Below are 57,671 nucleotides of genomic sequence, written 5' to 3' on the forward strand. Positions count from 1 at the left end.
TCATCATCGGCGTCAGTGCCGTGATCGCGGTGGTGTCGATCATGGAAGGGTTGGGCGCCAGCGTAGGCAAACAGTTGCAGGATTTAGGGGCCGACATGGTGACGCTGCAAGCGCACACCAGCACCGAAAAAGAGATGCTCGGCCTAACCAGCAAGATCACCATCGACGATTACCACTACCTTAAAGCCCGCAGCCATGGGGTTGAGCACATCGCCGCCAAGATGCGTTCGTTCAGCATGGGATCGGAAATTCGCTACGGCCAAAAAGCGGTGACTTCGCAGGTTTTAGGCACCGAAAGCGCCTATCAGCAGGTGGTTAACGTGTTTCCGCAGCAGGGGCGATTTCTCTCCCCTTCCGACGACAGCAAGCGCCGCCGGGTGGTGTTTCTGGGCAGCTCATTGATTGATAAATTGGATCTGCCTACCAACCCCGTGGGCGAATTTGTGCAGATAAACAATGAATGGTTTCGAGTGATCGGCGTAGCCGAAGCCAAAGGCACGCTGCTGGGGTTTGATCAAGACAACTACATTATTGCCCCGCTCAGCACCGTGGCCTCGTTGGCTGGCGGCCAGCACAGCATTGGCGTAGACATTGTCTTTACCCCCAAGGCGGATGCCGAGCTAGCGCAGATCACCCAATCGATGACCACGCTGTTACGGCACAAATATCAGCTGTCCGGTGACGATCCCAACTTCTTTGAATTTGAAACCGCCGAAAAAACCAGAAAGCAGTTCAGTGATATTACCGGCTCCATCACCTTGGTGGCCGCTGGCGTGGTCGGCATCAGTTTGATTGTTGGCGGCATCGGCATCATGAACATCATGTTGGTGTCGGTGACCGAACGCACCAAAGAGATTGGCATCGCCAAGGCGTTAGGGGCAACGTCGCAAATCATCTTAACTCAGTTTTTAGTCGAGGCTTGCGTACTGGCATTATTTGGTGGCATTGCTGGGATCTTGCTCGGCTATCTTTTGGCCAGTATAGTATTTTTGTTCATGCCGATTGCATCAGCAACATTGGTGCCGCTATGGGCAATATGGTTGGCTCTCGGGTTCAGTTTTACCGTCGGAGTTGTATTTGGGATCATGCCCGCGATTAAAGCATCGCGTTTGGATCCTATCGATGCATTAAGATAAGACTTACAAATATTGTGCCCTTTCTAAAAAGTTATTTGTTCTACCTTGGAGACACCAGTAAATCCTACCGAATAACGATGATGCTGATCTTTTTTTGCCACTTCATCTTAACTTGGTCAGTTCTGCACTCGCTGGTTGATGTGCCCGAGCAATACTCCGAACCCCTGATCGTGCGCTCGCTGCTGGAAGCCACGCTGCTGTTGTCTATCTGTCACATGTTGGTGCGCCCTTACTTACGTGCCAACATGCTGACCCTCTCCATCACTAGCCAGTTGATTGCTAAGTCAATTATCTACCTAATGGTGATCTCGCTGATCTACTTTTTGCTCTCTTATTCGTTGGGCAAACTCGATTCTCTTGCGGTGACCGACATCACCCAAATTCAGGTAGAAAGCCAATCCGGTTCCGTAAAGGGGCAAATGACCTTATGGACGTTAATTATTCTTGGCACCGGCGAAAGCTTCATTACCTTAATGACCTGGAGCGTTATCTATCTGGCATTTAAATATCAGAAAAATAAAAAAACGCTGCAAGCAGAGGTGACCAGCAGCCAAATTCAGCAGCTCACCAATCAACTGAGCCCGCACTTTTTATTCAACACGTTAAATAGCATTCGCGCGTTGATTTATGCGGATCAAGATAAAGCGGCGGAAGTGATCACCTTGCTGTCGGATCTATTGCGTAAGCAGATGCACTCACAATTAGAGATGAAATCCATCCTCAAAGACGATTGGTCGATTACCGAGAACTACCTCAGTATTGAATCGGTCCGGTTTGAAGATCGGCTCACCCTTAACTGCGATTTTGAGCCGGGTACCTTAACCCAAACCATGCCAACGTTAACCTTGCTCACCTTGGCCGAAAACGCCATCAAACATGGGATCTCCCCCAGCAGCAAAGCGGGCTACCTCAGCATTAGCAGCAACCAACTCACCGCCGATCGCTGGTGTTTGGAAGTCAAGAATTCCGTCTTTAACGCGGTGGATACCCCTGGCACTCGGATCGGCATACACAATATTAAGAAACGGCTGGAACTGATGTTTGGCAGTGACTTCTGCTTTAGCTCGCAGCTTATGGATGAGTATTTTTTAGTAAGGATAGAACTGCCCTATGTTAAAAGTCTTAATCGTTGATGATGAAAAGCTGGCTCGAATGGAGCTGCGACGGCTGCTGACCCCCCTTACTGATGTCGAGATCTGCGCCGAAGCCAGCAATGGCCTGCAGGCACTGGAATGCATCCAACAACACAGCGTTGATCTGGTGCTGATTGATATCAAAATGCCCGACATGGATGGGCTCGAATTTGCCAAAAAAGTGGGCAAGTCGGTCAACGTTGTGTTCTGCACCGCCTACAGCGATCACGCCGTTGAAGCCTTTGAACTGGACGCGGTGGATTACATCATGAAACCCGTACAGGCCGCGCGGCTGGAGTCGGTGATCAATAAAGTGCGCTTGCTGCGCAGCGACGACTCCGCCCCCGTCAGCTACATGCCCGAACAACACGGGTTGATGCTTAAGTTTGGCCAAGAGTACCAAATCGTGCGGGTCGAACAGATCAACCACATTGAATCGGTGGGCAACCACGTTGCCTTACACACCGATGCGGGCAAAGCCTATCTGCACGCGTCGCTGTCCAAAGTAGAGAAAAAACTCAATCCAGAGCATTTCTTTAAGATCAGCCGCAGCGACATTGTTCGCATCAGCCACATCGCCAGCATCGAAGATGGCGTCGGCGCTGGCACCTTGCTGGCGCACTTACACAGCGCCAAACAGCTGGAGGTCAGCCGTCGCCAAGCGCAATCGTTGCGAAAGCTGTTCAGCCTCGATCTGTACTAGCCCACCACGCCACGCTGACTCAGCCTAAGGTACTTTGGCTGCGCTGTGGGCAAAGCCACAGCACCCCAACCGACAGCCCCCCAACCGACAGCAGCCCCGCCTCACTGCCCTTCGCAGCTAAAAAAGCCCAATCATCGGATTGGGCTTTTTGCGGTGGTGCACGGCTGAATTAAGCCAAAGCGGCGTTAACTTCGCTGCACCTTATAGAAGCAGCAATAGAGCGAAGGCACCACGCACAGGGTCAAAATGGTGCCGATCCCAAGGCCGAAAGCCATCACATTGGCCATGCCGTAGAACAACGGATCCTGAGTCAAAATCAGCGGCAGCAGCCCAGCAATGGTGGTGATGGTGGCCATGGTGATTGGCCGCAAGCGGGTGATGCAGCTGTTGATCACCGCTTGATAATGATCACTGCCGTTATCCCGCTCGATCTTGATCCTATCAAGCAAGACGATGGCGTTATTGACGATGATCCCCGCCAAACTGTAGATCCCCAAAATCACCATAAAGCCAAAGCTGGCGCTCATCACATGCAAGCCGATGGCGGCGCCAATGAACGACAGCGGAATGGTTAACGCGACAATGGCGGTTTTGCGGTACGAGTTAAACTGCAGCACCAGCAGGATCAGGATGATCCCCAACACCATCGGCATGTTGGCGTTCATCGCTTGTTGCGCGTCGATGGAGTCGGTGATCACCCCGTCGTATTCGATGCTGTGGTTTGGCGGCAGATCCGCTCGCAACTGGTCGATCTTCTCGTCCACCAACAGCTTTAGATCCTCCGCGGCCATCTCGGTGTTGCGCGCTTCAACGCTCACGGTTTTAAACAGCTGCTCGTGGTGGATCGACGAAAACTGATTCACCGGCACAAAGTTGGCCACTTGGAACAGCGGCACCGCGTTACCGGTTTTGGCGGAATAAACATTGATGGTACGCATTCGATCCAAGCTGTGACGCTCGGCGTTGTTGGCGCGCATGATCAGCGGAATGATCTCATCGCCATCGCGATATTCGGTTACCTGCACCCCAACAAAGTAACTCTGCAGCGCCTTGGCGATGTCGTTAGAAGTGATCCCCGCCAACTTGGCGCGGTGCTGATCGATCTGCACCTCCACCTTGATGGTGAGGTTTTCCCAGTTGTTGTGGATATCAACGGTATTGGGCACCTGATGGAACACGTCCATGATCTGCTGAGCTTTACGGTAGATCACATCGGCATCGGGGCCTTTTACCTGCACCGTAATGATGCTCGAATCCGATGGCCCTAAAAACATCTTCTTAGCGCGGATAGCCACATTGGGAAAGGCGCTTTCTAAGTCACGATCCAGTTGCTGGGCGATGGCATAGAGATCTTGCCCCTCGGCCACGTTCACCACGATAAAGCCTTTGTTCTCGACCGGATCTTCGGGGCTTAACGACAACACAAAGCGCGGTCCGCTAAAGCCCACATAGCCGGAATAGCTGTCAACGTAATCCAGATCGCCGTTGTGATTGATCCAATTAAAGATCGCTTCCATCTGGCGGTTGGTTTCCCGCGCCGAGGTGCCTGCCGGTAGGTCGACGTTAATCAGGATCTGGCTGCGATCGGAATCGGGGAAAAACTGCTTGGCCACAAACTGCATGCTAAAGCCAGAGGCCAGCAGCAGTGCCAGCATCGACGCCAAAAACAGCGCCTTATGGCTGAGAACCCAATGCAGCAGGTGTTCGTAATGGCCACTGATCTTGGCTAATAGATTCGGTTTTTCAGTGCCTTGCTGCGTTCCTGCCGGCGGCGCCAACTGAACAAAGAAATAGCACAACATCGGGGTAAGGCAGAGCGCCAACACCCAACTGACCAGCAAGGTGATCAACACCACCAACGACACCGAGCGGGTGTATTCCCCCGCCGCATGCTCGGCCAGCATCAACGGCAAGAACACCAAGATGGTGGTGGCGGACGAGCTTAACAGCGGGATCGCCAGCTCGGTCGAGCCTTGGATCATCGCTTGATAACGCTCGACGCCTTCCTCTAAGCGGCGCTTAAAATCTTCGGCAATCACAATGCCGTTATCCACCAGCAGCCCCAGCGAGATGATCAACGTCGCCAAGCTCATCCGCTCCAGCTTCATCTCGGTCAACTGCATGATGGTCAGCGCCACCAACATCACCGCCGGCACGATGGCGCCCACGATCAGCCCCATCCGCACGCCCAAAAACAGGATCACCACCACCAATACGATCGCCAAGGTTTGCACCACATTCACTGACACACTCTCGATGGTTTCCTCCACCTGCTGGGCTTGGTAGGTGGCCACATGCAGTTGATAGCCGATGGGCAAAGTCGCGCTGATCTGCGCCACCTGCTGCATCAACCGTGGCGCGTACTCCAGAATGTTGTGTTCATCCAGCATGGCGATGGCAAAGAACAGCGCCGGTTCGCCATTGAAGTAGGCCAGTTTATTGGGGGGATCGACGTAACCATGCTTAATCGTGACAATGTCTTTTAGGGCGATGAAGTTGTCGCTGTTCGGCAAATTAATGAAGGTATCGGCAATGTCGGCGATGCTGGTGAAGTTGCCCGATGGCTCGACAATAAAGCTGGTTAAGCCGATATCGACGTTACCGCCGGAGCGAATGATGTTTTGGTTTTGCAGCTCCTGCAAAATCGCATCGGGGCTGATCCCCAGTTGCGCCAACTTGGCGTTAGACACTTCAAGAAACACCCGCTCTGGCTGCTGCCCTAAGATCTCCACCTTCTTGGTGCCGTTCACCCCATACAGGGTATCGCGGATGTGCTGGGCAATATCAAAGCTCTGCTTTTGGCTGAAACCATCGCTGGTGAGTGCCAAGGTGATCACCGATACGTCACCAAACTCGTCATTAACATAGGGGGTTTGGGTGCCTTCGGGCATCTTGGCGTAGGCGGCGCTGACCTTATTACGCACGTCCTGCCAGATCTCATCCAGATTGAAGTAGCGGTCTTGGGCAATCACATGCACCGTCGATAAGCCGTTGGCGGAGGAGGAGTTGATCTCCTTCAGCTCGGGGATCTTAATCAGCTCTTCTTCCAGCTTTTTGGTGATCAGCTGCTCAACCCGCTGCGCCGACATGCCGGGAAAGGTGGTGGTGACGATCACCTCGCGCACGGTGATGCTGGGATCTTCCTGCGCCGGCAAGGTGAAATAGGCGTAGACGCCATTGATGATCAGCAGCGCAATGATCAACAGCACCGACTTGCGATAATCAAAGGCCAGTTTAGTGATGTTCATAGCGGCCCCTTAATTAAACAACTGGATGCGTTGTTCCAGCAGCGTCACCGCCTGGCCATCGCGCAAAAAGGCCACTCCGGCCGTGGCGATGATCTCGCCTTCCGCCAGCCCCTGCGAGATAAACACTTGGTTGTCGATGATGTTCTCGGTTTGCACCACACGTTGGCGTACCACCTGCTGCTTGGGATCATACACAAACACGCTGACCTGCTGATCCAGTTGCGCCAACAGCGCCGAGATCGGAATGATCACCGTGTTGCCGGAATGGCCAGTGCGGCCTTTGCCCAGATAGACAAACTCCACTTCGGCGGTCATGCCTGCGCGCAGCCGTTGCTGCTCGCCTTGCAACACAATGGTGACCGGGAAGGCATTGGCGGATCCCGCCCGTGTGCCAATCTCCGTGATCCGCCCTTGGAGCTGACGCTGCAAACCGGTGATCGACACGTGCATCAGCGCGTCTTGCTGCAGCTCTCGAATCAAGGTTTCCGGCACCATTATCTGCACCTCAAAACCGTGGGTACCCTCAATCTCGAAGGCAACGCTGCCTGCGTTGATCTGCTGAGACGGCTCAATAAAACGCTTGGTGATGGTGCCGTCATAGGGGGCGCTCAGCACGCTGTCTTGCAAATCTTTGTGGGCAATATCCAAGCGTGCCAGCGCCACATCAACACTGCTTTTGGCCGCTGCAAACACCGCTTTGGCGCTATCAAACTCCGATGGTGAGATCAGCTTTTTGGCGATCATCTTTTGCCGCCGCACGTATTCGCTCTGCGCCTCTGCGAAGGTGGCTTGGGCCTTCTCAACTTCGGCGGCCGCAGACTGGATCGCCAGTTCAAAGTTGCGCTTATCCAAGCGCGCCAAGCTGTCGCCTTGCTTCACTTTGCTGCCTAAATTGGCGCTGACGGCGGCAATCTTGCCGCTCACTTCAAAGCTCAGTTCGGCGCGCTCTACCGGCAACAGCACACCAGAAAGCGTCCGACTTTGTTCAAGGGGCGAGGCACTGATTTGGGCCCAAGCGATTGGACGAACCACCGCGGTGGTTGCCTCCGGCGGTTGCTGACAGGCAGTTAGTAGGCACAACGCAGCGCCAATAAATAACAGTCGCATCGGGTTTTCTCCTCGTGGCAAGTGGGGGCAGTGACGCTCGGCATTCACGCCGATTTCCGGCGTCCTTTTTTAACCAGCTGACGACCGGCAAAGAGGTTCATGCTCATCAGGGTCAAGTTGGTGGCACCGGCAAGCAGCTCAAGGGCTTGCAGTGCGTAGAAAGTGCTGTCGAACTGACCGGCGCTGGCCCACTGATCTAAGAAGTAGGCACAGGGGATCAAGATCAACAGGCCGTTCGCCGCGATAAATGGCATCCGCTTCTGCTTGGCCTCGACCAATCGCCCCTTACGCCGTTTCGCCATCGCAGCTCCGGTGGCACCCGCCGTCGCGATGGCCGGGATCAAGATGAACAAACCCGGAAACACGATCAGCGCTTTCACTTGCTGGACGGCCGCAATCGACCCAAACAGCTCCACCAACACAGTGGCGCAGAAAAAGGTGGCGATGCAGGTGGTCGCCAGCAACGCAGCCAATCGATGAATGGATGGTTTCATATCTCTCTCCTCTGGAGTACAGTTGACAACACGTTGTCAATACTAGACCCGATGACAGCATGTTGTCAAAGTTAACGGGAGAGATCCGTCCGCATGAATCAGCAATCCAACGGTGAGTTGTTCACCACTATCGTGTTAGAGATGTTTAAGGTCGGCGGCATGTTGAATGCCCAAGGCGATGACATGGCAGAAGAATTCGGCATGAGCAGTGCCCGCTGGAAGGTGCTGGGCGCCATTGCCAAAGCGCAAACGGCGCTCACCGTAGCGCAGATCGCCCGCACCATGGGGCAAAGTCGCCAAGCCACCCAACGCATTGCTGATGTGATGGTGAAAGACGGCTTATTACAGTGGCAAGACAACCCCAACCACAAGCGTGCCAAACTGACCATGCTCACCCCGGAAGGGGAAAAGATCTATCAGCAGCTGGATCTAAAGCAAAGCCATTGGGCCGACAGTGCCGCCGAAAAAATCAGCCGCGAGCAACTTGAGCACACCTACGCCACCTTGCAACTGATGGCGAAGCACTTCGAGAGCTAAACCGCATTGCGGTTAAATATTAAGTAATAAAAAAGCCCTGCAACCTTGTTGCGGGGCTTTTTGTTTTCCGTACCTTTGCTTTATTTTCACATTATTTTCACGCCAACCATGCTAAGCCAATCGACCTGAACGAAATTCATGTTGGTTTAATCGTAAAACCAGTTTTATAAATTAAAACCAACCGCGTAAATATCCCATATAGAGCTTTAGCTCTAATTTTAAATATAGAAAAAAACAAAAATAAATAATCAACAGGAAAACATTGGCAAAAGCGCCCTAACACAGATCAAACCATTAACAAACCAAACGCACAAACTTAAAAATACATTTAAAATCAAAATCTTATAATTTATTGGTTTTTGAGTTAGCTCTTTAGCAACTGAATAACTTTTCACCTTTAACCACCAAGTGACAGTTTATCGACAAACGCCAATTCCTTGTTGTTTCTGGCTGAAAGTAAATATGCAAAAATATCTTTAGGCGTAAGTAACAATATAAAAATACAACCTGTAACTTATTAGAACAAACTTGTGTAGGCATTACTTATATTACTGCCATCACACCGAGGTGATAATGAACAGTTCCAATAAAATAAGGCCATCGCTGCTCGCTCTCGCACTGACGTTAGCGTTCACTGGCAGCGATACGCTGGCACAACCCATTACCGTGGGGGCTCAACCCCAGAGCCTCCTCAATGATGAATTGGCGTTAACCCATCACCGCCAGCAGTCAGCGGCAACAGCCACCACCGATACCGATGGTGATGGCATCAGCGACAGCGACGAGCTCGCCCAAGGCAGTGATCCACTGCAATCCAACTTGCTCGACTACCGCTTCGAGATTGCCGAAGACTTTACCGAGATTGATGCACGCGACAGTGCCGTACTGGACGCCGCCGCCGTGGCCGCGCTCACCCCGAAACAAGCCCAGTTCACCAGCCTGCAATATGGCCAACACAGCGGCACCATGAAGTTTGATGTTCATGGCGGCGAAGCGGTTTTTGGCGACTTCGATCTGACCATGAACGTCAACAACGCCCTGTGTGACCGCTACGACTTATCCTTTGATTACGGCCGCTCTAGCCGCAAACTGGTGCGCTCCATCGCCGTGAATCGGCTTAACGACGACAGCGTCATTAAGCCATTAACCGACATTGCCAGCTACCGCAATCCACGCACCGAAACCTTCAGCCTCGAAGGCAGCAGCGACAGCGATCAGATCCACTTTGAAGGCCGCCGCATGTGGCTGGGTCAGGTTAATATCAGCGGCCAATGTACCCTGCTGGATTTAGATTTAGACACCCTGCCCGACCGCTTAGAGCGGCTGTTAGGCACCGATCCGTTACGCGCCGATACCGACCAAGACGGCATTGATGATCGCCAAGAATACGACCAAGGCAGCGATCCCTTCGGTGGTGGCGACGACGATAACGACGGCATCCCCAACGAAACCGAAGTGGCGCTGGGCTTAGATCCCAACAACCCCGCCGATGCCCTGCTGGATTTAGACAGCGACGGCATGAGCAACGTGGATGAATTTACCCATCGGTTTGATCTCAACGATCCCCGCGACGCCGAGCAAGACGCCGATAACGACGGTTTCAGCAACCGCTTCGAATTGGATAACCACTTAAATCCCCGCGATCCCAGCGATGGCCGCGACGGCGACAGCGACAACGACGGCGTAAATAACGGCGACGACGCCTTTATCCACGATCCGCAAGAATCCCTCGACAGCGATAGCGACGGCATCGGCAACAACGCCGATAATGACGACGACAACGACGGCGTTAACGACAGCGATGACGCCTTCCCGCTGGATCCAGCCGAATCCCTCGACAGCGACAACGACGGCATCGGCAACAACATTGATAATGACGACGACAACGACGGCGTGAACGACGGCGATGACGCCTTCCCGCTGGATCCAACCGAGTCCCTCGACAGCGACAACGACGGCATCGGCGATAACCAAGATCCCGATGACGACAACGACGGCCTTAACGACGACATCGATCCCGAGCCAACGGTGCCCGACAGCGGCGCCGACAGCGATGGCGACGGCTGGAGCGATCATCAAGAGATCACCCAAGGCACCGATCCTTATCAGTCCAACCTGCAAGATTACGCGGTTGAGCTGCTGGAAACCTTTGCCGAAGTGGCCCAGAACGACAGCAGCGCCATCACCGATGAAGGCTTTGCCCGTGTCACCCCCAAACAGCTTGGCCACAGCCGCTTACAGTGGAGCGACTATCAGGGCGGCTTGTTTGATCGACACGGCGGCTTCGCCGTCTTTAACGACATGGAGCAGACCTTCACGGTCAGCAACCTATTGTGTGACCGCTACACCCTCTCGACCCACTTTGGCGCCTCCAGCGGCCGTGGCGAACGCGCAATCACCATCACCCGCAGCGAAGATGGCACCGAGATCCAACCCTACATGGACATCGCGCCATTAGGTCGGGCCGATTACCAGTACCCGATTGACAGCATCGCCGCGACAGAAACCTTGGTGGTTACCGGCCGCCGTTTGTGGCTACGGGAAATGAACATCAGCGCCCAATGCCAATTAACCGATTGGGATCTCGACACCATTGCCGACAAGGTCGAGCTGCTGCAAGGCACCGATCCTAAGTTGGCCGATACCGACGGCGACGGCAGCAACGACAACGTCGATCTGTTCCCAACCGACGGCAACGACTACCTCGATTTTGATAACGACGGCATTGGCGACAACGCCGACAGCGACGACGACAACGACGGCGTGAACGACGCCGACGATGCCTTCCCGTTCGACGCCAGCGAAACGCTGGACACCGATAACGACGGCATCGGCAACAACGTTGATGACGACGACGATGGCGACGGCGTTAACGACGCCGACGACGCCTTCCCGTTAGACGGCAACGAAACCATCGATTCCGACCACGACGGCATCGGCGACAACAGCGATCCAGATAACGACAACGACGGCGTCAACAACGGCGACGATGCCTTCCCGCTGGATCCATCGGAATCCCTCGACAGCGACAACGACGGCATCGGCAACAACGCCGATAGCGACGACGACGGCGACGGCATTGACGACCCGTTCGATCCCAACCCAACCACCCCCGACGTTGGCATCGACCAAGATGGCGATGGCTGGCCAGATCAATACGAACTGGATCAAGGCACCGATCCAAGCCAATCCAACCTGATTGATTACCACATCGATCTGTTGGAAACCTTTGCCGAAGTGGATCAGGCGGATACCAGCCTGGTCAACGATGAAGGCTTTGCCCGTGTCACCCCCAAACAGCTTGGCCACAGCCGCTTGCAGTGGAGCGACTATCAAGGCGGCTTGTTTGATCGACACGACGGCTTCGCCGTCTTTGGCGACATGGAGCAGACCTTCACGGTCAGCAACCTGTTGTGTGACAGCTACACCCTCTCGACCCACTTTGGCGCCTCCAGCGGCCGTGGCGAACGCGCGATCACCATCACCCGCAGCGAAGATGGCACCGAAATCCAACCCTACATGGACATCGCGCCATTAGGTCGAGCCGATTACCAGTACCCCATCGACAGCATCGCCACAGCAGAAACCTTAGTGGTTACCGGTCGCCGTTTGTGGCTACGGGAAATGAACATCAGCGCCCAATGTCAATTAACCGATTGGGATCTCGACACCATTCCAGACCGACTGGAACTGATCCAAGGCACCAACCCGAAACTGGCGGATACCGACGGCGACGGCAGCAACGATAACGTTGATCTGTTCCCAACCGACGGCAACGACTACCTTGATTTCGATAACGACGGCATTGGCGACAACGCCGATCTGGACGACGACAACGACGGCGTGAACGACGCCGACGACGCCTTCCCGTTCGACGACAGCGAAACGCTGGACACCGATAACGACGGCATCGGCAACAACGTTGATGACGACGACGATGGCGACGGCGTTAACGACGCCGACGACGCCTTCCCGCTAGACGGCTCTGAAACCATCGATAGCGACCACGACGGCATCGGCAACAACGCCGATGACGACGACGATGGCGACGGCAGCAACGACCGCGACGACGCCTTCCCGCTGGATCCATCGGAATCCCTCGACAGCGACAACGACGGCATCGGCAACAACGCCGATAATGACGACGACGGCGACGGCATTGACGATCAGTTCGATCCCAACCCAACCACCCCCGACGTTGGCATCGACCAAGATGGCGATGGTTGGCCAGATCAGTACGAACTGGAACAAGGCACCGATCCAAGCCAATCCAACCGCATCGATTACCACATCGATCTGCTGGAAACCTTTGCCGAAGTGGACCAAGCAGACAGCTCGGCCATCACCGATGCCGGCTTTGCCCGCGTCAGCGGCAAGCAGCAGCGGCACACCCGCTTCCAATGGAGCGCCTACCAAAATGGCTTGTACGACCGCGATGGCAACTTTGCCGTCTTTGGCGACATGACCCAAACCTTCACCCTCAACAACATGTTGTGCGACAGCTACACCTTGGTGTCTCACGCAGGGCAATCCAGCGGCAGTGGCACTCGCACCTTAAGCATCAGCCGCAGTGAAGATGGCTTGGCGATCCAGCCGCAGATCCACGTCGGCGGTGGCGGTGGTGCGGATCGTAATTTCCAGATCGACACGCTGGGCAGCACCGAAACCATTGTGGTGGTGGGTAACCGCATGCGACTGGAACGCATTGGCGTTCAGGCCCAGTGTCAGCTGATGGATTGGGATCTCGACACCCTGCCCGATCAGTTCGAGCTGAGCCAAGGCACCAACCCGAAACTGGCCGACAGCGACAACGACGGTCTGGACGATCCCATCGAGTTAGCCCACGGCCTCAACCCGATTGATCCCGCCGATGGCAGCCACGCCGACACCGACGGCGATGGCATCAACAACGGCGACGAGATCGCGTTTGGCTTCGATCCGCTTAACGGCAACGATGGCGCCCTAGATAGCGACAGCGATGGCATTCCTAACCACGTCGAGATCAGCCACGGCCTCAACCCGCACTTCTACCAAGATGGTCAGCTGGACTTAGACGGCGATGGCATCAGCAACCGCGACGAGCACCGCTTTGGCTTAGATCTGAGCGATCCGAGCGACGCCGAGCAGGATCTGGATAACGACGGCATCAGCAACCGCCGCGAAGTGGACAATGGCCTGAACCCGACCGATCCAAGCGACGCCGAACTCGATGCCGATGGCGATGGCGTGGCCAACCGCTACGACCAGTTCATCAACGACGCCAGCGAAGCCTACGACAGCGATAACGACGGCATTGGCGACAACCGCGATCCCGACGACGACAACGACGGGGTCAATGATCCGTTCGATGCCCTGCCGTTCGATCCCAACGAACAGCACGACCACGATCACGACGGCATTGGCGATGACGCCGACACAGATGACGACAACGACGGCATCAACGATGCAGACGACGCCTTCCCGTTGGATCCAACCGAGTCACAAGACAGCGACAACGACGGCATTGGCAACAACGCCGATCGAGACAGCGACAACGACGGCATCAACGACGACGCCGATCCGTTCCCAACGGATCCAACCGAATGGCGCGACAGCGATGGCGATGGCATTGGCAACAACGCCGATAGCGATGACGACAACGACGGCGTCAACGACCTAAACGATGCCTTCCCGCTGGATCCCAACGAAACCGTTGATACCGATCACGACGGCATCGGCAACAACGCCGATCCCGATGACGACAACGACACCATCTTGGACGGCGACGATGAGCAACCGCTGATCGCCAACCGCATCTACCAAGTGGATCTGCTGGAGGACTTCTCTGAACTTGTCGGCACCCCCGACAACGCCGACTTCACCGACCCATTGCGCCAGCAACTGACGGTCAAAGTCAGCGACGACGCCAGCTTGCAGCTGCGCGCCAGCGGCGCTGGCCAACGGGTGGATGACGCCAACAACTTCTCGATCTACGGCGGTTACCAATCGCTTAACTTCGAGCTGGCGGGGTTACAGTGTCCTAACTACACCCTGACCCTGGTTGCCGGTCGCATGACCAGCGGCAACGTGGCCCGTTACGTCAAAATCGTGCGAGAAAATGACGACGTAGAAGTGTTGCCGTTCACCGACGTTTCCGCCGGTGGGCTGGTCACCTACAGCGCGCAGATTGATGGCGTGGCCGATGGCATGCCAGAGCAGCTGCAACTGCTTGGTCGCAACAGCCTGATCAACAGCCTGCGGATTGAAGCGAACTGTGTGGTCGACGCCATTGGCGACAGCGACATGGACGGCTTAACCGACGTGCGTGAAGCAATCCACGGCACCGATGCCACCAACCCAGACACCGATGGCGATGGCCTACGGGATGGCGACGAAGTGCGTTACGGCTTAGATCCACTGGATCCAAGCGACGGTGACCGCGCCGACAGCGATCACGATGGGATCAGCAACGCCGACGAACTGAAGTACGGTTTGGATCCATTAAACCCTGCCGATGCGCAGGCGGACGCCGATGGCGATGGCGCCAGCAACTACGACGAAATTCGCTTTGGTTACGCGCCGCTGGATGCCAGCGAACGCCCTGCCGACAGCGACAACGACGGGGTGCTGGATCAGCAAGAGCAGCTGCAAGGCACCAACCCTTACCAAAGTAACTTAACCACTTACCAGGCTCGTGCGGTTGAGGACTTCAGAGTGCTCAGCGACGTACCAAGCCACGAGATGTTTGTGCCAGAGATGGCCGCCAAGTTAACGCCAAAACAGCACATGGCCACCCGCTTCGAGCTTATCGGCTATGGCGATGCCCAGCAGGTGTACCAAAGTAATGGCACCTCGGTCTGGAACCACTTGGACATGCACTATCAGATCAACAGTGTCTGTCCAAGCTACGATCTGACCGCCGAACTGGGTGCCTCCTCCTCCGGTGGCGCGCGCACCAGTTGGGTTGAACGGTTAGCTGACGGCACTCGCCTGTCGGACAACTGGTCTTTGGCAGACAACCCAGGACGAGTCGACTACCACAGCAGCATAGAGGTGGCGCAGGGGCTGAACTCGCAGATCCGCATCCGCGGCAGTGAAAGCATGTTGTGGAAACTGGCGATAGCGGAATCCTGCCAGCTGTTCGACAGCGACATGGACGGCCTTGGCGACGTGGTTGAAGCGCAGCTGGGCACCGATCCAAGCAACCGCGACAGCGACCAAGACGGCATCAGCGACGGTGACGAAGCCCAAGCCAACCTGAACCCACTCGATAACCGCGATGGCGCCAACGTCGATAGCGATGGCGACGGGGTCAACAACGGTCTGGAGCTGGAGCACGGCTTCGATCCGCTTGATGGCAACGACATGGATCTGGTCGACAGCGATAACGACGGCATCAACAACCGCGATGAGCTCGACAACGGCCTCGATCCGTTCGATGGCACCGATCTGCACGGCGACTTAGATAACGACGGCATCAGCAACCGCGATGAGCTGGCCAACAACTTGAATCCAAACGATCCAAGCGATGGCGCCAACAGCGACACCGACGGCGATGGCATCAACAACGGCGACGAGATCAACGCTGGGCTGAACCCCAATGATCACATGCTGCAGTTGCCCGATACGGTGATTGTGTCGCTGCTGGCCATGGACACCAACGGCGATAACCGCATCGACGATTGGGATCAACCGGTGGACATCAAGCTGCAGCGTTACTCGCTGCGTTCCGAGCAGTTCCAGTTAGGCACCATCGATCCGAAAATCAGCGCCAATGGGGGCGTTGTGCGCCCCACCGACATTCCGGAAGTGCGTACCTTCCGCGGTCAGATTGTTGGCGAGCCCGATTCCAACATCAACGCGGTGATCATGCCGGACTGCAGCATCAGCTACAGCGTGTTCTTGGGCTACAACGCCGCGCCGTACTTCGAGCTCAGCGCCGATGGCAGCATCTACAACCGCCATCAGTTGCCGTTAGCAGACGACAGCATCTGTGCCACGGATAACCCAACACTGGCGAAGTACCAGATGGCGTGGCAGCCACCGCTGGAGAACTGGAATGACGTTGGCCCGATGCCGACCGAAGATCAGCTCTACATCCCGCAAAACGGCGACGACTACCACGTCTTCCGCCGCGACGAGGCGATGCAGATCTCCTATCAGGTGTTCAGCCATCCGGCCTACGGTAACAACAACATCGCTGGCGCCATGGGCTATGCCGAGTTCCATAACCTTAACTCCGACTACGCCGCCATGCGTCAGTACCACCACCGCATCATCTTTAGCGACATGATGGTGGAAGTGGATGGCAACAACACCGATCGGGCGCGCTTCCGCGATAACTTTGGTAACAGTAAGGCCTACTTCTGGGATCAACGGGTTCAGGAAGGCAGCACTTACTACGAGCTGGGTTGGTGGGTATCGCCGGGCAGCTCCCACGGCCTCACCAACGGCTGGTGGTGGCAGGCGACCCCAGGTTGGGGCAATCAGCCAACCGCACAGCACGAGATGGGCCACATTCAAGGCTGTAAGCACGAATGCAGCCCAGAGCGGGTGTACGGCAGCGGCCCAATGCGCGGCGGTAATGGCGTCGCCACCAGCGCGCCAATCTTGGTGCAGCGTACTTCGGCCAACAAAAATGAAGTGCGTTGGTCGAACGGCTCGCGTTTGCTGGACATGAAACGCGTGTCCTACCCGCGCTGGCCGGTGCATCCGGTGGCCCAGCCGGATCACGCCAGTGTGCTGCGCGATCAAAGCACCCGCTTGGATGTGATCAGCAACGATTGGGATCCCAACAACACGCCGATGCAGATCACCGAGGTGGTGGTGATGGATACCTCAACCCCGGGGGCCAGTGGTTCACAGTTCACCATTAACGGCGACGACAGCATCGACTTTACCCCACCGAAAGGCTGGATCGGTCAAGTGGAAGCCTTCTACGTATTGGAAGACGCCAGTGGCCAATCCACCCGCGGGATCTTGCACCTTAACGTGGAAGCGCCGGGGATCAGCGACTACTACAGCTTGGACGCCAACACCTGTGTCGAAAACGACTTCAGTAACTTCAACAACAGCATGAGTGCCGGTTTGGTCAACGATATTATCAATATCTACGACTCGCCGGTGCCGCTGATGCGGATGCGTAACTGGGGTTACAAAGGCTGGGATCCTGAGATCAATCAGGACAACCCGCTGAACTGTGATTCGAAACGGGTTGAGAATGGCGCTGCTGGTGAAGCGGTTAATTACCAGCTAAGCCAGTGGCCGTTCTACCAGCGCGATCAGGTGAATGATGGTCACAAAGGTCAGCATCACCCGCACATCTGGGAGATCAACGATCAGAACTTCAGCTATTCGATGTGGTTCCGTAATGACGACACCATGATCGGCCGCCACGAGCTGGCCAGCCGTGGGCGTCTGTTTAATGGTGGCTGGGTCGGCGATGGTTGGATTATCTCCACCATCTACAACCCAGAGCAGGATCAGTACCAGCTGCAATTTGCTATCCACGATAAAAACGCCACCACCCGCGCGCCGCTGTTAACCGCCACCGCGGATGTGCCGACCTTGGCCGACAGCGATCGCTGGCACCATGTGGCGATGACAGTCGACTGGGCGCAACGCACCCTCAACGGTTACGTCGATGGGGTACTGGCCACCAGCGTCGAGATCCCAGCGCACTTTAGCTACGTGTCGACCTCGGGCACCGGTCAAACCTACGGTCGCGGCTCTTACGCCAAAGCCGGTCAGACCGACTCCGCTTACACCACCACCGGCAACAACGGCATCGATGAGATCATCGTCGCCCACGAGGCCTTTAGCGCCGAGCAGATCGCCGCCTTGTACCAACAGCGCCTGCCGGCTCTGTCGCCATTCCCTGGCAACGGCCAAGTGCAGTCGCTGGATGCGGTGAACCTAAGCTGGAGCAACCACAGCAGCTTGCAAGCGCAGATCCTCGGCTACCGTTTGTATCTGAGCAGCGACGCGGGTGCGGTAGAGCGTGGCGACAGCAGCGCCCTGCACAGCGCCTTGTTGCCAAGCAACAGCGTGAGCTTGGGTGCACTGGCGTACAGCGCCAGCTACTACTGGCGGGTGGATACCCTGCTGGATGATGGCAGCGAAGTGCAGGGCAACGTCTGGAGCTTGCGCGCCCCAGAATCCCTCGTGATCCGGCCGCCAGCACCCACCATCCCAGACTTCATCCCCGATGAAGAGGTTGATTATGGTGACGACGACGGCTCAGACGCCATCATGGATCTGCACCGTCACTAACCGGAAGAACCCTTAAGCAAACGCCGAAGCCCCGCTTCGGCGTTTTTTTTGGCTTGGATGAAAGTTCAGATAATTGGGCCGTAGGTGCGATTAGCCGCAGGCGTAATCGCACAAAAGTGGAATCAATCGGGAATCAAGGTGGAAGGTTGCCACTCACCGCATGGCACTGTCACGTTACGCCAAACAGCGGCTAACGTGACCTACGCTGCGGCATACAACCCCATCACGTAGGTGCGATTAGCCGCAGGCGTAATCGCACAAAAGTGGAATCAATAGGGAATCGAACAAAGGCACCAAGAAATGGCAACCATTGGCGACTGTCACCTTACGCCAAAGTAGGTGCGATTAGCCGCAGGCGTAATCGAACAAAAGTGAAATCAATCGGGAATCGAGGTGGAAGGTTGGCACTCACCGCATGGCACTGTCACGTTACGCCAAACAGCGGCTAACGTGACCTACGCGGCGGCACACAACCCAATGTAGGTTCGATTAGCCGCAGGCGTAATCGCACAAAAGTGGAATCAATAGGGAATCGAACAAAGGCACCAAGAAATGGCAACCATTGGCACTGTCACGTTACGCCAAACAGCGGCTAACGTGACCTACGCGGCGGCACACAACCCCATCAGGTGCGATTAGCCGCAGGCGTAATCGAACGAAAGTGGAATCAGGCTGCCACAGGCCAACCCCCTTGCGCCAGATCACCCCTTATCAACGTTGCTGACCACCCCCTCGGCAACGCCCAACAAAACCGCACCGATGCCGTGGCTAACCGTAAAAAACGGCTAGGATCGCCACCAATAAACGACACCCCAACCGCATCCACCAACCAGTGTGAATCCCAGCCGAGCACGGCAACCACAAAGCACCGGCTTGCTCCCACCCCGCCCTCTTTGAATTGAGTTTTTGTCACTCAATTCATTAACCAATGCCAACAAGCCAACGCTTTAACCCAAAACCCCACTGGGGCGCCATTCTCAGCACAAAATCGTTTCGGCAAAAAACCACTTTGTTACAGTGAATTAACAGTATTTGCCCAAGCCGCCATGCCATCGCAACCGCTTCGCAAGCAAGGCATTAACGCTGGCCCGCAGAAGGAACCGCACCATGAGCTCTCTGAAAATACCAATGCACTCAACCAGCACCATGATCAAAGCCAACCTAATCGCCGCCTTGGTGGTGGTACTGGCGATGGTGGTGTTGATCCTGCCACTGGAGTACGACATCGACCCCACGGGCTTAGGCGCCGCCTTTGGCTTAACCGAAGCGCCGCGCTGGCAACCGAGTAACGAACTGCAGCAACGGCATCAGTTGGCACCGCAACGGCAGCTGCGCTTGGCGGTGAATGTAGAGCCCCACCAACCGCTGTATTATCGCTGGCACAGCGATGGCCCTTTGCAGTTTTCGGCCCTTGGTTTAGCCGAGCCACGGCCATTAGTGGACGCCAGTGGCCTCCAGATGAGCGGCCAGTTATTGCTGGATGCGCCACAGCGAGTCACCCTGCAATTTAACAACGTCAGCAATGTGAACGTGTCGTTGCAACTGAGCCTTGATGGCCGCTTTACTCCGCTGCAGTAACCAAGCCGTAACCCTTCATTTACCCCTGATGATGGTTGCGGCAGCCAGCCGCAACCATCATTAGAAAAACTAATCAAAAAGGTTACTTTTTCTATGGAGAATAGCCATGCAAAAACTATTCATTCGCGGCACGAACGCCACCTCTGGCACCATAATCAGCAACACCATCAAAAACAACGAAATAACCTTTAAAAACAACAACTAATACTAAAAGTGACACGTCAGCCGACAACGTCACTTTTGGCCACACATTCCCCTTAGCACAGTTCCATCGCCTGCTCGTGTTGCCGCCAGCCTCCTGAACAATTGCCCCATTTAGTGCCAATTCGCCTCAAAATCACATCAGCACCAGCCGCCCCACAACTTTGCAACATCACAAAACACCCACAAAACTCCCGAGCGATCACAGCAAATGCCGCCCTCACACTGCAGATCGAATAACTCCGCAGCGGTTGTTGCCAAAACGTAAGCCGAAGTTGTAACTCAAACGGCATCAACACTCGTCGCGATGACAGCAAAGCCACCACAGAACAACCAATTAAACATCAACGCAACAATGCGGCGTTACGCCCACTTGTTGCCGATCGGTTATTGATGATCATCACGCATTCGCCCGTTCCACAACCGCAATCACAACCCGCACCCCTTGGCCTGTTACCACCGCGACACAACCGATAGCGTGAATTTGCATATTCATTCAGTTAAGCCCAGCTGGCATGGCATTCCACCCTGCGCCAAACGGCCAACACTGACGGGATCGCAGGATCACCTCAGCAGCTGTGGGGCTTCCGCCATTAACACTAAAAAAGATAATGATAAGTAACGAGGTCTTATGTCACTGCTTACGGTAAACCAGCTCCGCATTGAGTTTCCCTCCCGCCACGGGGTAGCGCGGGCGGTTAATGACATCAGCTTCAAGGTGGAAGCGGGCGAGATCTTAGGCCTGGTGGGCGAGTCCGGCGCCGGTAAGTCCACCATTGGTAACGGCGTTATCGACCTGCTGAGCAAGCCCGGTCGCGTCGCCGGCGGTGAAGTAACCCTAAATGGCGAGCGGATCTCGGGCTTAACCAACCAGCAGATGCGCTCGATTCGCGGCAGCCGCATCGGTTTTATCTTTCAAGATCCGATGACCTCGCTCAACAGCCTGTTCACCATTGAACAGCAGATGGTGGAAACCATCGTCGCCAACCTGCAGGTATCCCCACAAGAAGCGTTTGAGCGCTCGCTGGAGCTGCTAAAACAGGTGGGCATTCCGCAACCAGAGCAGCGCATTAAGCAATACCCGCATCAGTTCTCTGGTGGCATGCGCCAGCGGGTGGTGATCGCCATCGCCATGAGCTGCGAGCCAGAGCTGATCATCGCCGATGAGCCCACCACCGCACTGGATGTGTCGGTACAGGATCAGATCCTCAAGCTGATCCGGCAGATGTGTGAGCAGCGCAACGTTGGCTGCATGCTGGTCACCCACGACATGGGCGTGGTGGCCAACGTCTGTGATCGGGTGGCGGTGATGTACCGTGGCGATCTGGTTGAGCTGGGCCAGACCGAGCAGATCCTGCACGCGCCAACCCACCCATACACCCAAAGCTTGATCAGCGCGGTGCCGCGCCCGGATGTGAAGCTGGATCGCTTTCCGCTGGTGAACTACATCGAGCAAGCGGAAGAGGTGCCACAGATTGACGTGGCCAACCACTGGCTGGGGCAGTCCCAAGACTTTATTAAGCACGACGGGCCGCTGCTGCAGGTGCAGAACTTGGATCTGCACTTCACCATCAAAGACAGCATCTTCCCATCCCGCCGCCAGCGCCTGCACGCCACCAACAACGTGTCGTTCGACATCGCCGAAGGCGAAAGCTTTGGCTTGGTGGGCGAGTCTGGCTCGGGCAAATCCACCGTGGCGCGGATCATCGCTGGCTTACAAGAGGCCGACAGCGGCGTCATCAACTTTGAAGGCATTAATCTCACCGCGCTGAAATCCGAGCGCGAGCGCCGCCCACTGCGCCGCCAGATGCAGATGGTGTTCCAGAACCCATACACCTCGATGAACCCACGGATGAAGGTGGCCGACATCATCGCCGAGCCGATCCGCTTCCACAATTTGGCCGAGAACGAACGCGAAATTCGGCAAATCGTCGCCGATCTGCTGGATCACGTTGGGCTTGGGGCCAAAGCGGGGCTGCGCTTCCCGCACGAATTCTCTGGCGGTCAACGGCAGCGGATCTCCATCGCGCGCGCCTTGGCCACTCGGCCTCGATTGCTGATCTGCGATGAGCCAACCTCGGCGCTGGATGTGTCGGTACAGGCGCAGATCTTGAACCTGCTGAAGGATCTGCAAGATGAACTCAACCTCAGCATGTTGTTCATCAGCCACGACTTACCGGTGATCCGCCAGATGTGTGACCGCATCGGCGTGATGCAAAAAGGCACCCTGCTGGAAGTGGCCCCAACCGAACAGCTGTTCGAGCGACCGCAAAGCCCCTACACCAAATCGCTGATTGGGCTGATGCCGCAGATAAAGGCACCAAGCGGCGCCAACGCTAACAACGCCAACGCCAACGCCAACGCCAACGCCCAGCACGTTGCGTAACCAGAATTTAAAACTAATAAAATCAATACAATAACAAGTGAGGCAACCATGAAAGCATTATCGAAACTGAGCACCGCGCTACTGGCCGCAGGCCTAATGTGCAGCGCCCAAGCCGCCGACATCACCGTGGCGTTTGACGCCGATCCCGTATCACTGGATCCGCACGAGCAGCTGTCCGGTGGCACCATGCAGTTGTCTCACATCGCCTTCGATCCGCTGGTGCGTTTCGATCAAAGCTTTGGCTTTGAAGCGCGCTTGGCCGAAAGCTGGCAGCGCATTGATGAAAACACCATCCGCTTTACCCTGCGTGATGGCGTGCAGTTCCACAGCGGCAACCCACTGACCACCAAAGACGTGGCGTGGACCCTGAACCGCCTGCAATCCAGCCCCGATTTCCGTGGCCTGTTTGCCCAGTTCGAACCGATCAAAGTGATTGACGATCTGACCTTCGAACTGATCACCAAGGGCCCATTCCCGCTGGTGATGCAGTCCGCGACCTACATCTTCCCAATGGACAGCAAGTTCTACTCTGGGGTGGATGCCAACGGCAAAGACAAAGGCGCGTTGGTGAAGCACGGCTCTACCTACGCCTCTGGCCATATCTCTGGGACTGGCCCGTTCATCGTGCAATCCCGCGAGCAAGGGGTAAAACTGAAGTTTGCCCGCAACGGCAACTACTGGGATAAAGCCAGCGCCGGTAACGTCGACAACATGACCTTGGTGCCAATCAAAGAATCCGGCACCCGCGTGGCGGCCTTGCTGTCTGGCGATGTCGACATGATCGCCCCAGTGGCCCCAACCGATCACAAACGCGTGAAGAAAACCAACGGCGTGGAACTGGTGACCATGGGCGGCACCCGCGCCATCACCTTCCAGTTGAACCAAAACACCAACGAAGCGCTGAAAGACGTTCGCGTGCGTCAGGCCATCGTGCACGCCATCAACAACCAAGGCATCGCTAAGAAGATCATGCGCGGCTTTGCTACCCCTACCGGCCAGATGAGCCCAGCGGGTTACGCCGGTTACGACGCGGACTTAGCACCACGCTACGACGTCAAAAAAGCCAAGGCGCTGTTGAAGGAAGCCGGTTACGAGAACGGCTTCTCTATGAGCCTGATCGCTCCGAACAACCGCTACGTTAACGACAAAAACATCGCCCAAGCGGTGGCGTCGATGCTGGCCAAAATCGGCATTAAAGTGGACGTAAAAACCATGCCGAAAGCGCAGTACTGGCCACAGTACGACCTGTGTGAAGCGGACATGCAGATGATTGGTTGGCACGCCGACACCGAAGACACCGCCAACTTCTTCGAGTTCTTGCTGATGAGCCGCAATGCCGACACCGGCGCCGGCCAGTACAACTGTTCTTACAGCAACAGCAAGCTGGACAAGCTGGTGATCGCCGCCAACAGCGAAACCGACACCGCCAAGCGCAGTGCCTTGCTGCAACAGGCTGAACGCATCGCTTACGACGACGCCGCGCTTGTGCCACTGCACTTCCAAAACTTGGCCTGGGGCGCCCGCACCGGCTTGGACATTGCCCCAGTGGTTAACGCCATGAACTTCCCTTACTTTGGCGATCTGGTGGTTAAGTAAGCCCAACGCCTAGGCGGCAGTGCAGCCACTGCCGCCGCTGTGTTTCGGAGGGAGGTTATCGAGCCGTTTTGATTACCTTGAGGCGTTCGAGTTAGCGAGCCTCCCTCCACTTTATTTGTTTCAGTCACCAGTACGGATCGTTTTTTATGTTCACTTTTTTGATCCGCCGGTTTGCCCAAGCAGCCGTCGTTATGTTCATCATCTCGATGATCGCTTTTTCTATCCAAGACAACCTTGGTGATCCGTTGCGTGAGATGGTTGGCCAATCGGTATCGGAAGCCGAGCGCCAAGCGCTGCGCGATCAGATGGGGCTTAACGATCCCTTTATGGTGCAGTACGGCCGCTTTTTAGCTAATGCGGTGCAAGGGGATCTGGGCGATTCCTACTTCTTCAAACGCCCAGCCCTAGACGTTATTGGCGACAAAATGGTGGCCACTTTAGAGCTGGTGTTCGGCGCGCTGATCATCATTGTGGTCTGCTCGATTCCCGCGGGAATGTATTGCGCCATCAAACCCAACAGCATCGGTTCGAAGCTGATATTGGGGATCTCCACCGCTGGGATCTCAATCCCCGTGTTCCTGACCGCCATCTTGCTGATGTACCTGTTCTCGATTGAACTGGGCTGGTTGCCATCCTACGGCCGTGGCGAAACCGCCAATGTGCTGGGGTGGGAATCGGGCTTTATGACCGCCGACGGCTTGGCTCACTTGGTGCTGCCATCAGTCGCGCTGGCGTCGATCATGCTGCCGCTGTTTATCCGCCTGATCCGCGCCGAAATGGTGGAAGCGCTGCAAAGCGAATACGTTAAATTCGCCCAAGCCAAAGGCTTGCCCCAGCGTCAGGTGTGGTTTAAGCACGCCTTTAAAAACACCATGCTGCCGGTACTGACCGTCGGCGGGGTGCAAATTGGCACCATGGTGGCCTACACCATTTTGACCGAAACCGTCTTCCAATGGCCGGGCATGGGCTCGATGTTCCTAGAGGCGATCAACCGCGTTGATGCGCCGCTGATCGTCGCCTACGTGATTGTGGTCGGCCTTGTGTTCGTTACCACCAACACCATCGTTGATCTGCTCTACGGCCTGATCAACCCAACCGTGAACCTGACTGGGAAGCAATAATATGAGCCACAACGCATCCGAGCTGTCACGGTGGCAGCGCATCAAACAATCCGATCTGTTCTACCTGTTTCGCCGCGACAAAGTCGCCATCGCAGCCAGCGCGGTGTTGCTGCTGCTGGTTATCGGCGCGGTGTTCGCGCCGGTGCTGTCGAACCAAAACCCCTACGATCTGGCGGTTTTGGACATCATGGATTCCGAGCTGCCACCGGCGTGGGATGAAGAGATGGGCGACAGTCGCTTCCTGCTGGGCACCGACGACCAAGGCCGCGATATCTGGTCAACCATCCTGTATGGTTCGCGCATCTCACTGCTGATCGGTTTTGCTGCGGTACTGCTGCAAGCCACCATCGGCATCGCCGTTGGCATGACTGCCGGTTACTTTGGCGGCAAGATTGATAACTTGCTGATGCGCGCGGCGGACATCCAACTGTCGTTCTCCACCTTGATGGTGGCGATCATCATCTCCGCCATCGTCCAAGCCACCTTGGGATCGGAGCTCTATAGCCAATATGCGGTGGTGATGCTGGTGCTGATCATCGGCATCGCCGAATGGCCGCAGTACGCCCGTACCGTGCGAGCCTCGGTATTGGCGGAGAAAAAGAAAGAGTATGTGGACGCGGCGCGAGTCATGGGCTTTAAGTCATTCCGCATCATGTTCCGCCACATTCTGCCCAACACCCTCACCCCCATTTTGGTGATTTCGACGGTACAGATCGCCAACGCCATCATGAGCGAAGCGGCACTGTCGTTCTTAGGTTTGGGCATGCCAGTAACCGAGCCGTCGCTGGGTTCGCTGATCTCCATCGGCTTTAACTACATCTTCAGCGGCAGCTGGTGGATCTCCGCCTTCCCAGGCATCGTGCTGGTGACCTTGGTGCTGGTGATCAACCTGTTGGGCGACTGGCTGCGCGATGCCTTTAACCCGAAGCTGTACAAAGAGCTGTAACTCACTTTGGCGTGGCAGCGGTTGGTGGGCTACCGCCGCAGTCACGCCCCCTATTTCTGTGCCACTGCACGAGATTACCCAAACAACGGACGCCCCTTACTGAGCCTCGCTCACGCATTACCACATGCGATTTCAATGACATTGCAAAACGGGAATAATGGCGCAAACTACAGTTAAACTTTACCAATCCGTCAGGAATTAGCCCATGCGCCAACTCACCCCCCTCATCCCGATTGCGATGCTGCTAAGCGCCTGTGGCGGCAGCGGCGGCTCTGACGCCCCAGAAGCGAGCCAAGGCCAGTTCTCTTTGGCGATTTCAGACGCGCCGGTGGACAGCGCCAACCGCGTGGTATTGGCCTTTAATTACGCGGTGCTGGTGCCAGAAAATGGCAACGACGCCCAGATCCTCGATCTGCGTCAGGACAATGATGCACCCCAACAGCTCGATCTGCTCGCATACCAAGGCAGCAACAGCGCCACCTTGATCAACAGTGCCACCTTGCCGGTGGGCAATTACCGCTTATGCGTTTACGCCCTCGATGGGGATGGCAGTGAGCAGCGCTCCTTTGTCGACAGCGACAACGGCATCGTGTCGCTGCAGGTTAACGCCAACGGCAGCTGCTTCGGCACCCGCCCCGACGACACCAGTGACAGTGGTCGCTTGGCGTTTGCCAAAGACAACGAACTGCTGAACATCAACAGCGGCATCAATCAGTTTGTGGTGGAGTTTGATCTGCGCCAAGGGCTAGTGGATCCCGTTGGCCAAGCGGGGATGTTCATTAAGCCCAACTCGGTTACCTTGGTGAACTTGGCCCAAGCGGGCACCATCAGCGGCAGCGTCAGCGCCGAGCTGATGAGCAACTGCGAAACCGACAGCGGTGCCGCCACCCCGCAACATGCGATCTACCTCTACGCCGGTGACGTGGCTCAAGCCGATCAAGGCGACAGCATTGGCGATGGCGACTACCCCGCTGACAGCAGCTTGCAAGCACCAGTGGCGGTGGCCAACGTCAACGCCACAGACAACACCATGGGCTATGAGTTTGGCTTTGTTGGCGCCGGTCAATACAGCCTCGGCTACAGCTGCACCGCCGCGGCCGATCTGCCCGACAGCCATCAAACCGAACAGGATGGGTTTACCCTCTATCAAAGTGGCGGCCCCATTACGGTCAGCGCCGAACAAACCACCGCCTTCGACTGGGTGGTCACACCGCAATAATCCGTGCCGCAATAAAAAACGAGCGCCGGAGCGCTCGTTTTTTTAGCTTAATTGCAGCCCCGCTTGGGCGTGTTCAGCCTGACTTAACCAATGGCGAAACTCCACTTGATAGCCACAAGCCAAGGGTTGTTGCTGCCACGCAACGCAGACCATGTTTGGCGGTGGCGTTAACCTCGGCGTGGTATTGAAGGTGATCAGATCAAACGAGCTGGGCTGCAAAATGGCGATCAACTGCTGCAGCAACTGCGGGCACTCGGCGGCGATATCCAGATCGGTTTCAAAGCTGACGTAGGAGCTGTCCTCCTGCGGTGTAATGTGGATGGTGATGTACTGATCGCCACGAATGCCATTCATTGAATAACCAAAGGGCTCAAACAGGTGCTGATCAAAGGCAAAGCCAGGGAACAGCTGCTCAAGCTGCAACAGCTCGGCGATGCCATCGGCACTTTGCTTATCGCTGCGCAAATACTGCGCCGCTGGCCCCTCAATGTGGTACATCAGCAGTTCGGTGGTGATGTCATCCGTCGGCGGCGCAAACGGCTTGTCCATATGCCAGACGTAGTTGTGGTGACCATCCAAATGGCCTAAGCGATACGCCTTACCCGCCAGCAACTGATTGAGCCGCGCCATGTCTTGGTCAAAGCAGGTTCTTTGCAGGTGTGATTGGTATTCGTTTTTGCGCTGAAAGCTGGCCATGGCGATCCGGTCGCGGCCAATGGCATCGATAAAGAACGCGACCGAATCCACGAGCGTGATCTCACCACAGGTGATCATCAAGATGCGATCGTCCCACACAAACAGGCTCGATTCCGACAACAGATAAGCGTCCAGCTGCTCGTTATGCAGCTCCGATAAAATGGTGGCGTTGCAGCGACTCACCAGCTCAGTCCAAAACGCCCTTGGGCGCCGACGCAGATCCGCCGCAGCGGCGGTAACCACTATCTCAACTTTCTTTTCTGACCCTTCAAAAAACATCGCTCGAACTTTCCATCGATTGCTCTGCCCAGCCAGTCTGAGCGGCGCTATTGTAGCGATCTCTCCAGCAAATCCAACATACAATTAACAGGCAGGAAGCGAATTTGATTTTTGTTTGCAATTTTGCATTCACAAGGTATAACGCCTGCACAACAACTCCGCCGCCAACGGCGCTAATAAATTTTTTGGAGCAGCTCACCATGGTTAAGGGCGAACGCTATTTAGAGACCCTATATAACAGCTACGGCCAAAGCTTCAGCATCGATAAGGTGCTGTTTGAAAGTCAAACCGAGCACCAACATCTGATCATCTTTGACAACGCCCAATTTGGCCGCGTGATGGCACTGGATGGAGTGATTCAAACCACCGAAAAAGATGAGTTTATCTACCATGAAATGCTCACTCATACGCCGATTTTGGCCCACGGCAACGCCAAGCGGGTGCTGATCATCGGTGGTGGCGACGGCGGTATTTTGCGGGAAGTGCTACGTCATCAACGTATCGAGCACGTCACCATGGTGGAGATCGACGCCTCGGTGGTGGAGATGTGCAAAACCTACCTGCCGAACCACAGCGCCGGCGCCTTTGACGATCCGCGCACCAATCTGGTGATCTGCGATGGCCGTGAATTTGTGCGTAATTGCCAAGATAAATTCGATGTGATCATCTCCGATTCCACCGATCCCATTGGCCCTGGCGAAGCGCTGTTTACCAGCGACTTCTATCAAGGCTGCGCCAACTGCTTAAACGACGATGGCATCTTGGTGACCCAAAACGGCGTCTGCTTTATGCAGTTGGATGAAGTCACCACCACCGCTAAACGCTTAAGCCCTTACTTTTCCGATCAAAGCTTCTACAAAGCCGCCGTGCCCACCTACATCGGCGGCGACATGACCTTCGCTTGGGCCAGCCATAACCCACAGCAGCGCCAACACAACATCGACACCATCCGTGCGCGCTTCGAGCAAGCCAATATCCGCACCCGTTGGTACACCCCGCAGCTGCACCTTGGCAGTTTTGCCCTGCCGCAATACGTGCTGGATGCCTTAGCCGAGTAACCGTAATGGCGCCCCGGTGGCGCCTTGGAGTTTGCCCTTCGATGTGGACCATCAACGACGCCCTGTCGACCTACAACATTCCCTATTGGAGCAACGGTTACTTCACCATTGGTGACAACGGTAACGTCGCTGCTACCCCAACAACCAATGGTCAGCAGATCGATCTGCACCGCTTGGCGCAACAGTTGCGCGATAACGGCATGACCCTGCCGGTCTTGGTGCGCTTCCCTGACATTCTGCAGCAGCAGGTACACAACCTCTGTAATCACTTTAACGAGGCGATCGACGCTTACGGTTATCAAGGTGACTATCTGGCGGTCTACCCGATCAAGGTTAATCAACAGCGCCAAGTGGTGGAGGGGCTGCTGGCCAGCCAACACCAACTGGAGCGCAAGCAACTTGGGCTTGAGGCCGGCAGCAAGCCAGAGCTGCTGGCGGTGCTGGCATTAGCCGGACGCGGCAGTTCGGTGATCGTCTGTAACGGCTACAAAGATCGCGAGTACGTGCGTTTGGCGCTGATCGGCGAACAGCTGGGACACAAGGTGTTTATCGTCCTAGAGAAGCAATCGGAGCTGGAGCTGGTGCTCAAAGAAGCCAAGGCGATGGGGATCACCCCGCGCCTAGGGGTACGAGCGCGACTGGCCTCCCAAGGCAGCGGCAATTGGCAAAGCTCCGGCGGGGTGAAATCGAAATTTGGCCTCAAGGCGCACCAGATCTTAGCGGTGATTGCCCGTCTCGAAGCCGAGCAGATGCTCGACTCATTGCAACTGCTGCACTTCCATTTAGGCTCGCAGCTGGCCAACATTCGCGACATCCAGCGCGGCCTTAAAGAAGCGGGCCGCTTCTACGCCGAGCTACACCAACTTGGCGCCCGCATCGATTACCTTGATGTCGGCGGTGGCTTGGCAGTGGATTACGAAGGCACCCGCAGCCAAAGCGCCTGCTCTGCCAACTACTCGATGCGCGAATACGCCAACAATGTGGTGTGGGTGCTTGGCGACGTGTGCCGCGAACACAACTTGCCGCACCCCAACCTGATCAGCGAATCGGGGCGAGCGATGACCGCCCATCACGCGGTGCTGATCGCCGACGTTATCGGCGCCGAAACTCAACAAGTGGGCGCGCTTAGCTCACCGTCAGCCGACGCGCCGATCATCCTCGATAACCTGTGGCGCACCTACCAAGATGTGCTAACCACCACCGATCAGCGTGCCGTCGTTGAGCTATACCACGACACCATGAGCGATCTCGCCGAAGTGAATACCATGTACACCTTCGGCACTCTTAACTTGCAGCAGCGCGCATGGAGCGAACAGGTGCACACCGCCACCTGCCAATTGATCGCCAAGCAGCTGTCGTTTAAGAACCGCGCCCACCGGCCGATCATCGACGAGCTCAACGAGAAACTGGCGGATCGCTTGTTCGTCAATTTCTCGCTGTTCCAGTCACTGCCGGACGCTTGGGGCATCGATCAGGTGTTCCCGGTGTTGCCACTGTCGGGGCTGGATCGCCAACCAGAGCGACGGGGGGTGATCCTCGACATCACCTGCGACAGCGACGGCATTATCGATCAATACGTGGATGGCCAAGGGATCGAGACCACCCTGCCGCTGCCCACCTTCGATCCAGCCGATCCTTACCACATCGGCATCTTTATGGTTGGCGCTTACCAAGAGATCTTGGGGGATCTGCACAACCTGTTTGGCGATACCGAATCGGTGGACGTACGGCTTGATGACGCTGGCAACGTTGAGTTGGGCGAGATCCAGCGTGGCAACAGCGTTCGCGATGTGCTCAACTACGTCAACATCAACGCCGACACCCTACTCAGCAGCTACAAATCGTTGGCCAGCAAACTGCCCAAGCCAGAACGCCAAGCGGTGCTGGCCGAGCTGGAACTGGGCCTTGGCGGCTACACCTATCTTGAGGATCTGGATTAATGAGCCAGCCACAATCACGCTGGCAGATGCCCGCAGAATGGGCCCAACAGCGACGCACCTACGTCGCTTGGCCTTGCCGCGACGCGATCTGGAGCCTTGGCGTTGACGCCGCCAAACAGGCCTTTGCCGAGGTGATCGACGCCATCAGTCAGTTTCAACCGGTCACCCTATTGGTGCGGCCACAGCAGTTAGCAGAAGCACAACAGCGGGTGCCCGCGCACAACGTTACCTTGCTGCCGCTGGCGCTGGACGACAGCTGGGCGCGGGACATCCTACCGCTGTTTGTCACTCACCCCGAACTGGGGCTCGGCGCGGTCGATTTTGCCTTTAATGCTTGGGGCGAGAAGTTCAACCCCTACCACAACGACGCCGCCGCAGGGCAGGCGCTGCTGCAGGCGCTCGCGCAGCAACAGCCGCTGCAGTGGCAAACGGAAGCGATGGTGTTTGAAGGCGGTGCCATCCACAGCAACGGCCAAGGCACCTTGCTGACCACCGCCGAGTGTCTGTTGCACCCCAATCGCAACCCCAACCTCAATCAAGCCGAGATTGAGCAGCGACTGCTGACCCGCTTAGGCGGCGACAAACTGCTGTGGCTGCCCAAAGGGCTGCATGGGGATGTCGATACCGATGGTCACGTGGATAACATCGCCACCTTTACCGCCCCGGGCAAACTGCTGAGCATGCACTGCGACGACCGCCAGCACCCCAATTTTGAGCGCTACCAAGCCAATGCCGCTTACCTAAGCAATCAAATCGACGCCCACGGCCAGCCACTGCAGCTAACCACCATCCCCCAGCCGCAGGATGTTAGCCTTGATGGCGAACCGCTGGCGCTCAGTTACATCAATTACTACCTCGGTAACGACGTGGTGGTGGTGCCCGCCTTTGGTCAGAACGATCACGACCAAGAAGCGGCGCAAATCATCCAAGCGCAATTTCCCACTCGCGAAGTGGTTGCCATCGACGCCATGCCCATTTTGGCCGGCGGCGGCGGCATCCACTGCATCACCATGCAGGAGCCAAGCTGATGCGTACCGTAACCTTTGCCGCCACTCAGCTAGCGCTGAGCGACAACCTTGACGCCAACCTCAATCGCGCCGAAGCCGCCGTACGCCGCGCCGCCGAGCAAGGGGCGCAGGTGATCTTGCTGCAAGAGCTGTTCGAAGCGCTCTATTTCTGCAAAAAGCAGAAGGCGGACTACCTCGCCTTAGCCAACCCGCTCGACAACCACCCTTGGCTGCCACGTTTCGCGGCGCTGGCAAAAGAACTGGAAGTGGTGCTGCCGATCAGCTTTTTCGAACGTGCCAACAACAACTTCTTTAACAGCTTGGTGATGATCGACGCTGATGGCCGCGTGCTCGACTGCTACCGCAAAAGCCACATCCCCGACGGCCCCGGCTACAGCGAAAAGTTCTACTTCAGCCCCGGCGACAGCGGCTTTAAGGTGTGGGATACCCGCTACGGTCGCTTTGGCGCCGCCATCTGTTGGGATCAGTGGTTCCCAGAAGCGGCGCGAGCGATGGTGCTCGATGGCGCCGAAGCGCTGTTCTACCCCACCGCCATCGGCTCTGAGCCACAGGATCCCAGCCTCGACAGCAAAGATCATTGGCATCGGGTGATGCAGGGCCACGCCGCCGCCAACATGGTGCCGGTGATCGCCTCCAACCGCATCGGTATCGAGCAGGACGACGAAATTGAAACCACCTTTTACGGCAGCTCCTTTATCACCGACGAGACCGGCGGCCTCTTGATCGAAGCCGATCGCAGCGAAGAAACGGTGCTGCTGGCCGAGATTGATCTCGACGCCGCGGCGACCAACCGCCGCAGCTGGGGCTTGTTCCGCGATCGGCGCCCCGAATTGTATGGCGCACTGAGCAAATTGGCGCCTTAACCAGCGCCTTATCCTGCCTTGCTTTGACTGTAAACGGCGAGCCTGAACGCGCCGTTTACAGTCTTCACATTAACTCCTCAACCATAACCGCAACACTTTGCGGTTATACAACAGGAAAGCGCGACACCTTTTAGGGCAACGACAATCAGCGCTGGGGGCTGTACCTGACCGACATCGACGGTGATGGGATCTCTGCCTATACCGACACCAGTGGCGGTGGCTAACGTCAACGCCACAGACAACGCCATGGGCTATGAGTTTGGCTTTGTTGGCGCCGGTCAATACAGCCTCGGCTACAGCTGCACCGCCGCGGCCGATCTGCCCGACAGCCATCAAACCGACCAGGATGGGTTTACCCTCTATCAAAGTGGCGGCCCCATTACGGTCAGCGCCGAACAAACCACCGCCTTCGACTGGGTGGCCACACCGCAATAATCCGTGCCGCTGATACCGCATCAAGCTGTGCGTCACTTCAGCGTTACGCTTAAAAAAACGAAGCCTTAGGGCTTCGTTTTTTATGGGCTGGCGGCGGTGGTTAGCTGTTGGTTTCACAATCTAAATACGCTCTCAAAACTTTGGCCGTTGCGGATACGTTCTAAGTGTTGGTACAGCTCGAGTGGCTCCACGGTTTGCACGGCCAATCTCGATGCCAAATAGTTTTGGTGTGCATTGCCACCACGAAAAAATTCGTTGCCGTAAGTTAGCCGTTTAACCGCAGCAACCTCGGCAGCTCCCAAGCGGATGTTTTCCACCAAAAAGGGCGCTCGATGATCCACCATCAGCGCAACCCCTTCGTTAAACCAAATGGGGATCGCCACCCAGTGGGTCAACCAACCCACGCGTGCACCCACCTCCGCATGGACCAATTCATGCGCCGCCACATCAACATTTTGCCCATGTTCAGCCAGAACAATGCAGGTACCAAACGGCGTATAATTTGCAGTGGCCGTTGAATTGGCACCAAACCTAGCCGCTTCCTGACGGTCAGCCACCAGTACGATTTTTGGCGTTGCGCGCATCGGCCCAAATGTCGACTCTACTCTGGCTTTTCCCTGCCTAATCGCTGCTAAGGCTGATGCGCTCTCGTCAAAATGAGCCGCAGCATAAACATTGGGGGCGAGCTGTTGGTATTCCGTGAAACCGACCATTTCACAGGCAATGGCATGACGCTGAGTAACCAGCCCGAGAACCAATAAGGCAGAAAACACTGAAAGGGCAATAAGTTGTAATTTATTCATACGCCCACTCTCCTTGTGCAGCGATGCTCTAACACCGTGGTTGTTCTGGCCTGCAATGACGGGCCTGACCCTGAAATCATTTTGGGGCGTTTATGATCATCGAACGACCCCAAGATAACCCGCTCGGCACAAGCTAACCAATTGAATGCAGTGAACATAGCCCGCAATCGGCGTTCATAAAGAGATAACGCAGGAAAAAATTAACCCACTCAACCGCGCTAACTCGCTCACTTCAATCAAGAAAACCTCAGCGTCTCGCCTCCGTTAACAGTTTTGACATTGATCCTTCAGCCACAGCGCCAATACTTTACGGTTATAGAATAAAAAACCAGCACACCTTAGGGGCTCAAATCAATCTGTCATAGGAAGCAAGCGTCGATAAAACAATCCATTACGGATGGAGGCCCTTGCAGTGAGGAGTTTTGTCATGCCAACACTATCGCGCCTGTTCGGGTTCACTTCGCTGTTGCTGCTCAGCAGCAACCTCGCCGCCGCCAGTTTTGATGACGTCGACGGCGATGGCCTAACCAACCACATCGACAACTGCCCAACCATCGCCAATCCGGATCAAGCGGATTACAACAACAACGGCGAAGGGGATCTGTGCGATACCGGCTTTCCCTTACTGCTGTCTAATGCCCGCACCAACCTGTGTGTGGGGGTAACCGGAGCCAGCCTCGATGAGGGCGCAAACGTCGCCCCGGTAAGCTGTAATGCTTCGGCACCCGAACAACAGATCCGTCAAGTGGCCATGCCTCATCACAATGGTCGCTTCCAGTTAAAGTTCAACCACAGCGGACTGTGTTTAGGGCCGCAACAGGGCAGCGATAAGCAAGGCACCAGCTTAGTGCAGCAAAGCTGTAACGACAGCCTGCAACAGCAGTTTCAGCTACTGGAAGATAACGGCCGCTTTGCCTTTATGATTGGCGATGGCGGTCAAGTGGTGGATTCCCACGCCTACCGCAGTGACATCATCCAATACCCAGATTTAGGCAACGACAATCAGCGCTGGGATCTGTTCTTAACCGACCTTGATGGCGACGGCTACCACGATCTGGAAGACGCCTACCCTGAGGATCCCAGCGAATGGTTCGACAGCGATTACGACGGCCTTGGCGACAACAGCGATCCCCATCCTTACGTCAGCAATAACGACATTGATGACGATGGCAGCGACAACTATTTCGATAACTGCCCGATGCTGGCGAATCCCAGCCAAGTGGATATCGATGGCGATGGCATCGGCGATGACTGCGACTCCTACCCCAAAGACTACTTTAATGATGCCGACGGCGATGGGATCTCGGCCTTTACCGATAACTGCCCGAACAACGCCAACCCGGAGCAAACCGACAGCAACCACAACGGCGTCGGGGATGCCTGCGACAGCACCATCGCCACTGAAGTAGAGCGCGTGTTGTTCAGCAACCAACGCAGTGGCTTATGCCTTGCTGTTGCCGCAAGCAGCCAGGCCCTAAACGCAAATGTGGTACCCAGCCCGTGCGACAATGCCGATAAGGCACAGCAACTGGAATTCGTGCCAGCCACAGCAGACAGTCATCGCCACCAGTTGCGCTTTCGTCACAGCCAGCTGTGCTTAGGCAGCCGCGATGGCAGCAGCCGTAACGGCGCCAGCTTAGTGCAGCGCGCTTGTGCCAGCGCACCGCAATTTGAGTTAGTCGGCGACGGCGCGTTGCTGAACATCATCGCCTTTGCCGACAGTGGCTTGGTGGTTGATGCTCATGCCTATCGCAGTGACATTATCCAGTACAAGGATCTGGGCGCAGATAACCAACGTTGGCAAGTGCTGTTGGCCGACAGCGATGGCGATGGCTATCACGACGGCGACGATGCGTTTCCTAACGATCCGACCGAATGGCTCGACTTCGATGGCGATGGCCTTGGTGACAACCACTTCCCTTACACCCCTTTTCCCCGCGATGGCGATGCCGATGGGGATGGCATCAACAATGGCAGCGATAACTGCCCCAACGTTGCCAACCCAGCGCAGGCCAATGCCGATGGCGATAACTTTGGCGATCTCTGCGACCGCGATCCGCAGCTTTCCAGTTACGCCCAAGATGGCGATAACGACGGTTACTTTGGCAGCGACGACAACTGCCCCGCCATGAGCAACCCCGCCCAGTTAGACCGTGATGACGATGGCCTTGGCGACCAATGCGATCCCTACCCTGATGACCGCGATAACGACCTTGATGGCGATGGCATCGGCGCCCACAACGACAACTGCCCCGCGGATGCCAATGCCGATCAGCGAGATAACGATAACGATGGCATTGGCGATGAATGCGATCCCAGCAACGACACCCCCAACAGCGGTGCCGATGATTTCAGCGCCTTACTGCAAAACCAGCGCAGCGGCTTGTGCCTCAGTGTGGATGGCGGCAGCAACGCCGTTGGCGCCAACATTGTGCCCAGCAGCTGCGATCCGGCCGATCCGGCGCAGCAGCTGCACTTTAGCCGCCACCCTGATGCCGCCACCAACAGCTATCGTTTAACCCTCAGCCACAGCGGCTTGTGCCTTGGCAGCAAATCGGGGAAGAACAACAAAAGCGACACTCTGCTGCAGCAGCAGTGCAGCGACACCGTTGGCTGGTTTCAACTAAGCCAGACCGAACTGGGGCTGGCGCTGTTTGTGGCCGAGCAAACGGTGTTGATCGATTCCCACGCGTACAAAAGTGACATCATTCAGCACCCCGATCTGGGCGGGGACAATCAACGCTGGCAACTGCGTGGCATTGATGCCGACGGCGATGGCTACCTCGACAGCCACGACGCCTTCCCCAGTGATGCAACCGAATGGCGTGACAGCGACGGCGACGGCCTAGGCGACAATCAAGATCCGCACCCGGATCAGGCCAATGTGGATATTGATAACGACGACATCAGCAACGACATCGACAACTGTCCAGCCATCGCTAACTCAGAACAGCAGGACAGTGATCTTGATGGCCACGGCGACCGCTGCGATCCCTTCCCGCAGGATGCCGCCAATGACGTTGACGGCGATGGCCTTGGGGCCGAAGTGGATAACTGCCCTGCGATAGCCAACCCAGAACAGCTCGACAGCGACGGTAATGGCCTGGGCGATGTGTGTGATGCCAAGGCCATTACGCAGGTGCCGCAACAGCTGCAAAACCAGCGCACGGATCAGTGTCTCGCGGTGGCGGATAACAGCATCGCCAGTAACGCCAATGTGTTACCTCAGCCCTGTGATAGCAGTAATCCCGCGCAATTACTGCACTTTAACGCCAGCCCGAGCCACGCCGAGCGTTACCAGCTGCAGTTTGTACACAGCGGCTTATGCTTAGCCCCTAAAAGCAACAGCAGCCGCAGTGGCGACAGCTTGGTGCAGCAGCGTTGCAGCGATTCCGTGCAGCAGCAGTTCAGCCTTAAGAGCAATGGCGATCTGCACGCCCTCTTTATCGGCAGCGGCAAAAACCTGATCGATGCCCACGCCCACAAAGCCGACATCATCCAGTATCCGGATCTGGGCAACGACAATCAGCGCTGGTACCTGCACGCTGTCGCTCCGGTCGCCCCCAAGTAAAACCAGCAGTTGGTTGCCTCAGCAGCCATAACCGCACAAACAGCAACGGCGAGCCCTAGGGCTCGCCGTTTTTGCTGATGCTGCTGATGGTGCGAGTACGGCACTGCCGTTTCGCTGAGCTCAGTGGCGCTCAGCCTCTGCGGCCGGCTCACGCACAAACAGCGCCACCGCACAATCGATCATCTCACCAATGTGGCTGTTATTGGCGTACACCCCATCGATCACCAACCGCGCAATGCCGTGCATGGTGCCCCACGTTACCTGCGCTAATCGCAAAGGATCTTGATCCAGTGGCAGCAACCCTTGCTGCTGCCACAGCTTGGTCATCGCCACTTGCTGTTGAAAACAGGGATAGGCCACCTGCTTCAGTTCATCGGTCTCTTGCTGGTGGCGCCAGATGGTGTGGCCAAACATCAGCTCATACATCTGCGGCGATTCCGTCGCAAAGGCGATGTAATTACGAAAGAACGCGCTAAAGCGCTGCTTCGCCGTTAACGATTGATCAGCCAGCAACGCCTGCGCTTGCTCGGTGCGACTGCGAAAGCCTTCAGTGGCAATGGCGCTAAGCAACTGCCCTTTGTCTTTAAAGTGGTGATAAGGCGCCGTGCGCGACACCCCTACCCGTTCCGCTAACTTACGCAGCGATAAGCCATCAATGCCCGCCTCGGCGATCATTGCCGTGGCGGCATCCAATAAGGTTTGGCGCAGATCGCCATGGTGATAGCTGGCCTTAGAGGCACTGGATTTTGTCATTGTCGTCATGCTCGCCACGGTAACAAAGGGATCTTGACACTGTCAAAATAACCCCCTAACTTGACGCTGTCTAGATTGACTAATTTATCGACTAAGGGAGACGTCATCATGGCCGCCACTGGCAACTATCCACACCTAATGGCACCGCTGGATCTGGGGTTCACTCAGCTAAAAAACCGCGTGCTTATGGGCTCGATGCACACCGGCTTGGAAGAAGCGCCAAACGGCCATGAACGCATGGCGGTCTATTTTGGCGAGCGTGCCCAAGGCGGCGTTGGCTTGATTGTGAGTGGCGGCATTGGCCCCAATGCCGAAGGGGCAACCCACCCAAAAACCAACGGTTTGGTGAGCGATGCCGACGTGGCTGGGCATAAGATCATTACCGACGAAGTGCATAAGCACGACAGCAAAATCTGTTTGCAGATCCTCCACACCGGCCGCTACGCCTACAACCCCAATCAGGTCGCCCCCTCAGCCATTCAAGCGCCAATCAATCCGTTTATGCCTACGCCGTTGGATGAAGCGGGCATCGAAAAGCAGATTGACGATTTTGTCTTCACCGCTAAGCGCGCTCAAGATGCGGGCTACGATGGGGTTGAGATCATGGGCTCGGAAGGCTACTTCTTGAACCAGTTTATTGCGACCCGCACCAATCAGCGCGAAGACAGCTGGGGCGGCAGTTACCAAAACCGCATCCGTCTGCCCATCGCCGTTGTGCGCCGCGTACGTGAAGCGGTGGGCACCGATTTCATCATCATCTATCGCTTGTCGATGCTGGATCTGGTGGAAGGCGGCTCGGTGGCAGACGAGATCATCGAGCTGGGGCTTGAGATTGAAAAGGCCGGTGCCACCATCATCAACACTGGGATTGGCTGGCACGAAGCGCAGATCCCCACCATTGCCACCAAGGTGCCGCGCGCCGCCTTTACTTGGGTAACCGCGAAGTTCCGCCAAGCGCTGAACGTGCCGGTGATCACATCAAACCGCATCAACACCCCCGATGTGGCTGAAACCGTGCTTGCCCGTGGCGATGCCGACATGGTGTCGATGGCACGGCCGTTCTTGGCCGATCCGGAATTTGTGAATAAAGCCGCCGCCGGTCGCGCTGATGAGATCAACACCTGCATTGGCTGTAACCAAGCCTGTTTGGATCATGTCTTTAATCGCAAGATGACCAGTTGCTTGGTCAACCCGCGAGCCTGCCATGAAACCGAGTTTGTGATCCAACCCACCAGCACCCCGAAACAGATCGCGGTGATTGGGGCGGGCCCTGCAGGGCTAGCTGCCGCAGTAACCGCCGCCAGCCGTGGCCACCATGTCACCTTGTTCGATAAAGACTGTGAGATCGGCGGCCAATTTAATGTGGCCAAACAGGTGCCAGGCAAAGAGGAGTTTTTCGAAACCCTGCGCTACTACCAGCGCCAGCTGGCGATCCATAAGGTCACGCTGAAACTGGATCACGCGGTAACCGCCGCCGAGCTGAATAACAGCGACTTTGATGAGGTGGTTATCGCCACGGGGATCAGCCCGCGCACCCCCGCGATTGCGGGCATCGACCACCCGAAAGTGCTGGGTTACCTCGATGTACTGAAGCATAAGGCCAAGGTAGGCAATAGCGTGGCGGTGATTGGTGCCGGTGGCATCGGCTTTGATGTGTCGGAGTTTTTATCCCACCACGGCACCTCTGCCAGCCAAGACATTCCTAAGTTTATGGCCAGTTGGGGCATCGACATGACCTTCAGCGCCCGTGGCGGCATTGAAGGGGTTAAGCCGCAGATGGCCCCAAGCGCGAGGCAGATCTTCTTACTGCAGCGCAAAGACAGCCGCGTTGGCTCTGGGCTGGGCAAGACCACGGGCTGGGCCCACCGCAAAGAGTTGCTGATGAAAGGGGTGCAGATGCTCAAGGGCGTAAGCTACGACAAGATTGACGACGCAGGTTTGCACATCAGCATTGATGGCGAAGCCAAGTTGCTGCCGGTGGATAACGTGATCGTCTGTGCCGGACAAGAGCCGCTGCGTGCCGTTGTTGATGGCCTCAACAAACCGTATCAGCTGATTGGCGGTGCCGATGTGGCGGCCGAGCTGGACGCCAAAAGCGCCATTGCTCAGGGCACTAAGGTTGCCGCGGGCCTGTAACCTAACCCGCTCGTTCTCGGATCACTCGTCCCCAAGGCAGCTGGATTCTCTGGCTGCCTTTTTTGATCGGCGCAATGCGCCGTCTTCTCGCCAGTTCAGCCAATAAGCAGGCCACTGGCTGCTGAATGGGGGCTGCGGCTTAGTACCAATAGCAGATTCACTTAAGTGCACACCGAGACTTAGGGGCTTGGGCGCATGGGGGCGAGATTGAGGGTTCACCGGATCTTGGTGGATGCTGGAGCGTACCGCGTTGCCACTGGCATCGGCGTTGCGCCCGTTAAAGGCAAGGAGCAAGCTGGGCATGGCGCATGGCCGTTGTTGACTGATATTTTGTTACTGGCACAAAAAAGCACCGCCCTAGGGCGGTGCTTCTCTTAAAGCTCTACGAACTTACTCAGCTGCTACGATAGAAATCTTAGCAGTGGCAGTTACGTCGCTGTGCAGACCGATTACGATTTCGTATTCACCGGTGTTGCGCAGTGCGCCTTCTGGCAGACGTACGTCAGCTTTAGCTACTTCAACGCCAGCAGCAGTCAGTGCATCAGCGATGTCACGAGTACCGATAGAGCCGAACAGCTTGCCTTCGTCGCCAGATTTAGAAGCGATAACTACCGCTTCCAATGCAACGATTTTCTCAGCGCGAGCTTCAGCAGCTTTCAGGGCTTCAGCCATGTTAGCTTCCAGCTCAGCGCGGCGAGCTTCAAATACTTCTACGTTTGCAGCGTTAGCTACAACTGCTTTGCCTTGCGGCAGCAGGAAGTTACGTGCGTAACCAGACTTAACGGTTACTTTGTCACCCAAGTTGCCCAGTTTAGCAACTTTGTCCAACAGAATTACGTCCATTACCTTTCCTCTACTTAAAGTTTATACAGACCGCAGGAATTAACCTTGCAGATCGGTGTAAGGCAGCAGAGCCAGGTAACGAGCACGCTTAATAGCGCGAGCCAGCTGACGCTGGTACTTTGCGCTGGTGCCAGTAATACGGCTCGGTACAATTTTGCCACTCTCAGTAACGTAGTTCTTCAGAGTTGCGATGTCTTTGTAGTCGATCTCAGTTACACCTTCAGCGGTGAAACGACAGAACTTACGACGACGAAAATAACGTGCCATGTGGGCAGTCTCCTAGCAAATCGGTTCAATCAAGTCGGCGTGCAATACCAATCGGCTTTGACCATTACGGCCTTGTTGCCAGGCGAGAAAACCCGCCGCTTTGATATTGCTCCCCGGCTGTAGATAACTCAGTAAGGATTGTGATCCTTCGCCGCTGAGCACAACTTGAATTTTGCAGTACACCGGTCTATTCAGACCCGCCTCTTGTTGCGTTGAGCGATGCTCTAACAAAAAGAAACTGTGGGGTACGCCATTGATCCCAGTTACAGTCTTTGGCGCTCGCGACACTTGGCCACAAAGCTCCAGGCGATTGGAATTCACGAAATCCGATTACTCAGCAGCTGGTGCAGCTGGACGGGAATCAGTACGCTCACGACGCTCAGCACGCTCTTCCTTGGCTTTCGCCATTGGAGAAGGCTCAGTTACGGCGTTCTTGGTACGAATTACCATAGAACGGATAACTGCGTCGTTGAAACGGAAGTTAGTTTCCAGTTCGGCTACGGCTTCAGCAGTCGCTTCGGTGTTAACCAAAACGTAGTGAGCTTTGTGCAGCTTCTCGATAGGGTAAGCCAGTTGACGACGGCCCCAATCTTCCAGACGGTGAACCTTGCCGCCGTCTTTCTCGATGGTGGCAGTGTAACGCTCAACCATGCCAGGTACTTGCTCACTCTGATCAGGGTGAACCATAAATACGATTTCGTAATGACGCATCGTATCGCTCCTTACGGTTAGTTAGCTTCAAATGGCTCGGCCGGGCCTATGAAGCAAGGAACAAAAAGGGTTTTGGCCGATTAGCCGGCGTATTCTAGTGGAAACACTGGTTGAACACAACTTATCCGTTCGCCGATTAAATTGGCCAAAGTTCATGCCACCATCTTTCCTTCCGTGTGGGCGTTGGGCACACTGAACGGCTCTGTTGTTATGCAAGTCCATTGCGAATTTGGAGCGGCCATGCGCGCGTTGATCATTCCCACCTTATTGCTGTGTACCCCGGCTTGGGCTTTAGTGCCGCCGAACTACAACGAACCCAAACGCAAGCTCAGCTCTGAGATTGAGTTGGGGATGCAATACACCAGTGGCAACAGCGAAACCTCTAACTTTAACAGCCGCATTAAAGCGGTGTACGACGGCGATGGCGCTCGCCATGAAGTGGGTTTACGCGGCTACTTCGCTTCGGACGATGGCGACAGCTCCGCCGAGCAGTATCAAGCGCTCTACCAGTTGGACTACAAGCTGCCGGCGACCCAATACATCTTTGGCCGTGGCGAATTTAAGTGGGATCGGTTTGGCTCATTCAGCCGCCAACACACGCTATCAAGCGGGTATGGCCGCACCCCTTACGAAACCAAAGACAGCAAGCTGTCGCTGGAAGCCGGTTTGGGTTACCGCTATAACTACGCCAATCTGGATGATGACTCTCTTGATGATCCCAGCAGCGATGAGGGGATCTTCCGCATCGCCAGTAAGTGGCGCCACCAGCTGCAGGAGTACACCGTGGTGACTGCGGATGCCAGTGTCGAAACCGGCAACCTGAATACGGTGGCCGAATTAAAACTGGCTTACCGTAATCAGTTTTGGGCCGATTTGGCGCTGAAATTTGGCATCGATTTCAGTTACACCGACGACGTGCCAGAAGACAGCAAAAACACCGACGTGATCTCTACCGTCAATCTGCTCTACAGCTTCTAGCGCCAGCAACAGGGCATAAAAAAAGCGGTGAGCTGAACTCACCGCTTTTTTTTTGTTGTGCTGTATGGGTTATTCGCCGCGCTGGCGCACCGCTTCAAACAAGCACACGCCGGTCGCAACCGACACGTTTAAGCTCGACACTTCACCCGCCATTGGAATGCTGATCAGATCGTCGCACACCTCACGAGTTAAGCGGCGCAGGCCTTTGCCTTCAGCCCCCATGGCGATCGCTAACGGACCATCCATTTTGCTTTGGTACAGAGTATGGGTGGCTTCGCCAGCCGCACCGACAATCCACACACCACGCTCTTGCAGATGGCGTAAGGTACGCGCCAAATTCGTGACTTGGAACAGCGGCACCGCTTCCGCAGCCCCAACAGCCACCTTGCGTACCACGGGGCCCAAACCGGCACTGCGATCACGGGGAACAATCACCCCATGCACGCCCGCGGCATCGGCACTGCGGATACAGGCACCCAAGTTGTGCGGATCGGTTACCCCATCCAACACCAGCAGGAACGGCACATCAGTGCGATCCAGCAACTCGTCCAGCTCATTTTCGCCTTTCACCGGCTCAGCCACACAACGCGCTAATACGCCCTGATGCTGAGTTGATTCCGATTTATCATCAAGCACTTTGCGGCTCGTCAGCTGCGGCTTAACCCCAAAGGCGGCGGCTAAGGTGATGATGCTTTGTAAGCGTTCATCTTCGCGGCCTTTAAGCAGCCACAGCTCTTTGACGCGCTCCGGTTGACGTTGCAGCAGCGCTTCAACCGCGTGCAGCCCAAATACCATTTCGTGTTTCATTAGCGTTTGTTCCGAGTGTTCTTGCTGCCACCGCGGGCTTTATCACCACCGCTGCGACCAGGCTTTTTAGCACGAGCTGGCTTATCGCCTTTCGGCGCGTCTTTGCTGTCGCGGTTCGGGCCACTTGGCTTGCCTGTTTTGGCACCAGACTTGGCTTTGCTGCCACTGCTGCGACGTTTCTTCTTCGGCTTAGCGTTATCGCCATCGTGCAGTGCCAGATCGATCTTGCGATCATCCAGTTTCACCGCCACCACTTTCACCTGAACCTGATCACCCAGACGGTAACGAGTGCCACTGCTTTCGCCCACTAACGCTTGGCGCAGTGGATCGAAGTTGTAGTAATCGTTCGCCAAGCTAGAGATGTGCACTAGGCCATCAATGTGGTAGCTCTTCAGGCGCACAAACAAGCCAAAGCTGGTTACGCTGCTCACAACGGCATCAAAGTCGTCGCCAACGTGATCCAGCATAAATTCACACTTGAGCCAGTCAGACACGTCGCGGCTGGCGTCATCGGCACGGCGTTCGGTCATCGAGGTGTGCTCGCCCAGTTCAGCCAACGCAGCGGCGTCATAGCCAAAGCCACCGTCGCTTTGCAGCTGTTGCAGTGGCAACTCGGGGTTGTTCTCTTTGGCGCTGAGGTAGCGAATAACGCGGTGCAGCACCAGATCCGGATAACGGCGAATTGGCGAAGTGAAGTGCGCGTAGCTGGACAACGCCAAGCCAAAGTGACCGATGTTGTCGGCACTGTAGATGGCTTGCTTCATCGAACGCAGCACCATGGTTTGGATCAGCTCAGCATCACCACGGTCGCGGGTTTTCAACAGCAGCTCTTGCACATCCAGTGGCGAAGGTTCAGCACCGCCTTTAAGCTCTAGCCCTTGCTGCTTCAAGAAGTCACGCAAGGTCAGCAGTTTCTGCTCGCTCGGGCCTTCGTGCACGCGGTACAACACTTCACCGTGGTTTTTCTTAACGAATTTACCCGCGGCAACGTTGGCCAAGATCATGCACTCTTCAATCATCTTGTGCGCCACGTTACGGCTGCGCGGCACGATCTTCTCGATGCGGCGCTCTTCATTAAAGATGAATTGAGTTTCTTCGCTTTCCAACACTAAGGCACCGCGCTGTTGGCGAGCGCCATCCAGTGCTTGATACAGTTCGTGCAGTTCAAACAGGTGCGGTAATACTTCGGCGTATTGCGCGCAAAGATCGCCATCGCCTTCAAGCATCTTGGCGACTTTGGTGTAGGTCAGGCGGGCGTGGGAGTGCATCACAGCAGGGTAGAACTGATAACCCGACAGCTTGCCCGCAGCAGAGATGGTCATCTCGGCCACCATACAGAGGCGATCCACGTGCGGGTTCAAAGAACACAAGCCGTTGGACAGTTTCTCTGGCAGCATTGGGATCACTTGCGCAGGGAAGTAAACCGAGTTGCCGCGCGCGCGGCCTTCACGATCCAGCTCCATGCCTGGGCGCACATAGTGGCTCACATCAGCGATGGCCACGTACAAACGCCAGCCGCCACTCTTTTTCCGTTCCGCATAAACGGCGTCGTCAAAGTCGCGGGCGTCTTCGCCATCGATGGTCACCAGTGGCAAGTTACGCAAGTCTTTACGACCCTGCTTATCTTCCTCGGTCACTTCGTCGGCGATCTTGGCGGTTTCAGCCAGTAGCGCTTCGCTAAATACGTGTGGCAGATCGTGGCTGCGCAGCGCCATCTCGATCTCCATACCGGGCTGCATTTCGTTGCCCAGCACTTCATCAACACGACCAATACCGTGGGTATGATGGGCCGGACGCTTAATCAGCTCAGCCACAACCACTTGCCCTTCACGAGCGCCATTTCGACCCTCTTCTGGGATCAGGATATCTTGCGACAGACGGCTGTCGTCTGGCACCACGTAACCGATGCCTTGATCGGAGAAGTAGCGACCAACGATCATTGGATTACGCGCTTCAACCACGCGTACGATGCGAGCACTGTTACGACCGCGACGGTCACCTTGCTCGATCTGCGCCATCACTTTGTCGCCGTGTAATACCGAGAACATCGCTTGTTCTGGTAGGTACAGATCGTCGCTGCCATCTTCTGGACGGAAGAAACCAAAGCCATCGCGGTGACCTAACACGGTACCGGTAACCAGATTCATCCGCTCTGGCAAGCCATAACGGCCCTTGCGGGTGTATACGATTTGGCCATCGCGCTCCATGGCGCGCAGGCGGCGGCAAAGGGCAATGTATTGATCGCCTTCTAAACCGAAATGACCGGACAGCTCTTCACGAGCCACCGGCGCCTTTTGTTGCTGCATGTAGGCGAGAATAAATTCTCGACTAGCGATCGGGTTGGCGTACTTTTCCGCCTCCCGATTAAAATTGGGATCGTGACTCATTAGCCTACCAATGGATGGGAAATCGCCGGAAAGTATAACGGAATTAACCTTACCAATCTTAGTAAATAACTGTTCTGCCTACTGCGGCAGTGGCTCAGTTACCTCTAAGTGGCCTCTTTCCATGCGTAATGAATGAAATTGGGAATGGCGATCATGCCTTCCCAGAAAAGATATCGACGCCGCGTTTCGGCTCGATACGTTAGCGCATCAACACGCTGCGACGGGTTTTCTCGCGCACACTCGGTGGCAATTGCTGCGCTAATTTGTATTTTAATCGTTCCGCCTTAACGCGATCGGGCTCGTTGGCGAAGACCGCTTCGTGCAACCACTGGTACACGTCGCTGTAATCCCAAGCGCTGCCAAAACCTTGGCCGTAGTAATCGGCCACGGCCAATAACGCCCCTTGATGGCCTAACGATGCGGCCATATGCAACATCCGTAGCCCATAAGCCTGATCCGTCACCACAAACTTACCCTGCATATGGTAGCGGCCAATCTGTTCAATCGCATCCGCTAAGCCTTGCCCAGCCGCCAGCTGCAGGTAGCGCCAGCCCTGCTCAACGTCTTTGGGCGTACACACACCATACAGTTGCATGTCGGCCCACAGCATCTGATAAGCCGGCACCTTCAACACCGAAGCACGGGCTTCAATGTCTTGCAGCAACTGACAATCATCACGCTGAACGCGATCCAGATGCGTGTTGTTACGCAGCATCGTGAGCAGCGCATCTTGGCTATAGATATCAACCGCTTTAAGCGGCTCTGCGGCCTGTGCTGGTGCCAACAGCATCATCGCAACGGCAAGGAATTTGAGCTTCATAATCAGCCTATCGGCCTCGTAATAAAAAACTTAATCAGCAAAAACAACTAACGGGGCCAAAAGGCCCCGTTGTCATCAATCCGTTTGCCGCGTTAACGCTTACGCAAATGGGTGACGCAAGATCATGGTTTCAATGCGGTCAGGACCGGTAGAAACGATGTCCACTGGCACTTCCAGCAGCTCTTCGATGCGAGCAATGTAATCCAGCGCAGCCTGTGGCAACTTGCTGTGCTCGGTAACACCGAAGGTGTTGTCGGTCCAACCTGGCATGGATTCATACACTGGTACTGCGGCTTCATAGCCTTCTGCATCCAGTGGCGGAACCGAAACCAATTCGCCGTTTGGCATCTGGTAACCGGTACAGATCTTCAGCTCTTTCAAGCCATCCAGTACGTCCAGCTTGGTCAAACAGAAACCGGTAATGCCGTTGATCTGTACCGCGCGGCGCATCGCCACGGCATCAAACCAACCGGTACGACGTTGGCGACCGGTAGTGGCACCAAATTCGTGACCTTTCACCCCTAAGTGTTGACCAACTTCATCGTCAAGCTCGGTTGGGAATGGACCGCCACCAACACGGGTGGTGTACGCTTTCACGATCCCCAACACGTAATCGATGTGAGTTGGGCCAAAACCGGAACCGGTCGATACGCCACCAGCGGTGGTGTTAGACGACGTTACGTATGGGTAGGTGCCGTGGTCGATATCCAGCAAGGTGCCTTGGGCGCCTTCAAACATGATTGGCTCACCCGCTTTACGGGCTTTATCCAGCATGTCGGTTACGTCCACGATCATTGGACGCAGCATCTCAGCCAATTCCAATGAATCCGCCAATACGGTGTCGTAATCCACTTCTTCAGCGTTGAAGTATTCCTTCAACATAAAGTTATGGTACGCCAGCACTTCTTTCAGCTTGGTAGCAAAGCGTTCAGCGTCGAGTAAATCACCAACACGCAAACCGCGGCGGGCAACTTTGTCTTCGTACGCAGGACCGATACCACGGCCAGTGGTACCAATGGCCTGATTACCGCGAGCACGCTCTCGAGCTTGGTCGATAGCAACGTGGTAAGGCAGGATCAGTGGACAAGCTTCAGAAACCATCAGACGTTCTTCAACCGGTATGCCGCGCTCTTTCAGCATGGTCAGTTCGGTTTTCAGTGCTTCTGGTGACAGCACAACGCCATTGCCGATAAGGCATTTTACGTTGTCGCGTAGGATCCCTGATGGGATGAGATGAAGTACGGTCTTTTCGCCGTTAATCACGAGGGTGTGGCCGGCATTGTGGCCGCCCTGGTATCGAACTACATAGTTAGCTTGCTCAGTAAGAAGGTCTACAACCTTACCCTTACCTTCGTCGCCCCATTGAGTTCCCAGAACTACTACATTTTTACCCATTTGATGTTCACACTTTCCGGTTAAAAAAGGATTCTACCAGAATCCTTAATTCGATCCACAGCTATGCAGAAAAAATCCACAACAAGACCAAGGCGGCAGTGACGAGACAGCCGCCGACTCGGCGCAGTGAATCAGGATGTTGTTGCGCTAGCTCAGTCACCAAGCGCTGCCATTGCTTAGGAAACAACAGGGGTCCCAAGCCCTCGACCAGCAATACGCCAGCCAAAATCATCATTGCTGTTTGCATCGGTATCTCAAATTTCAGCAACAAAAAAGCCCGGCAGAGCCGGGCTTTGCTGCGGGATTATCCCTTATTTTATGTTCTTGCTCTTCATGTATTGGAAGAACTCTGAATCCGGTGAAACGACCAATACATCTTCTTTGCTGGCAAAGGAGGTGCGGTAGGCGTCTAACGAACGCAGTAAACTGTAAAATTCAGGTTTTTTACCGTAGGCATCCGCGTAGATCTTGGCCGCATCCGCGTCACCTTGACCACGCAGCACGCGAGATTCACGTTCCGCCTCGGCTAAGGTCAGCGTTACCTGAGCATCCGCGCCTGCACGCATCACTTCGGCTTTCTCTTGACCATCGGCACGGTGCGAACGGGCTACCGCTTCACGCTGGGCACGCATACGGTTGTAGATAAACTCCGACACTTCACGTGGCAAGTTGATCTGTTTAACGCGCACATCGACCACGGTAATGCCCAGTTCTTCTGCATCGCCTTGGGTGCCGTCCATCGCAGCACGCTGCAACTCATCGCGGCTACCAGATACGATATCGCGAATGGTACGGCTACCAAATTCGCTTCGCAGGCCGTTGTTGATTTTCGATTGCAGAAGCGATTCTGCGATCAACTGATTACCCTGCTGGGTCGCCAAGTAATACTGGCCGAAATCAGTAATGCGCCACTTCACGTAGGAATCAACGATCACATCTTTCTGCTCAGAGGTAACAAAGCGATCCGCTGGGGCATCCAAAGTCAGGATCCGCGCGCTTAAGCGCATCACCTGATCCACGAACGGCACTTTCAGGTGCAAACCCGGTTCGTACACTAAGGTTTTGTCCTCAACGTCTTTACCGATTTTACCAAAGCGTTTCACAATGGCGCGCTCGCCCTCTTCCACCACAAAGATGGCGGAAAAACCCAAGACGGCAGCGATCAATAGGATAACTAAAATCCGAACATTCATGGCTTAGTTTCTCCCTTGACGACCGCTAGTGCGGTTGTTGATCGGCTCATTCACTGATGAGCGAATGGTGCGATTGGCGCTGTTATTCGGTGCACTCTGCATCGGCTTAACGCTGGCTGGTGTTTGCCCTTGGATGATCTTATCCAGTGGCAGGTAGAACATAGAGCCACCGTCGTTTTCCACCATCACCTTAGAGGTGTTGCTGTAGACCTGTTCCATGGTTTCCAAGTACAGACGTTCGCGCGTCACCACTGGTGCCGCTTCGTACTGTGGCAACAGCTTGTTAAAGCGTGCAACTTCACCTTCGGCTTCCAATACAACCCGTTGCCGGTAAGCGTCAGCTTCTTTCAACATACGCTCAGCTTGACCACGGGCTTGTGGTTCAACTTGGCGGGTGTAAGCCGTTGCTTCTTGTACGTAACGCTCTTCATCTTCGCGGGCAGCGATGGCGTCATCAAACGCCGGTTTCACTTCCTCTGGTGGACGGGCTTCTTTAAAGGCCACATCCACAACGCGGATCCCCATGTCGTACGGGGCAATGATGCCATCGAGTTCTTCCCAGGTATCTTGACGAACCTGTTCACGACCGACGGTTAGAATGTTGTCCATGGTGGTGTGGCCCACAACGTAGCGCAGCGCACTGTCGAGGGCTTCACTCAAGGTTTGCGCCGGATCAACAACGTTAAACAGGAACTTGCGCGGATCTTCGATGCGGTACTGCACCTCCATCTGCACGGTTACCACGTTTTCGTCTTTGGTCAGCATCAAGCCAGAAGCGTTCAGACGGTTAACCCGCTGCACGTTCACTGGGTAAACCTTGTCGATGAATGGCGGACGCAGCCCCAAGCCGGGACCAACGATGCTATCAAACTGACCAAAACGCAGTACCACACCACGCTCGGCCTCTTCAATTTTATAGAAACCCGCTAAAGCATACGCAAGCAAGGCGCCGATAAGCACCAGTGACACTCCTACGCCGCCGAACTTCCCACCACCGCCACCAAAGCGGTTAGAGAATTTGCGGAACACTTCGTCCAGATCAGGTGGACCCTGATCCTTTCCGCCCCTGTTTCCCCAGGGGTCTTTGCCTTGATTGCCAGGCTCATTCCAGGCCATTAATACTGCTCCATCAATTGGAAGGTATGATTTTGTAACTCTAGCTAATTTATCAGCCAATTACTCGTGGATAAAGTCGGCTAAACGACCAGCAGAGGCTTTCAATAGCCGTTGCCAGTCTCGCTCTGGCAGTTTTACCTGCAGTACGGTTTGTCCAAGCTCATCGTATTCGAGTGTTTGAACCGCATTGAGTTCATGCAAACGCGCGATCCAGCGGCTATCGCTGGCCGGGATCACCAGTTGATATTCTGCAATGGCTTGCCCCAGCAACTGCGACAACGCCTCAAACAACAACTCAACGCCTTGATCCGCCTGCGCGCTTAACCAAACGCGAGAGGGCACCCCCTCTTCATTATGGTCAATGCGAGCAACGGCATCATCAAGTTGATCAATCTTGTTGTACACCAGCAGCGATGGGATCTCATCCGCTTCGATTTCGGCCAACACCTCATGTACAGAGGCGATGTTCTCCGCCGAGCGTTCATCGGCACAGTCCACCACATGCAGCAGCAGATCCGCTTCACGGGTTTCCGTCAACGTGCCTTTAAAGGCAGCGACTAAGTCGTGGGGAAGGTGACGAATAAAGCCAACGGTATCGGCCAAGATCGCTGGGCCAACTTGGTCGACATCAATCCGACGTAAGGTTGGATCCAAGGTGGCGAACAGCTGATCTTCGGCGTAAACGCCTGCGGCAGTAATGCGGTTAAACAACGTTGATTTGCCGGCATTGGTGTAACCCACCAATGACACCGTTGGTACTTCACGGCGCTGACGGGCACGACGGCCTTGTTCACGCTGCTTAGCGACCTTATCAAGTCGTTTCAAAATGGTTTTAATGCGCTCACGCAGCAAACGACGATCGGTTTCGAGCTGAGTTTCACCTGGGCCACGCAGGCCAATGCCGCCTTTTTGGCGTTCAAGGTGGGTCCAACCGCGGATCAATCGTGTTGAGATGTAGCGCAGCTGCGCCAATTCAACTTGCAGTTTGCCTTCGTGGGTGCGAGCGCGCTGAGCAAAAATATCCAAGATCAGGCCAGTACGATCAAGTACTCGACACTGACAGATCTGTTCAATATTGCGTTCTTGGGCTGGGCTTAAGGCATGGTTAAAGATCACAATGTCGGCTTCAACAGCCTGTACAAAGTGGGCGATCTCTTCCGCTTTGCCGGTACCACAGAAATATTTGGGGTGGGGACTGGCGCGCCGTCCTGTGATCTCGCCACAGGATGTTACCCCGGCAGAGCTGGCCAATAGGCGCAGCTCTTCGAGATCTTCTCGTTCACCTTCACGGCTGAAGTCGATATGAACAAGGACAGCGCGTTCGCCTGCTTCGTACCTCTCAAACAAGCAGACTTACTCCTAGTTGTTGCATCAAGCTTGGGATTCGCCCTGCTCGTTGCCGTAACCGCCTTGGCCAGTACCCGCTGGGGCTGTGCCTTGATGGTTCATGTTAAATGGACGGCCCGGTACTACAGTAGAGATGGCGTGCTTGTACACCATCTGGCTAACGGTATTCTTCAGTAGAATGACAAACTGGTCGAAAGATTCAATTTGGCCCTGAAGTTTAATGCCATTGACCAAATAGATAGATACTGGAACACGCTCACGGCGTAGCGCATTCAGAAACGGGTCTTGAAGAGATTGCCCCTTAGCCATTCTGTCTTCCTTTTAAAATTGTAATTTGATTAAACAGTATATTGTCGGCGATAAACGCGCTTTAACGCTAGTCTTTTTATAGCCTAGACAACACTACAAGGCTAATTTTCTCAACACCTTGCCTACATTATCATCATCACCGGACTCGAGCCAATCCAACTCACCCCAGCCCCGTAACCACGTTAATTGTCGCTTGGCCAATTGCCGCGTTGCGGCGACCCCTTGAGCCACCATGGTATCGCGATCGATCTCCCCAGACAGGTAAGACCACATCTGCCGATAACCCACACAGCGGATCGACGGTAAATTGGTATCCAAATCGCCGCGCGCCATCAAGGCGTGCACCTCTTGCTCAAACGGCTGCTGCAACATTGCTAAAAAGCGCTGTTCAATGCGTTGATGCAACACCGCCCGATCCGATGGCGCAATGGCAAACTGCACATAACGATAAGGGCTGGGTGGCGCTTTCACTTTCGTCAGCTCAGTCATCGATTTACCGCTGATGCGATACACCTCTAACGCCCGCAACAAACGCTGTGGATCATTCGGGTGAATGCGCTCGGCGGAGATCGGATCCACCTCGGCCAGTTGCTGGTGCAGTGCCTGCCACCCAAGCTGTTCAGCTTCCGCTTCAATCTGTGCTCGAATGGTTGCATCGGCGGAAGGTAACGGCGATAAGCCCTCTATTAGGGCTTTGAAATAGAGCATGGTTCCGCCAACCAGCAACGGAATTTTGCCGTCTGCGACAATTTTAGCCATTTCACGATGCGCATCGGCAACAAAATCTGCCGCAGAGTAGCTTTCAGAGGGATCTAAAATGTCGATCAAGCGGTGGGGGGCCTGGGTTAATTCCGCGGCAGTGGGTTTGGCACTGCCAATGTCCATCTGCTTGTAAATTAACGCCGAATCTACGCTGATTAGCTCAACCGGCAGGTGCTGTCGCAAGGCGATCGCCAGATCGGTTTTGCCCGATGCGGTCGGCCCCATAATACAGATGGCCAAAGGCCGTGGATCAGTGCTCACTTAAGATTGCTCCACAAGCGTTTGCCACGGCAGTTCCACCGCCGCCGCTAATAACGCTTCTTGTTGTTGTTCATCGAGTTTCAGCCACAGCTGCGCCGCCGGCTCCGTCGGCTCACTCCACTGCACCAGCCAAGCGGCCAGTGCTTCATTGGTTGGGGTATCAGCGTCTAACCACTGCAGCAGTTGCGCTAAAATTTGCGCCAAATCGCCATGCCGCAGTACCGCTGGCACGGTTTTCAGCACAATTCGCTGGTGCTGCTGGCTCAGGTCAATGCCCAGTTGCCGCAGCAACACGGCATGACGATCTAACACCGACAGCCAGTTAACGTCGGCGGCTACCGACACAGGCAACAGCAGGGGTTGCCCCACTAGCCCTTGCGGTAAACGCTGCAACACATTGTGCTGTTGCAGGTGTCGATGCAGTGCCGTTACCGACATCAATTTCAATTTCTGGCCTTTGCCAAACAGTGCGGTGGTTTTATCCAGCTGCGTTAACAACTGCCAACCACTGCTCGACAGCATCGCTTGGCTATTGGCCGATGGCGGCGTTTGCAGTAACGCACCGTAGTTTGCCGCGGCATGGCCACTGGGACGCGATGCGCCACGGAACTGGGGCGCTGCGCTTTGCAGTGGCCGCGGCGCATAACCTTGACCAGCCGCATCGCCACCGCTGCTCGGCGATGCGACTTGATAGCCACTCGTACCGGCGTTGCTGACGCTCGCAGAATTCGGCGCTGTGATTGTCGCCGTGCCAGCAGCCGCATCACCCCCGCTTATCCGGTAATGGCCTGCCTGTTCATTAACTTGCTCACCCTCTGCCGAGCGTCTCGCTGAGCCAACGTCAATCGGCTGTTCCACTCGATTACGTAACCCTTGCTGCAGCGCAGTTAGGATAAAATCATGCACATAGCGCGCTTGATGAAAGCGCACTTCGTGCTTAGCCGGATGCACGTTGACATCCACTTCATGGGGATCAATATTCAGGTACAGTACAAACCCCGCCGCTTGAGCAACGCCGGCTTCCTCCAGCGCTTGGCGTACCGCATGATTCACCAGTTTATCGCGCACCACGCGGCCATTCACATAGAAGTACTGCACGTCGCTGATCCGCGCTTTATCGTCATCCAACGCTAAGAAGCCGGTTAAGGCCAGATCGTCATTGGCGCTGCGGAGCAAGAAGGCGCGATCGGCAAAGCCACTGCCGCAAATCGAGGCCAACCGTTGCTGACGCTGACGGTCATTGCGAGCGGGGCGATATTGCCGTATCAACTTGCCGTTATGACGCAGGCTAAAGTGGATCTCATCTTTGGCTAACGCAATCCGCCGCAGTTGTTCTTCAATGTGGGTAAATTCGGTTTTATCTGCGCGTAAAAAGCGACGCCGCGCTGGGGTATTAAAAAACAGATCCACCACTTCGACGGTGGTGCCAACAGGGTGCGCCGTCGGTTGCACCTTAACCGCCATCTCGCGCCCTTCGGCATAGGCTTGCCAAGCTTCGCTGGCGTCAGCGGTACGCGAACTTAAGGTTAACCGAGACACCGAGCTGATTGAGGCCAATGCTTCACCGCGAAAGCCAAAGCTGAGGATCGATTCAAGATCCGCTAAGCTGGCCACCTTGGAGGTCGCGTGCCGCGCAAGTGCGAGTTCGAGTTCGGCTTTGTTGATGCCTTTGCCGTTATCGCGCACCACCAGCGTTTTGCTGCCACCGCGCTCCACATCAATGTCGATCTTACTGGCACCCGCATCAATGCAGTTTTCCACTAACTCTTTCAGTACCGAAGCCGGACGCTCCACCACTTCGCCTGCGGCGATTTGGTTGGCCAGTTGCGGCGGTAAAATTTGAATGGCCATGGGGCTCCTAAACTCGGGGGATCACCAGCTTTTGGCCGATGCGAATGTTGTTACTGCTGAGTTTATTGGCTTGCTTTAACGACGTTAGCGACACCCCATAACGGCGCGCAATCAACGACAACGATTCGCCGGACTTCACTTTGTGGGTTTGGGTTTGCGCCAACCAGCTGTCCCGCGGTGGGTTAGCCTTAAAGTGATTGGTGATCGCCTTTTGCAGCCCGCGGGCCAATCGATCTTGATGGTTGCTGCTGCGTAACAGTCGCTCTTCATTCGGATTAGAAATAAAACCGGTTTCCACCAACAACGAGACTAAGTCTGGTGATTTTAACACCGCCAACGACGCCGCCTGTGGCGTTCGTTTGTGCAGAGTAGTAAAGGCTTTAAATTCTTTAAGGATGTTGCCTGCCAACGTGTGACTTTCAGCCATGTTGTTCTGCCGAGCCAGATCGACAATGGTGCGCTGCAGATCTTCATCGTTGGCGCTGGATTGGGAGATCACTTCACCGATCCCGCGCAGCTCCGACAGCTTGTCGTCTTGCTCCAACCAGCGACCCATTTCACTGTTGGCGCGTTTAAGCGACAGGATCCACACCGACGCCCCGCGAGGTTGTGGCTTAGCAAAGGCATCAGCGTGAATCGACACCAACAGATCCGCATCGGCTTGGCGGGCTTTTTCAGAACGCTTATTCAAGCTGACAAAATAATCGCCGCCGCGCACCAGCACCGCCTTAAATCCTGGGGTGGCATCAATTTTGGCTTTCAGTTTTTTGGCGATGGGCAGCACCACGTTTTTCTCGTAAGTGCCTGATGGGCCAATTGACCCAGGATCTTTGCCACCGTGACCGGCATCAATGGCAATCACCACCTTCCGCCCCGGCTTGATCGTTTTGTGCCTGCTGGCACTGCTTTTACGATTGCTTAAATCCACCACCAAACGATGGCCAGCACTGCCACTGGGGCCCAGCTTAAACGCCTTAAAACTGGCTGGGCTGGCCATATCCAGCACCAACCGCAATTGGCCTTTGGCTGCAGGCTGACTGGTGCGGATCCGCTTAATTAGCGCACTTTTACCCGCCAATGTCGTCAAGTTGGTGTTTAACGTGGTGGCTTTAAGATCGATAACGATCCGATCCGGGCCAGCCAAGCGCGAGGTGCTGTAGCTCGGCGCACTGGCCAGCTCAAACACCAAGCGGGTTTTCTCCGGCGTCGCACTAAGGCGAGCGGAGTTAAGTTGGTTCGCCCACGCAGAAGCAGTAAAGACACTGAGCAGGGCAAACAGACTCAGCCAACGGCACAATCGGATCATCGTTATGGTTACAGTTGTTTCAGTAGATGTTCGCCTGCTTCAGAACGGCTTAATAACCGCGCCTGACGCCCCTCACCTTGGTAGTGCATCTCTATCACAA

The 57,671-nt window shown here is 55.6% G+C and carries 41 protein-coding genes and 1 pseudogene (2 of these 42 cut by a window edge); 19 read left to right on the forward strand and 23 right to left on the reverse strand.

Annotation, left to right across the window (positions count from 1 at the left end):
- The 3 genes from Q0796_RS08730 to Q0796_RS08740 all read left to right on the forward strand — a co-directional run.
- Positions 1-1,136: the 3' portion of an ABC transporter permease gene (locus Q0796_RS08730; protein ID WP_298442025.1), read on the forward strand. The gene continues 100 nt to the left of window position 1, outside the view; the window shows 1,136 of its 1,236 coding nt (coding positions 101-1,236); its start codon lies off the left edge, out of view; the stop codon is at positions 1,134-1,136.
- 77 nt (positions 1,137-1,213) lie between these two features.
- The gene (locus Q0796_RS08735; protein WP_298442027.1) at positions 1,214-2,269 is read left to right on the forward strand and encodes a histidine kinase; all 1,056 of its coding nucleotides are present in this window, start codon (positions 1,214-1,216) and stop codon (positions 2,267-2,269) included.
- A complete protein-coding gene (locus tag Q0796_RS08740) occupies positions 2,247-2,972 on the forward strand; it encodes a LytTR family DNA-binding domain-containing protein (protein WP_298442028.1) in 726 nt (241 codons plus the stop codon). Before Q0796_RS08735 ends, Q0796_RS08740 begins: the two co-directional genes overlap by 23 nt.
- A 185-nt stretch (positions 2,973-3,157) precedes the next feature.
- On the opposite strand, the gene Q0796_RS08745 is transcribed toward Q0796_RS08740, so the two are convergent.
- The 3 genes from Q0796_RS08745 to Q0796_RS08755 are packed head-to-tail and all read right to left on the reverse strand — an operon-like array spanning position 3,158 to position 7,821.
- Positions 3,158-6,220 (reverse strand): efflux RND transporter permease subunit, encoded by a 3,063-nt coding sequence (locus tag Q0796_RS08745; protein WP_298442030.1) that lies wholly within the window; start codon positions 6,218-6,220, stop codon positions 3,158-3,160.
- Between the two features lie 9 nt (positions 6,221-6,229).
- Entirely contained in the window at positions 6,230-7,327 is a 1,098-nt protein-coding gene (locus Q0796_RS08750) for an efflux RND transporter periplasmic adaptor subunit (protein WP_298442032.1), read from the reverse strand.
- Positions 7,328-7,371: 44 nt separating this feature from the next.
- Complete coding sequence (locus tag Q0796_RS08755; protein WP_298442034.1) at positions 7,372-7,821, reverse strand: hypothetical protein; 450 nt, start codon at positions 7,819-7,821, stop codon at positions 7,372-7,374.
- Between the two features lie 93 nt (positions 7,822-7,914).
- Here Q0796_RS08755 and Q0796_RS08760 point away from each other — a divergent pair, with 93 nt between their 5' ends.
- The 8 genes from Q0796_RS08760 (at position 7,915) to Q0796_RS08795 (ending at position 27,656) form a co-directional block, all read left to right on the forward strand.
- Complete coding sequence (locus Q0796_RS08760; protein WP_298442036.1) at positions 7,915-8,358, forward strand: MarR family transcriptional regulator; 444 nt, start codon at positions 7,915-7,917, stop codon at positions 8,356-8,358.
- Positions 8,359-8,931: 573 nt separating this feature from the next.
- Positions 8,932-18,609: a hypothetical protein gene (locus Q0796_RS08765; RefSeq protein WP_298442038.1), complete on the forward strand. Its 9,678-nt coding sequence runs from the start codon at positions 8,932-8,934 to the stop codon at positions 18,607-18,609.
- 1,107 nt (positions 18,610-19,716) lie between these two features.
- Positions 19,717-20,187: a hypothetical protein gene (locus Q0796_RS08770; protein ID WP_298442039.1), complete on the forward strand. Its 471-nt coding sequence runs from the start codon at positions 19,717-19,719 to the stop codon at positions 20,185-20,187.
- 832 nt (positions 20,188-21,019) lie between these two features.
- Positions 21,020-22,774, forward strand: coding sequence for an ABC transporter ATP-binding protein (locus Q0796_RS08775; protein ID WP_298442041.1), 1,755 nt, complete (start codon positions 21,020-21,022; stop codon positions 22,772-22,774).
- A 48-nt stretch (positions 22,775-22,822) separates the two neighbouring features.
- Positions 22,823-24,370, forward strand: a complete 1,548-nt coding sequence (locus tag Q0796_RS08780; RefSeq protein WP_298442043.1) for an ABC transporter substrate-binding protein — start codon at positions 22,823-22,825, stop codon at positions 24,368-24,370.
- 146 nt (positions 24,371-24,516) lie between these two features.
- On the forward strand, positions 24,517-25,491 hold the full coding sequence (locus tag Q0796_RS08785) for an ABC transporter permease (RefSeq protein WP_298442044.1): 975 nt from the start codon (positions 24,517-24,519) through the stop codon (positions 25,489-25,491).
- A 1-nt stretch (position 25,492) separates the two neighbouring features.
- The gene (locus Q0796_RS08790; RefSeq protein WP_298442047.1) at positions 25,493-26,437 is read left to right on the forward strand and encodes an ABC transporter permease; all 945 of its coding nucleotides are present in this window, start codon (positions 25,493-25,495) and stop codon (positions 26,435-26,437) included.
- Positions 26,438-26,642: 205 nt separating this feature from the next.
- The gene (locus Q0796_RS08795) at positions 26,643-27,656 is read left to right on the forward strand and encodes a DUF4382 domain-containing protein (protein ID WP_298442049.1); all 1,014 of its coding nucleotides are present in this window, start codon (positions 26,643-26,645) and stop codon (positions 27,654-27,656) included.
- A 42-nt stretch (positions 27,657-27,698) separates the two neighbouring features.
- Here the strand turns inward: Q0796_RS08795 and Q0796_RS08800 are convergent, their stop codons facing one another.
- Complete coding sequence (locus tag Q0796_RS08800) at positions 27,699-28,631, reverse strand: adenosylmethionine decarboxylase (RefSeq protein WP_298442051.1); 933 nt, start codon at positions 28,629-28,631, stop codon at positions 27,699-27,701.
- Between the two features lie 200 nt (positions 28,632-28,831).
- On the opposite strand from Q0796_RS08800, the gene speE reads away from it, so the two are divergent.
- The 5 genes from speE to Q0796_RS08825 all read left to right on the forward strand — a co-directional run bounded on the left by speE (position 28,832) and on the right by Q0796_RS08825 (position 33,955).
- Entirely contained in the window at positions 28,832-29,689 is an 858-nt protein-coding gene (speE, locus tag Q0796_RS08805; protein ID WP_298442053.1) for a polyamine aminopropyltransferase, read from the forward strand.
- 41 nt (positions 29,690-29,730) lie between these two features.
- Positions 29,731-31,629: a biosynthetic arginine decarboxylase gene (gene speA, locus Q0796_RS08810; protein WP_298442055.1), complete on the forward strand. Its 1,899-nt coding sequence runs from the start codon at positions 29,731-29,733 to the stop codon at positions 31,627-31,629.
- Positions 31,629-32,657, forward strand: a complete 1,029-nt coding sequence (locus Q0796_RS08815) for an agmatine deiminase family protein (protein WP_298442057.1) — start codon at positions 31,629-31,631, stop codon at positions 32,655-32,657. The genes speA and Q0796_RS08815 overlap by 1 nt, the downstream gene beginning before the upstream one ends.
- Complete coding sequence (gene aguB / locus Q0796_RS08820; protein ID WP_298442102.1) at positions 32,654-33,520, forward strand: N-carbamoylputrescine amidase; 867 nt, start codon at positions 32,654-32,656, stop codon at positions 33,518-33,520. Before Q0796_RS08815 ends, aguB begins: the two co-directional genes overlap by 4 nt.
- Positions 33,521-33,703: 183 nt before the next feature.
- Complete coding sequence (locus tag Q0796_RS08825) at positions 33,704-33,955, forward strand: hypothetical protein (protein ID WP_298442059.1); 252 nt, start codon at positions 33,704-33,706, stop codon at positions 33,953-33,955.
- A 113-nt stretch (positions 33,956-34,068) separates the two neighbouring features.
- Here the strand turns inward: Q0796_RS08825 and Q0796_RS08830 are convergent, their stop codons facing one another.
- Complete coding sequence (locus Q0796_RS08830) at positions 34,069-34,758, reverse strand: hypothetical protein (protein ID WP_298442061.1); 690 nt, start codon at positions 34,756-34,758, stop codon at positions 34,069-34,071.
- Positions 34,759-35,263: 505 nt separating this feature from the next.
- On the opposite strand from Q0796_RS08830, the pseudogene Q0796_RS08845 reads away from it, so the two are divergent.
- Positions 35,264-38,281 (forward strand): annotated as a pseudogene (locus Q0796_RS08845) (RICIN domain-containing protein); the annotation flags it as partial.
- Between the two features lie 168 nt (positions 38,282-38,449).
- Here the strand turns inward: Q0796_RS08845 and Q0796_RS08850 are convergent.
- On the reverse strand, positions 38,450-39,082 hold the full coding sequence (locus Q0796_RS08850) for a TetR/AcrR family transcriptional regulator (RefSeq protein ID WP_298442063.1): 633 nt from the start codon (positions 39,080-39,082) through the stop codon (positions 38,450-38,452).
- Between the two features lie 108 nt (positions 39,083-39,190).
- Here Q0796_RS08850 and Q0796_RS08855 point away from each other — a divergent pair, with 108 nt between their 5' ends.
- Entirely contained in the window at positions 39,191-41,218 is a 2,028-nt protein-coding gene (locus Q0796_RS08855) for an NADPH-dependent 2,4-dienoyl-CoA reductase (protein WP_298442064.1), read from the forward strand.
- Between the two features lie 390 nt (positions 41,219-41,608).
- Here the strand turns inward: Q0796_RS08855 and rplI are convergent, their stop codons facing one another.
- From rplI to rpsF, 4 genes are read right to left on the reverse strand one after another with little or no spacing between them, the layout of a single operon-like run.
- On the reverse strand, positions 41,609-42,061 hold the full coding sequence (gene rplI, locus Q0796_RS08860; RefSeq protein ID WP_298442066.1) for a 50S ribosomal protein L9: 453 nt from the start codon (positions 42,059-42,061) through the stop codon (positions 41,609-41,611).
- A gap of 39 nt (positions 42,062-42,100) precedes the next feature.
- The gene (gene rpsR / locus Q0796_RS08865; RefSeq protein ID WP_013344048.1) at positions 42,101-42,328 is read right to left on the reverse strand and encodes a 30S ribosomal protein S18; all 228 of its coding nucleotides are present in this window, start codon (positions 42,326-42,328) and stop codon (positions 42,101-42,103) included.
- Between the two features lie 12 nt (positions 42,329-42,340).
- On the reverse strand, positions 42,341-42,649 hold the full coding sequence (gene priB, locus Q0796_RS18305; RefSeq protein WP_363322312.1) for a primosomal replication protein N: 309 nt from the start codon (positions 42,647-42,649) through the stop codon (positions 42,341-42,343).
- Positions 42,650-42,658: 9 nt separating this feature from the next.
- Positions 42,659-43,039 (reverse strand): 30S ribosomal protein S6, encoded by a 381-nt coding sequence (rpsF, locus tag Q0796_RS08870; protein ID WP_298442072.1) that lies wholly within the window; start codon positions 43,037-43,039, stop codon positions 42,659-42,661.
- A 240-nt stretch (positions 43,040-43,279) separates the two neighbouring features.
- Between rpsF and Q0796_RS08875 the strand changes: the two genes are divergently transcribed.
- Entirely contained in the window at positions 43,280-44,017 is a 738-nt protein-coding gene (locus Q0796_RS08875; protein WP_298442074.1) for a DUF481 domain-containing protein, read from the forward strand.
- A gap of 69 nt (positions 44,018-44,086) precedes the next feature.
- Here Q0796_RS08875 and rlmB read toward each other — a convergent pair whose 3' ends face one another.
- From rlmB to tsaE, 13 genes are all read right to left on the reverse strand, one after another.
- Positions 44,087-44,824 (reverse strand): 23S rRNA (guanosine(2251)-2'-O)-methyltransferase RlmB, encoded by a 738-nt coding sequence (gene rlmB / locus Q0796_RS08880; protein ID WP_298442075.1) that lies wholly within the window; start codon positions 44,822-44,824, stop codon positions 44,087-44,089.
- The gene (rnr, locus tag Q0796_RS08885; RefSeq protein WP_298442077.1) at positions 44,824-47,211 is read right to left on the reverse strand and encodes a ribonuclease R; all 2,388 of its coding nucleotides are present in this window, start codon (positions 47,209-47,211) and stop codon (positions 44,824-44,826) included. Before rnr ends, rlmB begins: the two co-directional genes overlap by 1 nt.
- A gap of 199 nt (positions 47,212-47,410) precedes the next feature.
- Entirely contained in the window at positions 47,411-48,031 is a 621-nt protein-coding gene (locus Q0796_RS08890; RefSeq protein ID WP_298442079.1) for a flagellar protein MotX, read from the reverse strand.
- Between the two features lie 99 nt (positions 48,032-48,130).
- A complete protein-coding gene (locus Q0796_RS08895; protein ID WP_298442081.1) occupies positions 48,131-49,426 on the reverse strand; it encodes an adenylosuccinate synthase in 1,296 nt (431 codons plus the stop codon).
- A gap of 61 nt (positions 49,427-49,487) precedes the next feature.
- Positions 49,488-49,673, reverse strand: coding sequence for a DUF2065 family protein (locus tag Q0796_RS08900; RefSeq protein ID WP_298442083.1), 186 nt, complete (start codon positions 49,671-49,673; stop codon positions 49,488-49,490).
- Between the two features lie 64 nt (positions 49,674-49,737).
- Positions 49,738-50,619 (reverse strand): protease modulator HflC, encoded by an 882-nt coding sequence (hflC, locus tag Q0796_RS08905; RefSeq protein ID WP_298442084.1) that lies wholly within the window; start codon positions 50,617-50,619, stop codon positions 49,738-49,740.
- Positions 50,620-50,622: 3 nt separating this feature from the next.
- Positions 50,623-51,735 carry an FtsH protease activity modulator HflK gene (gene hflK / locus Q0796_RS08910; protein ID WP_298442086.1) on the reverse strand — a complete coding sequence of 371 codons (1,113 nt, stop codon included), beginning with the start codon at positions 51,733-51,735 and terminating at the stop codon, positions 50,623-50,625.
- A gap of 60 nt (positions 51,736-51,795) precedes the next feature.
- Complete coding sequence (gene hflX / locus Q0796_RS08915; protein ID WP_298442088.1) at positions 51,796-53,082, reverse strand: ribosome rescue GTPase HflX; 1,287 nt, start codon at positions 53,080-53,082, stop codon at positions 51,796-51,798.
- A 24-nt stretch (positions 53,083-53,106) separates the two neighbouring features.
- A complete protein-coding gene (gene hfq / locus Q0796_RS08920; protein ID WP_298442089.1) occupies positions 53,107-53,391 on the reverse strand; it encodes an RNA chaperone Hfq in 285 nt (94 codons plus the stop codon).
- Positions 53,392-53,484: 93 nt separating this feature from the next.
- Positions 53,485-54,414 (reverse strand): tRNA (adenosine(37)-N6)-dimethylallyltransferase MiaA, encoded by a 930-nt coding sequence (gene miaA, locus Q0796_RS08925; RefSeq protein WP_298442091.1) that lies wholly within the window; start codon positions 54,412-54,414, stop codon positions 53,485-53,487.
- Complete coding sequence (mutL, locus tag Q0796_RS08930; RefSeq protein ID WP_298442093.1) at positions 54,415-56,265, reverse strand: DNA mismatch repair endonuclease MutL; 1,851 nt, start codon at positions 56,263-56,265, stop codon at positions 54,415-54,417.
- A 7-nt stretch (positions 56,266-56,272) separates the two neighbouring features.
- Positions 56,273-57,571 (reverse strand): N-acetylmuramoyl-L-alanine amidase, encoded by a 1,299-nt coding sequence (locus tag Q0796_RS08935; protein WP_298442095.1) that lies wholly within the window; start codon positions 57,569-57,571, stop codon positions 56,273-56,275.
- A gap of 8 nt (positions 57,572-57,579) precedes the next feature.
- Positions 57,580-57,671: the 3' end of a tRNA (adenosine(37)-N6)-threonylcarbamoyltransferase complex ATPase subunit type 1 TsaE gene (gene tsaE, locus Q0796_RS08940; RefSeq protein WP_298442096.1), read on the reverse strand. It continues 364 nt past the right edge of the window; 92 of the gene's 456 nt are visible here — the last part of the coding sequence; its start codon lies off the right edge, out of view — the gene reads right to left on this strand; the stop codon is at positions 57,580-57,582.

Origin of the sequence: uncultured Ferrimonas sp. (assembly GCF_947489035.1) — a bacterium.
Lineage (GTDB): Bacteria > Pseudomonadota > Gammaproteobacteria > Enterobacterales > Shewanellaceae > Ferrimonas.

What these genes read in the sequence shown, in the direction of transcription:
- Q0796_RS08735 (WP_298442027.1), top strand. Translation starts at nt 1,214, where the DNA reads ATGATGCTGATCTTTTTTTGCCACTTCATCTTAACTTGGTCAGTTCTG.
- Q0796_RS08740 (WP_298442028.1), top strand. Translation starts at nt 2,247, where the DNA reads ATGTTAAAAGTCTTAATCGTTGATGATGAAAAGCTGGCTCGAATGGAG.
- Q0796_RS08745 (WP_298442030.1), bottom strand. Translation starts at nt 6,220, where the DNA reads ATGAACATCACTAAACTGGCCTTTGATTATCGCAAGTCGGTGCTGTTG.
- Q0796_RS08750 (WP_298442032.1), bottom strand. Translation starts at nt 7,327, where the DNA reads ATGCGACTGTTATTTATTGGCGCTGCGTTGTGCCTACTAACTGCCTGT.
- Q0796_RS08755 (WP_298442034.1), bottom strand. Translation starts at nt 7,821, where the DNA reads ATGAAACCATCCATTCATCGATTGGCTGCGTTGCTGGCGACCACCTGC.
- Q0796_RS08760 (WP_298442036.1), top strand. Translation starts at nt 7,915, where the DNA reads ATGAATCAGCAATCCAACGGTGAGTTGTTCACCACTATCGTGTTAGAG.
- Q0796_RS08765 (WP_298442038.1), top strand. Translation starts at nt 8,932, where the DNA reads ATGAACAGTTCCAATAAAATAAGGCCATCGCTGCTCGCTCTCGCACTG.
- Q0796_RS08770 (WP_298442039.1), top strand. Translation starts at nt 19,717, where the DNA reads ATGAGCTCTCTGAAAATACCAATGCACTCAACCAGCACCATGATCAAA.
- Q0796_RS08775 (WP_298442041.1), top strand. Translation starts at nt 21,020, where the DNA reads ATGTCACTGCTTACGGTAAACCAGCTCCGCATTGAGTTTCCCTCCCGC.
- Q0796_RS08780 (WP_298442043.1), top strand. Translation starts at nt 22,823, where the DNA reads ATGAAAGCATTATCGAAACTGAGCACCGCGCTACTGGCCGCAGGCCTA.
- Q0796_RS08785 (WP_298442044.1), top strand. Translation starts at nt 24,517, where the DNA reads ATGTTCACTTTTTTGATCCGCCGGTTTGCCCAAGCAGCCGTCGTTATG.
- Q0796_RS08790 (WP_298442047.1), top strand. Translation starts at nt 25,493, where the DNA reads ATGAGCCACAACGCATCCGAGCTGTCACGGTGGCAGCGCATCAAACAA.
- Q0796_RS08795 (WP_298442049.1), top strand. Translation starts at nt 26,643, where the DNA reads ATGCGCCAACTCACCCCCCTCATCCCGATTGCGATGCTGCTAAGCGCC.
- Q0796_RS08800 (WP_298442051.1), bottom strand. Translation starts at nt 28,631, where the DNA reads ATGTTTTTTGAAGGGTCAGAAAAGAAAGTTGAGATAGTGGTTACCGCC.
- speE (WP_298442053.1), top strand. Translation starts at nt 28,832, where the DNA reads ATGGTTAAGGGCGAACGCTATTTAGAGACCCTATATAACAGCTACGGC.
- speA (WP_298442055.1), top strand. Translation starts at nt 29,731, where the DNA reads ATGTGGACCATCAACGACGCCCTGTCGACCTACAACATTCCCTATTGG.
- Q0796_RS08815 (WP_298442057.1), top strand. Translation starts at nt 31,629, where the DNA reads ATGAGCCAGCCACAATCACGCTGGCAGATGCCCGCAGAATGGGCCCAA.
- Q0796_RS08825 (WP_298442059.1), top strand. Translation starts at nt 33,704, where the DNA reads ATGGGATCTCTGCCTATACCGACACCAGTGGCGGTGGCTAACGTCAAC.
- Q0796_RS08830 (WP_298442061.1), bottom strand. Translation starts at nt 34,758, where the DNA reads ATGAATAAATTACAACTTATTGCCCTTTCAGTGTTTTCTGCCTTATTG.
- Q0796_RS08850 (WP_298442063.1), bottom strand. Translation starts at nt 39,082, where the DNA reads ATGACAAAATCCAGTGCCTCTAAGGCCAGCTATCACCATGGCGATCTG.
- Q0796_RS08855 (WP_298442064.1), top strand. Translation starts at nt 39,191, where the DNA reads ATGGCCGCCACTGGCAACTATCCACACCTAATGGCACCGCTGGATCTG.
- rplI (WP_298442066.1), bottom strand. Translation starts at nt 42,061, where the DNA reads ATGGACGTAATTCTGTTGGACAAAGTTGCTAAACTGGGCAACTTGGGT.
- rpsR (WP_013344048.1), bottom strand. Translation starts at nt 42,328, where the DNA reads ATGGCACGTTATTTTCGTCGTCGTAAGTTCTGTCGTTTCACCGCTGAA.
- rpsF (WP_298442072.1), bottom strand. Translation starts at nt 43,039, where the DNA reads ATGCGTCATTACGAAATCGTATTTATGGTTCACCCTGATCAGAGTGAG.
- Q0796_RS08875 (WP_298442074.1), top strand. Translation starts at nt 43,280, where the DNA reads ATGCGCGCGTTGATCATTCCCACCTTATTGCTGTGTACCCCGGCTTGG.
- rlmB (WP_298442075.1), bottom strand. Translation starts at nt 44,824, where the DNA reads ATGAAACACGAAATGGTATTTGGGCTGCACGCGGTTGAAGCGCTGCTG.
- rnr (WP_298442077.1), bottom strand. Translation starts at nt 47,211, where the DNA reads ATGAGTCACGATCCCAATTTTAATCGGGAGGCGGAAAAGTACGCCAAC.
- Q0796_RS08890 (WP_298442079.1), bottom strand. Translation starts at nt 48,031, where the DNA reads ATGAAGCTCAAATTCCTTGCCGTTGCGATGATGCTGTTGGCACCAGCA.
- Q0796_RS08895 (WP_298442081.1), bottom strand. Translation starts at nt 49,426, where the DNA reads ATGGGTAAAAATGTAGTAGTTCTGGGAACTCAATGGGGCGACGAAGGT.
- Q0796_RS08900 (WP_298442083.1), bottom strand. Translation starts at nt 49,673, where the DNA reads ATGCAAACAGCAATGATGATTTTGGCTGGCGTATTGCTGGTCGAGGGC.
- hflC (WP_298442084.1), bottom strand. Translation starts at nt 50,619, where the DNA reads ATGAATGTTCGGATTTTAGTTATCCTATTGATCGCTGCCGTCTTGGGT.
- hflK (WP_298442086.1), bottom strand. Translation starts at nt 51,735, where the DNA reads ATGGCCTGGAATGAGCCTGGCAATCAAGGCAAAGACCCCTGGGGAAAC.
- hfq (WP_298442089.1), bottom strand. Translation starts at nt 53,391, where the DNA reads ATGGCTAAGGGGCAATCTCTTCAAGACCCGTTTCTGAATGCGCTACGC.
- mutL (WP_298442093.1), bottom strand. Translation starts at nt 56,265, where the DNA reads ATGGCCATTCAAATTTTACCGCCGCAACTGGCCAACCAAATCGCCGCA.
- Q0796_RS08935 (WP_298442095.1), bottom strand. Translation starts at nt 57,571, where the DNA reads ATGATCCGATTGTGCCGTTGGCTGAGTCTGTTTGCCCTGCTCAGTGTC.